Raw genomic sequence first — 56537 nt, forward strand, 5'->3', positions numbered from 1 at the left:
GCTCTCGCGTTTCCCTTTCCGGCGGTTCCGACTCTATCAGATCCTTTCGGCGTCTGATCCCCGGTCAGCGGGGTTTGTCTTCGCGGCTGTTGGGCCGTTCCGACGAGTGAGACTTTAGCGGATTCCTGGCTCCCGAGCTAATCGGGGCCGGCGTCCTTTCGAACGCGGATTCCTCATTTCGCAAATACGCACACCAAAGCAGTCGGCGCCGGAGCGTCGATGAGTGGGTGGTGCTTGCGGAATGGCTGTCCGGGGACCGACCGGAGTCGGCGCTCACGTCGGACAACTCGGAGAACACTACGGATCGGCGGGGGGCGTGTCAACCCACTGCCGTGGAGCACCCCTGAGGCGTACTGTGGACGACGTGATGACGCGTACGTGTACCCAGCTCTGGTGGGCCGCCTGACGGCGGCCGTACTCACGTATGCACTCGACGGCCGCCGCTTCGGCGGCCGTTCTCGTCTCTCCCTCCGGGTCTGAGGGGGCCGGCCGCAGGGGCGGCGGTCCCGACCAGAAGGTGGAGTGGACATGACCCGGGTTTTCAGCGGGATCCAGCCGACCGGGCACCTGACCCTCGGCAACTACCTGGGGGCCATGCGGCGCTGGGCCGAGGTGGACCAGCACCGGGCCGATTCGCTGTTCTGCGTGGTGGACCTGCACGCGCTGACCGTGGACCACGACCCCGCGCGGTTGCGCAGGCTCAGCCGGCAGACGGCGACGCTGCTGCTGGCGGCCGGGCTCGATCCCGAGGTGTGCACCCTCTTCCTGCAGAGCCACGTGGACGAGCACACCCGGCTGTCGTACCTGCTGGAGTGCGTGGCGACCGACGGCGAGATGCGGCGGATGATCCAGTACAAGGAGAAGGCCGCGAAACAGCGGGAGCGCGGCGGGAGCCTGCGGCTGTCGCTGCTGACGTACCCGGTGCTGATGGCGGCGGACATCCTGGCGTACGGCGCGGACGAGGTGCCGGTCGGCGAGGACCAGACGCAGCACGTGGAGCTGGCCCGGGACGTGGCGGTGCGGTTCAACCAGCGCTACGGGCACACGTTCGTGGTGCCGCGCACGACGCTGCCGCCGGTGGCCGCGCGGGTGATGAACCTCCAGGACCCGACGCGGAAGATGGGGAAGTCGGACGAGTCGGGGGCCGGGGTCGTCTATCTGCTGGACGAGCCGGACGTGGTGCACAAGAAGGTGCTGCGGGCCGTGACGGACAGCGGGCGGGAGGTCGTCCACGACCGGGCGGCGCGGCCGGGCCTCGCGAACCTGCTGGACATCCTCGCGGCGTGCACGGGCGGGAGCCCCGAGTCGCTGGCGGCCGGTTACGACTCGTACGGCTCCTTGAAGAAGGACACCGCGGAGGCCGTGGTGGAGGTGCTGCGGCCGGTGCGGGACCGGCACCGGGAGCTGTGCGCCGATCCGGCGTATGTGGAGGGGGTGCTGCGCGATGGCGCGCGGAAGGCGCGGGAGCTGGCCCGGCCGACGGTCGATACGGCCTACCGGGCGATCGGGCTGCTGCCGCCCGTGGCGGAGCCCTCGCTGAGCGCCGCTCCGTAGACAGGTTCTCGCGAAGCAGGTTCTCGCGGGCGGCGGTGGCCGCCGCCCGCGGGGGCCGGGGGCCGTCAGTCCTTCTTGCCGGAGGCGAGTTCGCGGCTGCGGTCGCGGGCGGCTTCGAGGGCGGCGATGAGCGCGGCTCGTACGCCGTGGTTCTCCAGCTCGCGGATGGCGTTGATGGTGGTGCCGGCCGGGGAGGTGACGTTCTCCCGGAGCTTGACGGGGTGCTCGCCGCTGTCGCGGAGCATCACGGCGGCGCCGATCGCGGACTGGACGATGAGCTCGTGGGCCTTGTCGCGGGGCAGGCCGAGCAGGATGCCGGCGTCGGTCATGGCTTCGACCAGGTAGAAGAAGTAGGCCGGGCCGGAGCCGGACAGCGCGGTGCAGGCGTCCTGCTGGGACTCGGGGACGCGCAGGGTCTTGCCGACACCGCCGAAGATCTCCTCGGCGTGCGCGAGGTGCTGCTCGGTGGCGTGGCTGCCGGCGGAGATGACCGACATGGCCTCGTCCACGAGGGCGGGCGTGTTGGTCATGACCCGGACGACGGGGGTGCCCGGCGCCAGGCGCTCCTCGAAGAAGGAGGTGGGGATCCCGGCGGCTCCGCTGATGACCAGGCGGTCGGCGGGCAGGTGCGGGGCGAGTTCGTCCAGGAGGGTGCCCATGTCCTGCGGCTTGACCGTGAGGATCAGGGTGTCGGCGGTCTTGGCGGCCTCGCTGTTGGTGACCGGGTTGACGCCGTGTCGGGCGCGGAGTTCTTCGGCGCGTTCGGGGCGGCGGGCGGTGACCAGGAGGTCGGCGGGGGCCCAGCCGGCCCGGATCATTCCGCTGAGCAGGGCTTCGCCGATCTTGCCGGTGCCGAGGACTGCGACTTTCTGGCTCATGCGGATCAGTCTGGCACCGGGGTGCGCCGTGCGGGCCGGTTGTCCGGTGGGCGGAACGGCGGTCAGGGGGTGCGGGCGACGACGAGGAGGACGTCGTAGGTCTCCTCGACCATGCCGTCCGGGAAGACCTCCAGGAGGTGGCCGCGCTCCTGTTCCAGGAAGGCGGCCGTCCGCTCCTCGGGGATGACGAGGAGGGCGGAGTGGGTGGCGACATTGGCGAGGTGGGTGTCGATCGGTACCCGGCGGCTCCAGCGGATCGTGCGGCGGGTGAAGTCCAGGCGTCCGCTGGGGTCGGCCTGTTCGACGCGTTCGCCGGCCTTGCGCTGCTCGGCGGCGACGTCGATGCCGAGGAAGCGGGCGGCCCGGCCGCCGGCCTCGGCGATCCAGTCGACGTCCTGGGCGTTGGTGTTCCACCACAGGGCCAGCGCGCCGCCCGGGCGCAGGACGCGGAGCGCCTCCGGCACCGAGCGCGCCGGGTCGGTCCAGTGCCAGGCCTGGGCGTAGGTGATCAGGTCGGCGCCGGCGTCGGCCACGGGCAGGGCGTTGCCGTCGCCCCGGACGAGCGGGATGTGCGGCAGGGCGCGGCGGAACTCGGCGGCCATGCCCGCTCCGGGTTCGACGGCGAGGACGTCGGCGCCGCGGGCGTGCAGCAGGGTGCTGGCGATCCCGGTGCCCGCGCCGACGTCCACGGTCCTGGCGCCGGACAGGGGGCGGCCGGCCAGTTCCTCGACGGCGTCGAGGAGGGCGGGCGGATAGGAGGGCCGGTTCGCGGCGTACCGGGCGGCGACGGCGTTGAAGGAGGCGGCGCGGGCGGCGTGCGGGTCGGCGGGCGGCGGGGCTGTCATGTGCTCAGGTCTACGGCATCCCGGTGAGGTGCGGGAACCCCGCGCGGCGGTTCAGCGGCGGCGCTTCTTGCGGGAGGGGTTGCCGGTGCGGCGGGTGGTGCGGCGGGCGTGGGCCTCGCGGGCCTTCTCGTACTCCTCGCGGTGCAGTTTCTCGCCCGGTGCCTCGACGAGGGAGCGGACGAAGTAGGCGAGGAGGGAGCCGACGAAGCCGATGGCGAGCATTCCGCGCAGGGAGGCCTGGCGCTGCGGGTCGTGCCGCTTGCCGAAGCCCTCCCAGGTGTTGCGGAAGGCGAAGGCGCTGCAGATCGCGAACATCACCACGATGAGGACGCTCACGAAGGGGCCGGTGTCGGCGATCCGGATGCCTTCGTAGGCGAGGCGGAGCACCAGGCAGGAGACGGCCGCGGCGGCGAGGGAGCCGACGGCGACGCCGGCGCGGCGGGCCGCGTAGCCGTTGTCGTGGCCGACCCAGGAGGTGCCGAAGAAGCGCAGGGGCTCGGGGCGGGGGCCGCCGTCCCGCTCCGGGTCGCCGGTGGGGGCCGCCGCGCTGTCCGGGGTGCCGGTTTCGTCGCTCACGGCACGATTATCGCCCCGGCCGTGGACGGTCTCCCGGCCGGGGCCCCGGCCCGGTGCGTGCCGTCAGCCGCAGCGGGGGGCGATGTAGCCGTCGCTGCCGGTGTGGACGTAGGCGTCCGAGACGTACTCGCCGTTGTCGATGAGGTCCCAGATGCTGGTCGTGCCGTAGGGGCCGGAGACCGTGGTGCCGGGGGTCTGGCAGTAGATCGGCAGGCGGACGCCCTCCGGGAGCACGCGGACCAGGTTGTACTGGGTGCCCGGGCCGCTGCGGACGTTCAGCCGGACGCCCGGGGCGACGGCGTAGGTGCGTACGGCCGCGGCCGCCTGCGTGGTCAGGCCGGCCCGGCCCTCGTCCACGCCCCCGGCCTCTTGTGTGTCGACAGACATGAAAGTGGTCCTCCCCCGTTGTTCGCGTACTCGGTGAGAGCCGGCGCGAAAGGTGTGCGCGGCTCGGCGCAGACGCTAGCAAGCCGCCTCTGTCCTGTACGAGTCATCGACTAGGCTCCGTGCGTCGCGCGCGCGGACGAACAGCACGGGGGTGGTCCATGGCGCCACAGCGCAATGCCGGGGCGAACGCGGAAGCGGAGCTTCCGGAATATGCCGGCCACTACCAACTGGAGTCCTGTCTGGGCTCCGGCGGCATGGGGGTGGTCCATCTCGCCCGGAGCACCTCGGGCATGAAGCTCGCGGTGAAGGTCGTGCACGCGGAGTTCGCCCGGGATCCGGAGTTCAGGGGCCGTTTCCGGCAGGAGGTGGCCGCCGCCCGCCGGGTCAGCGGTGCCTTCACCGCGCCCGTCGTCGATGCCGATCCGGAGGCCGAGCGGCCCTGGATGGCCACCCTGTACATCCCCGGGCCGACCCTGTCGGAACACGTGAAGCGGAACGGCCCCATGACTCCGGAGCAGTTGCGCCGGCTGATGGCGGGGCTGGCCGAGGCGCTGCGCGACATCCACCGGGTCGGGGTGGTGCACCGGGATCTGAAGCCCGGCAACGTGCTGCTCGCCGAGGACGGGCCGAAGGTCATCGACTTCGGGATCTCCCGGCCCAAGGACAGCGAGCTGCGCACCGAGACGGGAAAGCTGATCGGCACCCCGCCGTTCATGGCGCCGGAGCAGTTCCGGCGGCCCCGCGAGGTCGGGCCGGCCGCCGATGTCTTCGCGCTGGGCTCGGTGATCGTGCACGCGGCCACGGGGCGCGGCCCGTTCGACTCCGACAGTCCCTACATCGTCGCCTACCAGGTCGTGCACGACGAGCCCGATCTGACCGGTGTGCCGCTGGGGCTCGCGTCGCTGGTGCGGCGGTGTCTGGCCAAGGAGCCCGAGGACCGGCCCACGCCGGACGAGCTGATGCGGGAGCTGCGCTCGGTGGCGGCCTCGTACGACACCCAGGCGTTCATACCGGCGCAGCGGACGGGCGGGGACGCTCCCGCACCGGTGTCCGGGTCCCCGCGTCCCCGGCGGCGCCTGAAATGGCGGCCCGGTCGCGATCGGGTGTCGGAGCCGGTGGCCGCCGGTGCCGGGCGGCGCCCGGGGTGGCGGCTCGGCCGCGGGCGGACGGCGGCGCTGGTGGCCGGGGTGCTCGGGCTGGCGCTGGCCGGAGGGCTCGCCGCGGTGTGGGCGACCGGGCGAAACGATCAGCCTCCCCCGGTCGCGCCGGCCCTGACGGCGGCTTCCGGCGGCTGGGCGGCCCGCCCGGCGGTCGGCGGCGAGGGCATGCCGCAGTGTTCGTACGACGCCGGGAAGCTGTTCTGCGCGCGGCCGGGCGTCGTGTACGCGCTCGGCGCGGCCGACGGCCGGCTGCTGTGGCGGCAGGCGGTGGACACCCGGGCCACGAGCGGTCCGCCGGTCGTGGCCGGCGGCCTGGTGCAGCCGTACACCGACGGCGGCTCCCGGCTCGCCGGGCTGGACCCGGACACGGGCGAGGAGGTGTGGCGGCGCCGGCTGCCCGTGGGCACGACGGTGCGGTACGCCGGTGACACGGCCCTGCTCACCGCTGCCGACGGCACGGTCACCGGCGTGGACGGCGCGACCGGCCGTACCCGCTGGCACGGGGCCGTGCCCGGGCAGGGCGCGCCGTCCTTCGTCGCGTTCCCCGGCGGCCCCTCGGCCTATGCGACGCGTACGTCCGCCGACGGCGGGCACACCCGGGTGACCGCCGTGGATCCGGCGAGCGGCCGGGTGCGGTGGGACGTGCGGCTGCGCGGCTGGCTCAAGCCGGTCGCCGCGCGGGCGGCCGACGGGTCGGTGTTCTTCCTGGCGATGGACAGCGGCTACGGCGCCCGGGAGGTCGTCCGCTACACCCCCGCGACCGGCGCCACCCGGCGGGTCGCGCTGCCCGCCGTGCTCGACGGCGCGCACGCCACCGTGCGCGGGGACGTCGTCTATGTGCTGGCCACCGGCGGTTCCCTGGACGCCGTGGACGTGGCGGCGGGCAGGCGGCTGTGGCATCTGGAGACGTCGGTGAGCCGTGGTTCGCTGCCGGTCGCGCGGGACGGGCGGGTGTATCTGACCGCGGGCGACGGCCGGCTGCTCGCCGTGGACGCGGCGAAGGGGCGGCTGGTGGGGCAGACGCCCGCGCGGCTGGGCGCCGACTCGGCGCGGGTCATGGGCACACCGCCCGCTCCGGTGCCGGTCGGCACCCGGGTCTGCGCGACCGCGCCGGACGGCACGGTGTTCACCGTGGACGGCCGGGCGCCGGGCGCCTGGTGAGGCCGTGACGGACGGCGAAAGGGCCGCCTCCCGGTGGAGGCGGCCCTTGTCGGTCAGCGGTCAGCCGAGGCGGGACACGTCGCGCACCGCGCCCTTGTCGGCGCTCGTGGCCATCGCGGCGTAGGCGCGCAGGGCGGCGGAGACCTTGCGGTCGCGGTTCTTCGGGGCGTAGACGCCGTTCAGGGCCTGTTCACGGCGGGCCAGCTCGGCGTCGTCGACCAGCAGCTCGATCGTGCGGTTCGGGATGTCGATGCGGATGCGGTCGCCGTCCTGGACCAGGGCGATGGTGCCACCGGAGGCCGCCTCGGGGGAGGCGTGGCCGATGGACAGGCCCGAGGTGCCGCCGGAGAAGCGGCCGTCGGTGATCAGGGCGCAGGTCTTGCCCAGGCCGCGGCCCTTCAGGTACGAGGTCGGGTACAGCATCTCCTGCATGCCGGGGCCGCCCTTGGGGCCCTCGTAGCGGATGACGACGACGTCGCCGTCCTTGACCTCCTGGGTGAGGATCCGCTGGACGGCCTCCTCCTGGGACTCGCAGACGACCGCCGGGCCCTCGAAGGTCCAGATCGACTCGTCCACGCCGGCCGTCTTCACCACGCAGCCGTCGACCGCGAGGTTGCCGCGCAGCACGGCCAGGCCGCCGTCCTTGGAGTACGCGTGCTCCACGGAGCGGATGCAGCCGTTCTCGGCGTCCTCGTCCAGGGCCTCCCAGCGCTCGGACTGGGAGAAGGCCTCGGCGGAGCGGACGCAGCCGGGCGCCGCGTGCCACAGCTCGACCGCCTCGGAGGAGGGGGAGCCGCCGCGGATGTCCCAGGTCTTCAGCCAGTCGGCCAGGGACGGGCTGTGCACGGCGTGCACGTCCTCGTTGAGCAGGCCGGCCCGGTGCAGCTCGCCCAGCAGGGCCGGGATGCCGCCGGCGCGGTGCACGTCCTCCATGTAGTACGTGCGGTCCTTGGCGACGTTCGGGGCGACCTTCGCCAGGCAGGGCACGCGGCGGGAGACGGCGTCGATCTCGTGCAGGCCGAACGGGACGCCCGCCTCCTGGGCGGCGGCCAGCAGGTGCAGGATCGTGTTGGTGGAGCCGCCCATCGCGATGTCCAGGGCCATGGCGTTCTCGAAGGCCTGGAAGGTGGCGATGTTGCGGGGCAGGACGGTGTCGTCGTCCTGCTCGTAGTAGCGGCGGGTGAGGTCCATGACCGTGCGGGCCGCGTTCTCGTACAGGGCGCGGCGGGCGGTGTGGGTGGCGAGGACCGAGCCGTTGCCGGGCAGGGACAGGCCGATGGCCTCGGTCAGGCAGTTCATCGAGTTGGCGGTGAACATGCCGGAACAGCTGCCGCAGGTCGGGCAGGCGTTCTCCTCGATGCGGAGGATGTCCTCGTCGGAGACCTTGTCGTTGACGGCGTCGGAGATCGCGTCGACCAGGTCGAGCGTGCGGACCGTGCCGTCGACCAGGGTGGCGCGGCCGGACTCCATGGGGCCGCCGGAGACGAACACCGTCGGGATGTTCAGGCGCAGGGCCGCCATCAGCATGCCCGGGGTGATCTTGTCGCAGTTGGAGATGCAGACCAGGGCGTCGGCGCAGTGGGCCTCGACCATGTACTCGACCGAGTCCGCGATCAGGTCGCGGGAGGGCAGGGAGTACAGCATGCCGCCGTGGCCCATGGCGATGCCGTCGTCGACCGCGATCGTGTTGAACTCGCGCGGGATGCCGCCGGCTTCCTTGATCGCCTCGCTGACGATCCGGCCGACCGGCTGGAGGTGGGTGTGGCCGGGCACGAACTCGGTGAAGGAGTTCGCGACGGCGATGATCGGCTTCCGGCCGATGTCCGCACCGGGTACACCGGAGGCGCGCATAAGGGCGCGGGCGCCCGCCATGTTGCGGCCGTGGGTGACTGTGCGGGACCTCAGCTCGGGCATCGTCGCTCGCTCCTTCAGACGGGTGTGCCTGTTGTCGAGCGTACGCCGCTCATCCAGCTGGCGGGACAAGGTGTCCGAATACCGGGACGTCTGTTCCATTTGGAGGCCCCGGACGACTCCCGCCGGGCGGCTTCTCAGGGGGCCGTCAGATGGATCTGTACGACGGGTGCGACGCGGGCGATGATCTGCTCCAGGTCCGCCGACGCCAGCGGCTCCAGCCTGATCACGTACCGCAGCATGGCACAGCCCACCAGCTGGGCGGCGGCCAGTTCGGCGCGCAGCTCCGCGTCCGGCAGCCGGAGCCGGGCGGCGATGCGGCGCATCAGCTGGGCGGCGACCAGACGGCGCAGGACGGCGGCGGCCGTGTCGTTGTCGACGGCCGAGCGCACGATCGCCAGCAGCGGGGCCCGGGTGGCGGGGTCCTCCCAGATACCGAGCACGAACCGGGTCAGCCGCTCGCCGACCCCGTCCGCCGGGCCCTCGGCGACCGCGTCGGGCGCGGCCAGCGCGGGCGCGAAGGCGACCTCGATGGCCGCCTCGAAGACCTGCTCCTTGGTGCCGAAGTAGTGGTGCACCAGCGCGGAGTCCACCCCGGCGGCCTTGGCGATGCCGCGTACGGACGTCTTCTCGTACCCGCGCGCGGAGAACTCCTCGCGGGCGGCGGCGAGGATACGGTCCCGGGTGCCTGCGGACTCGGTGCGCGGGGGGCGGCCCCGGCGGCGGGCGGCGGGCCGGGGGGCGGTGCCGTCCGTGGCCGGGGGGCGGGTCGGGGTCATCGTCGGGGCACCCGTACGGCTGCCGCGCTCAGGTGGGCGCGGGTGAAGGCCAGGGCCTCGGCGAGGTCGGCCTCGCGCTCGGCGCCGGACATCGCGCGCCGGGTGTTGACCTCGATCACCACATGGCCGTCGAAGCCGGTGCGCACCAGGCGTTCCAGCAGCTCGGCGCAGGGCTGGGTACCACGGCCGGGCACCAGGTGCTCGTCCTTGGCCGAGCCGCGGCCGTCGGCGAGGTGGACGTGCCCGAGCCGGTCGCCCATGCGGTCGACCATGTCCAGGGCGTCGGTGCGGGCCGTCGCCGTGTGGCTGAGGTCGATCGTGAAGTGCCGGTAGTCGTTGTGGGTGACGTCCCAGTCGGGGGCGTAGGCGAGCATCTCGCGGTCGCGGTAGCGCCAGGGGTACATGTTCTCGACGGCGAACCGCACGTCCGTCTCGTCCGCCATCCGCCAGATGCCCTCGACGAAGCCCCGGGCGTACTGCCGCTGCCAGCGGAACGGCGGGTGGACGACGACGGTGGAGGCGCCGAGCTTCTCCGCCGCCGCCCGGGCCCGGCGCAGCTTCGTCCAGGGGTCGGTGGTCCACACCCGCTGGGTGATCAGCAGGCAGGGGGCGTGGACGGCCAGGATGGGGACGCCGTGGTAGTCCGACAGGCGGCGCAGCGCCTCGATGTCCTGGCTCACCGGGTCGGTCCACACCATGACCTCGACACCGTCGTAACCGAGGCGCGCGGCGATCTCGAAGGCCGTCGCCGTGGACTCCGGGTAGACGGAGGCGGTCGAGAGCGCGATGCGCACGTCCGTTGGTTCAGCCACGCTCGTCACCTTACGGCGTGGGAAGGCCCGGGCGCTGTGTGCCTGTTCACCGTTGTGACGTTCGCCATTTGCGTGGGTGCGGGGGCGTTTGTGCGGTGGGATGCGTTCGCTCCGGTGCGGGTGCGCTAGGCGGAGCCCATGTGGTCGAGGCGCCGCAGGATCACGCCCTCGCGCAGGGCCCAGGGGCAGATCTCCAGTTTCTCCACGCCGAAGAGGTCCATCGCGCCCTCGGCCACCAGGGCGCCCGCGAGCAGCTGGCCGGCCCTGCCCTCCGACACCCCGGGGAGTCCGGCGCGCTGGGCGGCGGTCATGCCCGCGAGTTTCGGGACCCACGCCTCCAGGGACTGGCGTTTGAGTTCCCGCTGGACGTAAAGGCCGTCGGTGCTGCGGGCGGCGCCGGCGATGCGGGCGAGCTGCTTGAAGGTCTTGGAGGTGGCCACCACGTGGTCGGGGGCGCCGAAGCGGGCGAACTCGCCGACGGTGCGGGCGATCTCGGTGCGGACGTGGCGGCGCAGGGCGCGGACGTCCTCCGGGGCGGGCGGGTCGCCGGGCAGCCAGCCGGCGGTGAGGCGGCCGGCGCCGAGCGGCAGGGAGACCGCCGCGTCCGGCTCCTCGTCCATGCCGTAGGCGATCTCCAGGGAGCCGCCGCCGATGTCGAGGACCAGCAGCTTTCCGGCGGACCAGCCGAACCAGCGGCGTACGGCGAGGAAGGTGAGCCGGGCCTCCTCGGCGCCGCTGAGGACCTGGAGCCGTACGCCGGTCTTGTCGGCCACGCGCCCCAGGACGTCGTCGGCGTTGCCGGCCTCGCGGACGGCGGAGGTCGCGAACGGCAGCAGGTCCTCGACGCCCTTGTCCTCGGCGGCCTGGAGCGCGTCCTGTACGACGTCGATCAGTTTCTCTATGCCGTCGTCGCCTATGGCACCGCTGTCGTCGAGGAGCTGGGCGAGCCGGAGTTCGACCTTGTGGGAGTGCGCGGGCAGCGGGCGCGCGCCGGGGTGGGCGTCCACCACCAGCAGATGCACCGTGTTCGAACCCACATCCAGGACACCGAGTCTCATGTACGGAACGCTACTGCCAGAGTGGCTGTCATCGGTGTCCCCGGTGGTCCCCGGCCACTTACCCTGGACGGGTGCCAAAGACGAAAAAGGCCAAGCACGACAAGGCTGGCAAGGTCGACAAGACGGACAAGAAGCGCAAGTCCGTCATGGCTCCCGAGGAGGCGAGGGTGAGCGACGAGAAGGGTCTCGACTTCGCCCGCGCCTGGGTGGAGTTCCCGGACCCGGCGGACGAGGAACAGGTCTTCCGGTGCGATCTGACCTGGCTGACCTCCCGCTGGAACTGCATCTTCGGCAGCGGCTGCCAGGGCATCCAGGCGGGCCGCGCCGACGACGGGTGCTGCTCGCTGGGTGCGCATTTCTCCGACGAGGACGACGAGAAGCGGGTCGCCGAGCACGTGGCGCGGCTCACCCCGGAGATCTGGCAGCACCACGACGAGGGCACGCGCGGCGGCTGGATCTCCGAGGACGAGGAGGGCTCCCGGCAGACGCGGCCGTTCCAGGGCTCCTGCATCTTCCAGAACCGGCCGGGGTTCGCGGGCGGCGCGGGCTGCTCGCTGCACATCCTGGCCCTCAAGGAGGGCCGGGAGCCGCTGGAGACCAAGCCGGACGTGTGCTGGCAGCTGCCGATCCGGCGGACCTACGACTGGATCGACCGCCCGGACGACACGCGCGTGCTGCAAGTGTCCATCGGCGAGTACGACCGCCGGGGCTGGGGCCCTGGCGGCCACGACCTGCACTGGTGGTGCACCTCGGCGACCTCGGCCCACGGTGCGGGCGAACCGGTCTACGTCTCCTACCGCGCCGAACTGACGGAACTGATGGGCAAGGCCGGCTACGACCGCCTGGTGGAACTGTGCGAGCAGCGCCTGGCCTCCCAGCTGCCCCTGGTGGCACCGCATCCCGCGGACCCGGTGGGCTGACCCTGGGGGCCGTCCCGCGGGCCGGGTGGGTTGATCACGCGGGCCGGGTGAGCCGCTGTCCCACGCCCCCTAACTGCCCGTAGGGCTCGGCGTCTGCGTTTCGGGCGGGGTCGGGGCCGGGGTTTCCGGGGTGGACGGGGGCGGGCTCGACGGGGGCGGGGTCGGGTCCGGGGGCGGAGAGGAACTCTCCGGCGCGGTGGTGGCCGGCGTGGACGGAGCCGGAGAGGGCGGTGCGGACGACGGGCGCGGGGCCGGGCGCGACGGTGCCGTGCCGTAGCCGTCGATGGAGACCACCGCGCCCGCCGGGGCCACCGCCACGCGCGCGTGCCAGGGGCCGGACGGTTCGCGCAGGTGGTCGACGTACACCTTGATCGTCAGCGCCCGGCCGGGGGCGAGGGTCCCCGAGGACCGGCTGAAGTACAGCCACGGGGCCGACGTGGAGACCGACCAGCGGATGTCGGACGACCCCGGGGACGCCGTGAGGGTGATCAGCGTGGTGTCGCCTTCGTTCGCCGCGCCGACCGTCAGCCGTGCCGCGTCCCCGCGCCCCGTTCCGCCGACGCTGACGACCTGCACGGAGACATCCGCCTTGCCGTCACCGCGCAGGCGCGGGCCCGCCTTGGCCCTGGCGTTCCCGGCGTTCTCGTAGGTCCCGGCCGGGCCGTCGCCGAGCGCGTCGGGGCCCTGTGCCTCGCGCGCGGTCGCGGACGGCCCGTCGCCCTCCCCGGCCGGCCCGCCCCGGTACGCGGCCCACAGCGCCAGGACCGGCGCGGCGACGACCGTGGCGACCACCGTCGTCGTGACGGCCCGCGCCCGCATCCGCTCCCGGCGGGCCGCCCGGTCCTTGGGTCCCATCGGGAAGCCGCGCCGGTCGAAACGGGGTACGGCCGCGCCACGCGCGCGTGGCTGGTGCGCGAGCGCCATGTGGAGGGCCGTGCGCGGGGCCTGGAGGACGGGCAGTTCGGCGGGGGTGACCATGGCGCCGGGCCAGCGGCCGGGAACGGCGCGCTCGGCGGTACGACGGCAGCGCGGACAGTCGTCCACGTGCCGGACCAGCTCGCGGCGCAGGGCGGTGCCCAGGACCAGCCGGCCGTCGCCGGTGAGGTGGGCCACGCCGGGGCAGCCGCCCGCCTCCACGACGGCCAGGGCCGCGCGGGTGCGCTCGACCTCGCAGGCGGCGGAGGCGAGCAGGTCGCGCGCGGCGGGCGGCTGCATGCCGAGGACGGCGGCGACCTCGTGGGCGGTGAGGTGGTGGCGGACGGCGAGTTCCAGGGCCTCGCGCTGCTCGGGGGTGGTACCGGCCGCCTCCGGCCAGGCCAGCAGGGCGAGTTCGCGGCGCCGCCGCTCCTCGGCCTCCGGCGCGGGAGCCGCCGCCTCCGGAACGCCGTTCCCGGGCCCTTTCCCCACCCCTCTGCCGACGTTTCTTCCGCCGCTCCTGCCGACACCGGCCCCGGCCCCGGCTCCGGCCCCTCTCCCCGCGCCCCTCTCCGCTCCGGACCGTCCCGCCGCGTGCGCCCCCTGGCGTTTCGGCTTCGGCTCGGCCAGTTTGCGCAGGCACGCCCAGCGGGACAGGGCGTACAGCCAGGCTCTGAGGTCGTCGGCGGAGTCGGGGAGGCGGTGGCCGCGCCGCTCGGCCACCGTGAGGGCGTCGGCGAGGGCGGCGGTGGCCGCGTCGTGGTCGCACAGCACCGACAGACAGTAGGTGAACAGGCCGTCCAGATACGGTTCGTAGCGAGCCGGCGTGCGCTGGGCGATGGCACGCGCGGCGGCGCGGTCGCGCGCCTCACGGACTTCACGCGCCTCAAGGGACTCACGTGCCTCGTGTGCTTGTCGAGCCTCATGGGCCTCGCGCGCTTCTCCAGCCTCACGGGCCTCTCGTCGTGCGTCACACGCCTCGCTGTGCGCCTGGCGCGCCCCCGTCGTGCGGGTGGTGGTCTCCGGGCTGCTGCTCATCACCCGTGCGACCGTAGGCGTCAGTGGAGTGCCCGTTCCGGAACCTTGAGCAGTTTTAATCCATACGGGTGAAACGATCCCTCATAAGGGGACAGGAAGGCTTTGTTCCACGGCCGGACCCGGTATGCGGTGGCCGGGAAGCGGTCGCTCGCGCCGCGTTGTCAGTGCCGCGGGCTACGGTTTGCGCATGGCTGCCCGTACCAAGACCACCAAGGACCGTCCGTCGTACCGCTGCACGGAGTGCGGCTGGCAGACGGCCAAGTGGCTCGGCCGCTGCCCCGAATGCCAGGCGTGGGGCACGGTCGAGGAGTACGGCGCGCCCGCGGTCCGCACGACGGCGCCGGGCCGGGTGAGCACCTCCGCGCTGCCCATCGGCCAGGTCGACGGCCGGCAGGCCACCGCCCGTACCACCGGCGTGCCCGAGCTGGACCGGGTGCTCGGCGGCGGTCTCGTGCCGGGCGCGGTGGTCCTGCTCGCGGGCGAGCCGGGCGTCGGCAAGTCCACCCTGCTGCTGGACGTGGCCGCCAAGTCGGCGAGCGCCGAGCACCGCACCCTCTATGTCACCGGCGAGGAGTCCGCGAGCCAGGTGCGGCTGCGCGCCGACCGCATCGGCGCCCTGGACGACCATCTGTACCTGGCCGCGGAGACCGACCTGGCCGCCGTCCTCGGCCACCTGGACGAGGTCAAGCCGTCCCTGCTGATCCTCGACTCGGTGCAGACGGTCGCCTCGCCCGAGATCGACGGCGCGCCCGGCGGCATGGCACAGGTCCGGGAGGTGGCCGGCGCCCTGATCCGCGCCTCCAAGGAGCGCGGCATGTCCACGCTGCTGGTGGGCCACGTCACCAAGGACGGCGCGATCGCCGGTCCCCGCCTCCTGGAACACCTGGTGGACGTCGTCCTGCACTTCGAGGGCGACCGGCACGCGCGCCTGCGCCTGGTGCGGGGCGTGAAGAACCGGTACGGGGCGACGGACGAGGTCGGCTGCTTCGAGCTGCACGACGAGGGCATCACGGGCCTCGCCGATCCCAGCGGCCTGTTCCTGACCCGCCGCGCCGAGCCGGTGCCGGGCACCTGCCTGACCGTCACCCTGGAGGGCCGCCGCCCGCTGGTGGCCGAGGTGCAGGCGCTGACCGTGGACTCGCAGATCCCCTCCCCCCGGCGTACGACGTCCGGCCTGGAGACCTCGCGGGTGTCGATGATGCTCGCCGTCCTGGAGCAGCGCGGCCGGATCAGCGCGCTCGGCAAGCGGGACATCTACTCCGCGACGGTCGGCGGGGTGAAGCTGTCGGAGCCCGCCGCCGACCTCGCCGTCGCGCTCGCCCTGGCCTCCGCCGCCAGCGACACCCCGCTGCCGAAGAACCTGGTGGCCATCGGCGAGGTGGGCCTGGCCGGCGAGGTCAGACGGGTCACGGGGGTGCAGCGCAGGCTCGCCGAGGCGCACCGGCTGGGCTTCACGCACGCCCTCGTGCCGTCCGACCCGGGGAAGGTGCCGCCCGGCATGAAGGTGCTGGAGGTCGCCGACATAGGGGACGCGCTGCGGGTTCTGCCGCGCTCCCGTCGCCGAGAGGCCCCACGGGAGGCGGAGGAGCGCCGGTAGACTTTGCCCTGGTCTCGCCCGTCCGTACGAACCGAGTGCGGGTACGGGGGCGCGTCAGAACCTGCGACCGGAGGAGTGCAGTGGCAGCCAACGACCGGGCAGCGGCTCCCGGCAAGTCCGGTGGGAGTGCCGGTTCCGACGGTCTGATGCGCGCCTCGCTGAGCGCCGTGGCGCCGGGCACGCCCCTGCGCGACGGCCTGGAACGGGTTCTGCGCGGCAACACCGGCGGTCTCATCGTCCTCGGCTCGGACAAGACGGTCGAGGCGATGTGCACGGGCGGGTTCGTGCTGGACGTCGAGTTCACGGCCACCCGGCTGCGGGAGCTGTGCAAGTTGGACGGCGGCATCGTGCTGTCGTCGGACCTGTCGAAGATCCTGCGCGCGGGCGTCCAGCTGGTGCCGGACCCGACGATCCCCACGGAGGAGACGGGCACACGGCACCGCACGGCGGACCGGGTGAGCAAGCAGGTCGGCTTCCCTGTGGTCTCGGTCTCCCAGTCGATGCGGCTGATCGCCCTGTACGTGGACGGTCAGCGGCGCGTCCTGGAGGACTCGGCGGCGATCCTGTCCCGCGCGAACCAGGCGCTGGCGACGCTGGAGCGGTACAAGCTGCGGCTGGACGAGGTCGCGGGCACCCTGTCGGCGCTGGAGATCGAGGACCTGGTGACGGTCCGGGACGTCTCGGCGGTCGCGCAGCGGCTGGAGATGGTCCGCCGGATCGCCACCGAGATCGCCGAGTACGTGGTCGAGCTGGGCACCGACGGCCGGCTTCTCGCGCTCCAGCTGGAGGAGCTGATCGCGGGTGTCGAGCCGGACCGCGAACTGGTCGTCCGCGACTATGTGCCCGAGCCGACGGCGAAGCGGTCCCGCACGGTCGAGGAGGCGCTGGCCGAGCTGGACGCGCTGACCCACGCGGAGCTGCTGGAACTGGGCACGGTGGCGCGTGCGCTGGGCTACACCGCGTCGCCCGAGTCGCTGGACTCGGCGGTCTCGCCGCGCGGCTTCCGGCTGCTGGCGAAGGTGCCACGGCTGCCGGGCGCGATCATCGACCGGCTGGTGGAGCACTTCGGGGGCCTGCAGAAGCTGCTGGCCGCGAGCGTGGACGACCTGCAGACCGTGGACGGCGTGGGCGAGGCGCGGGCGCGCAGCGTACGGGAGGGGCTGTCGCGGCTGGCGGAGTCGTCGATCCTGGAGCGGTACGTCTGAGGGTTCGGCCGGGCGCGAAAGAGCTCGGGCCCTTGTGTCGTACGGCGGCTGCGGGTGCGTTGTGGTTTCTCGCACCCCGCGGCGAAGCCGCATATTGATACGGCCCGCGCCCCTACGGGGCGCGCTCTCAGTCCGCCGACAGTACGAACGACGCCTGGAGCTTGGCGTGGCCGGGGATCTTGGCCTCCAGCAGGTAGGTGCCGGGCTTGGCCGGGTCGCCGGACGGGGTGCCGCAGTGGGCGGCGCTCGGCTTGCGGTCCCACTTGACGGTGTAGGTGACGCTCTGGCCGGCCGGTACCCGGAAGGCCAGGCTGCCCGGGCCCTTGGGGCAGTCGTCCGAGGACCAGAAGGCGTCGTCGCCGTCCGCCGGGGTGATCGTCAACACCGCGTGGCTCGGGCCGAGATCGACTTTGCAGTCCGCCGACGAGCCGTTCTTCGCGGTGAGTTCGAAGGTCGGGGTCTGGTCCGGCGAGTAGGAGTTGCGCACGCTGCGCAGGCCCAACTCCACCGCCGTGGACGGGCAGTCGGGCAGCGTGGAGGATCCGGGGAGCGCGTCGCCCGCGGCGACGGGGGCACCGGAACCCGGGCCCGTGCCGGAGGAGCCGGCCGAGCCGGAGGAGCCACCGGCGCCGGACGAACCGCCGGAACCCCCGCCCGACCCCGTCGCGCCGCCGCCGGAGCCCCCGGAGTCCGCGCCGCCGCCGGTGCCGTCGCCGCCCGACTCGTCGCGCCCGCCCGGGTGTTGGCTGATCGCGGGGCCGGACTGGCTCGGTCCTGGGGTGATGACGTGCGTGGGGTTCTTGCCGTCGGACCCGGAGGTGTTCTTCTTGCCGCCCCCGCCGCCGGTGGTGACGATCAACGTGATCACGAGCGCCAACAGGGCGACCACGGACAGCAGTACGACCCTCCGACGCCAGTAGATGGAGGAGGGAAGCGGCCCGACCGGATTGCGCAGAGATCCCACGCGCAAACTGTACGAGAGATCGCCGCGCTTGCTCGCGTCACCCGCCGTGCCGAAACCAACTTTTCCGGATCATCATTCCGGTAACTGCGTTGGGCGACACGGTTCTTCATATTTCGCCACGCTCGGTGACCGCGCCCTCACGCACGACTCCCGGCCACCCGTGGCAGGATCGAAGGGCCATGACTGAGAAGCTCCACGCCCCCGTGATCGCCTGGTTCGACGCCCATGCCCGTGACCTCCCCTGGCGCCGCCCGGAGGCGGGCCCGTGGGGCGTGATGGTCAGCGAGTTCATGCTCCAGCAAACCCCGGTGAACCGGGTCCTGCCCGTCTACGAGGAATGGCTGGCCCGCTGGCCGCGCCCCGCCGACCTGGCGAAGGAGGCTCCGGGCGAGGCGGTGCGCGCCTGGGGCCGGCTCGGCTACCCGCGCCGGGCCCTGCGGCTGCACGGCGCCGCGGTCGCCATAACGGAGCGGCACGGCGGGGACGTGCCGACGGACCACGCGCAGCTGCTGGCGCTGCCCGGGATCGGCGAGTACACGGCGGCGGCCGTCGCCTCGTTCGCGTACGGGCAGCGGCACGCGGTGCTGGACACCAATGTGCGGCGGGTGATCGCGCGGGCGGTGACCGGGGTGCAGTACCCGCCGAACGCGACCACGGCCGCCGAGCGGCGCCTGGCGCGGGAGCTGCTGCCCGAGGACGAGCGGACCGCCGCGCGCTGGGCCGCCGCCTCCATGGAGCTGGGCGCGCTGGTGTGCACGGCGAAGAACGAGGGGTGCGGGCGGTGCCCGATCGCCGGGCAGTGCGCCTGGCGGCTGGCGGGCAAGCCGGAGCACTCCGGGCCGCCGCGGCGCGGGCAGACGTACGCCGGCACGGACCGGCAGGTGCGCGGCAAGCTGCTGGCCGTGCTGCGGGAGGCGCACGCGCCGGTGCCGCAGGCGGTGCTGGACCGGGTGTGGCACGAGCCGGTGCAGCGGGCCCGCGCGCTGGACGGGCTGGTCGCGGACGGTCTGGTGGAGCCGCTGCCCGGCGGTCTGTACCGGCTGCCGCTGGGCTGACGCACGGCCAGGTCACAGTCCCACGGGGTCCGTTACGAAGGATCAGAGGCGGCAAAGCCTCCCATAACGGGACGTAACTCCCGCGTGCTCTTCCCCGTCGCGGCTTCCGTTACACAACCGACGGACAGCCGATTGCCGGCCGCAGGCTGGTCCGCACAGCCCCGTGACAACCGCTCCGTAGCTTCTTCTCCGTGCCCGGCGGACCACCGGGCGCGGGAACAGCGGGACTTCCGGCACGAGCCGGAGGCGCGACGGGGAACGGAGGCGGTTGATCATGGCGCAGGGCGAGGTGCTCGAATTCGAGGAGTACGTCCGCACCCGGCAGGACGCGCTGCTGCGCAGCGCCCGCCGGCTGGTACCGGACCCGGTCGACGCCCAGGACCTGCTGCAGACCGCGCTGGTGCGGACGTACGGCCGCTGGGAGGGCATAGCCGACAAGCGGCTCGCCGACGCCTATCTGCGCCGGGTCATGATCAACACGCGGACCGAGTGGTGGCGGGCGCGCAAGCTGGAAGAGGTGCCGACCGAGCAGCTGCCGGACGCCTCCGTGGACGACTCCACCGAGCAGCACGCCGACCGGGCCCTGCTGATGGACGTCTTGAAGGTGCTCGCACCGAAGCAGCGCAGTGTCGTGGTGCTGCGACACTGGGAGCAGATGTCCACAGAGGAGACGGCCGCGGCCCTCGGCATGTCGGCCGGTACGGTCAAGAGCACGCTGCACCGGGCGCTCGCCCGGCTCCGGGAGGAGCTGGAGGCCCGCGATCTGGACGCACGCGCGCTGGAGCGTGAGGAGCGGGAGCGTTGCGCGGCCTGACCGGGGCCGGACCCGAAGGGGTCCGAAGGAGTTCACAGGCGGTGATCGCGGTGGGGTCCGCGCTCGCCGCCCTCGCCCTTTTCCTCGCAGCCTGCGGCAGCGGGGGCACCGGCGCCCGGGACGAGGGCCCGGCGCACGCCTCGGCCGCGGCGGTGGCCGGCGCCTCCCCCTCCGCGAGCGCCTTCGGCAAGTTCCGGCGGGTGGACGCCGTGGCGCTGCTCAAACGCGACCCCCAAGTGTCACCGGCGGTCAAGCGGGAGCTGAAGCCGTGCGACGGCGACGACTACCAGGTGGACGTCTCGTACGGCGATCTCACCGACGCCCCGGTGGACGACGTCGTCATCAACGTGATGACCTGCGCGGACTGGGTCGGCATCGGCTCGTACGTGTACCGGGACGACAACGGCGTGTTCAAGAACGTCTTCAAGAGCGAGGAATCCCCGGTCTACGCGGAGATCGACCGCGGCACCCTGTCGGTGACCAGGCAGTATTACGAGCAGGACGACCCGATCTCCAGCCCGTCCGGGGACGTCGTGACCCCCTACACCTGGAAGGCCGGGCGGTTCGTCCCGGGCAAGCCCACCCGCAACGAGTACGGCAAGTCCGCCGACGGGTCCCCGCGGCCCGTGCCGGCCACCTGATCCCCCACACGCACACCACGAGGACTGAGAGCACCGGGATGGCAGACCAGACCCACGTCCTGTTCGTCGAGGACGACGACGTCATCCGCGAGGCCACCCAGCTCGCCCTGGAGCGGGACGGCTTCGCGGTCACCGCGATGCCCGACGGCCTGTCGGGCCTGGAGGCGTTCCGGGCGAACCGTCCCGACATCGCCCTGCTGGACGTCATGGTGCCGGGCCTGGACGGGGTCAGCCTGTGCCGGCGGATCCGGGACGAGTCCACCGTGCCGGTGATCATGCTGTCGGCGCGCGCCGACTCCATCGACGTCGTCCTCGGCCTGGAGGCGGGCGCCGACGACTACGTGACCAAGCCGTTCGACGGTGCCGTGCTGGTCGCCCGGATCCGCGCCGTGCTGCGCCGCTTCGGGCACGCCGGCGGGGAGCGGGCGCAGGAGTCCGGGAACGCGGTCACCGGCACGCTGGCCTTCGGGGACCTGGAGATCGACACCGACGGCATGGAGGTACGTCGGGCCGGGCGGCCGGTGGCGCTCACCCCGACCGAGATGCGGCTGCTGCTGGAGTTCTCCTCCGCGCCGGGCACCGTGCTCTCCCGCGACAAGCTGCTGGAACGCGTGTGGGACTACGGCTGGGGCGGGGACACCCGGGTCGTGGACGTGCATGTCCAGCGGCTGCGGCAGAAGATCGGCCAGGACCGGATCGAGACGGTCCGCGGCTTCGGCTACAAGCTGAAGGCCTGAGCGGGGCGGTATGCGGGGGATCCTGCGGAACCCGGTGCGGCGCATGGAGCGCGCGGGACTGCGCACGGGGCTCAGATGGAAGCTGAGCGCGGCGATCGCGCTGGTGGCCGGTCTGGTGGCGGTCGTGCTCAGTCTGGTCGTGCACAACGCGGCCCGGGTCTCGATGCTGGACAACGCGCGCGAGCTGGCCAACGACCGCCTGGTGCTGGCCCAGCGCAACTACGAGCTGAACCGGGGACCGGTCTTCCCCTACGTGAAGGTGGACGACCCCGAGCTGCCGGACGCGCTGCGCGAGAGCGTCGGGCGCAGCCGGCGGGCCAGCGACGTCTCCCGGCACGGCGAGGACCCGGACATCTGGGCGGCCGTGCCGGTCAAGGGCGGGCATGTGCTGTCCGTGCACATGCACCTGCCCGACCGCAGCGTCGACATGCTCAGGGACCTGGACCAGGCCCTGGTCATCGGCTCGGTCGCGGTGGTGCTCGGCGGCAGCGCGCTCGGCGTGCTGATCGGCGGCCAGCTGTCGCGCCGGCTGCGGAAGGCCGCGGCGGCGGCGAACCGGGTCGCCAAGGGCGAGACCGACGTACGGGTGCGGGAGGCCATCGGCGGGGTCGTACGGGACGAGACCGACGATCTGGCGCGCGCGGTGGACGCCATGGCGGACGCGCTGCGGCAGCGGCTGGAGGCCGAGCGGCGGGTCACGGCCGACATCGCGCACGAGCTGCGCACCCCGGTGACCGGACTGCTGACGGCGGCCGAGCTGCTGCCGCCCGGCCGGCCCACGGAGCTGGTCCTGGACCGGGCCAAGGCGATGCGCACGCTGGTCGAGGACGTGCTGGAGGTGGCCCGGCTGGACAGCGCCTCGGAGCGGGCGGAACTCCAGGACATCATGCTGGGCGAGTTCGTGGCGCGCCGGGTGGCGGCCAAGGACCCGGACGTCGCCGTACGGGTGGTGCACGAGTCGGAGGTCACCACCGATCCGCGGCGGCTGGAGCGGGTGCTGTTCAACCTGCTCGCCAACGCGGCCCGGCACGGCCGGCCACCGGTCGAGGTCAGCGTGGAGGGCCGGGTCATCCGGGTCCGCGATCACGGCCCCGGCTTCCCCGAGGAACTGCTGGCCGAGGGGCCGAGCCGGTTCCGCACCGGCAGCAAGGACCGCGCCGGGCAGGGCCACGGGCTGGGGCTGACCATCGCGGCCGGCCAGGCGCGGGTCCTCGGCGCCCGGCTGACCTTCCGCAACGTACGCCCCGTCGGCACGCCCGCCGACCAGCCCGCGGAGGGCGCGGTGGCCGTCCTGTGGCTGCCGGAGCACGCCCCGACCAACACGGGCAGCTATCCGGTGCTTCCGGTGTCAGGGACGGGTTAGAGACTCGGGGGCCCGGAATACCGCTGGGAGCAGGCCAGTTGATCACGGTCGACCCTGTCCGCCCACGGACCGTACGGAGCGCCGATGAGCAGCCGCACCCCCTCCCCCGCCCCCGTGCCGGACACCCCGGCGCTGCGGGGGCGCACGGTGGTCCTGATCGGCGGGGGTTCGGGCATCGGGCTGCGGGTGGCGCACCAGGTCGTGGCGGCGGGTGCCCGGGTGGTGCTCGGCGGGCGGACACCGGCCCGGCTGGCCTCCGCCGCGCGGGAGCTGGGACCGGCGGCCTCCTGGCGGGCCGTGGACATCACCGACCGGGCTTCGCTAGCCGCCTTCTTCGCGCCGCTGGAGCGGGTGGACCACCTGTTCACCTCCGCCGCCTCCTACCGGGTGGGCCCGATGCTGGGCCTGAGCGACGAGGACGCCGAGAGCCCGTTCGTCTCCAAGTTCTGGGGCCAGTACCACGCCGTCCGGCACGCCGCGCCGAAGCTGGCCGCCGACGGCTCGGTGGTCCTGATGTCCGGCGCGGCCGGTGCCCGCCCGCCGGCGCCCGCGCCCGCCTACGCGGCCTGCAACGCCGCGATCGAGGGGCTGGGGCGCGGCCTGGCGGTCGAGCTGGCACCGGTCCGGGTCAACGTCGTCTCGCCCGGCACCGTCGACGGCAACCTGTGGGCGGGCCGTCCCGCCGCGGACCGGGAGGCCGCGTTCGCGCGGTACCGCAGGGACACGCTGCTGCACCGGCCCGGCACGGAGGACGAGATCGCGCAGGCCGTGGTGTTCCTGTTCACCAACGGCTTCACCACCGGCTCGACGCTGTACCCCGACGGCGGCTACACACTGCGCTGACCAGCACCCCGGGGGGCCTCGGTCACCCGAAGTCCTTGGAGAAGTCGAGCTCCGCGCCGCGCTCGGTCAGCGAGTACCAGTTGCCGTTGTCGTCGCGGAAGATCGCCTCGATGCCGTACGGCCGCTCCTTCGGCTCCTGGACGAACTCCACTCCCCGCGCCCGGAACCTCTCGTAGTCCCCCCGGCAGTCGTCCGTGTGGAAGGCGTCCGCTCCCAGCGCGCCCTTGGCGACCAGCTTCTTCATCGCCTCGGCGGACTCGGGGTCCAGGCCCGGGCCGTCCAGGCTCATCAGCGCCAGCTCGACGCCAGGCTGGTCCTTGGCGCCGACGGTGATCCAGCGCATGTCGCCCAGGGCGAGTTCGGTGCGCACCTCGAAGTCCAGCTTCTCGGTGAAGAACGCCTTCGTGCGCTGCTGGTCGGTGGTCCATACGGTGCTGATGGCCAAGCCCTTGATCATGGCTCCGCTCTCCTGTCGCGAGGCTGCTGTTCCCGCTCGTCACCGTAGGCGGGGCCGGGGGCGGGGCGCTTCTTCGATGTTGCGGTGTTGAAGCCGCCGGCCCAGAGCATGGCGTAGCAGCCGGGTATGAGGGCGGCGCCCCGGCCCACGTGCTTGCCGCGGTACTCGCTCGGGGTGAGGCCCGTACGCGCCTTGAAGCGGGCGGAGAAGGTGCCGAGGCTGCTGAAGCCGACCAGGGTGCAGATCTCGGTCACGGTGAGGCCGGCGGTGCGCAGCAGCTCCTCGGCCCGCTCGATCCGCCGGTGGGTCAGGTACTGGCCGGGTGTCTCGCCGTAGGTCTCCTTGAAGGCGCGCAGGAAGTGATACCGCGAGTACCCGGCGTGGGCCGCCACCGCGTCCAGGTCGAGCGCGGGGTCGGCCCAGTCCCGGTCCATGGCGTCCTTGGCCAGGCGCAGCTGGCGGATTCTGTCCATGGCCCGATGGTGGCACGAGGGTCTGACATCGCGGTCAGAGCGGCACCGACCAGCACAAACGCCCCGGGGGACGATGGAGAGCACCTGGGAGACGGCGGAATGCGCCGAGGGACGGCCATGAGCGGCCGGGAGACGCTCGAGGGCCCCTTGAAGACGGCCGAAGGCCCCGGTGGCGGACACGCACCGGGGCCTTCGGGACCGGGGCCGCCAAGACCGGGGGCCTCGGAGACCGGGGAGGCCGGGGCGGCTCGGGCGGACACGCGCCCGCCGGAGCCTTCCGGGCCGGGAGGATCAGACGGCCTCCACCATCGGCTGCGGTGCCGCCTCCGCGCTCTCGCCGGCCGCCTTCGGACCGCCCTTCAGCGGCACCTCCTTGACGAACAGGGCCGCGATCAGCACCGGCACCGCGACCACGGCGCCGAGCAGGAACGCCGAGTGCGTTCCGGAGGACACCGCGTGCTGGTATGCCTCGCGGGCCGCCGCCGGCAGCTTGGCCAGGCTGTCCGCGTCCAGCTGCGCCGACTTGGCGGTCATCTTCGCGCCGACCGCGCCGGCCCGCTCGGCCATGACGTCCTGGACGCGGTGGTTGAACAGGGCGCCCATGATGGCGACGCCGAAGGAGGAGCCGAGCGTGCGGAACAGGGTGGCCGAGGACGAGGCCACGCCCATGTCCTTCATCTGCACGCTGTTCTGCGCGACCAGCATGGTGATCTGCATCAGGCAGCCCATGCCCGCGCCGACCACGGCCATGTAGACACCGGAGGTGAACCGGCTCGTGCCGGTGTCCATCGTCGACAGCAGGTACAGGCCGACGATCATCAGGGCGCCGCCGGCGATCGGGAACATCTTGTACCGGCCGCTGTTGGTGGTGATCCGTCCGGCGACCATCGAGGTCAGGAGCATCGCGCCGAGCATCGGCAGGAGCAGCAGACCGGAGTTGGTCGCGGACGCGCCCTGCACGGCCTGCTGGTACAGCGGCAGGAAGAGGGTGGCGCCGAACATCACGAAGCCGGTGATGAAGCCGATGACGGCCATCAGGGTGAAGTTGCGGCTCTTGAAGATGTGCAGCGGCACCACCGGCTCGGCGGCCTTGGTCTGCCAGAACACGAACCCGATCAGCGCGGCCACGCCGATGCCGGTCAGCTCCATGATCCGCGCGGAGGTCCAGGCGTACTCGGTGCCGCCCCAGGTGGTGACCAGCACGATCGCGGTGATGCCGACGGTCAGCAGGATGACGCCCAGGTAGTCGATGCCCGCCTTGGACCGCTTCTTCGGCAGCTGGAGCACGACGGTGACCAGCGCGAGGGCGACCGCGCCCAGCGGCAGGTTGATGTAGAAGGCCCAGCGCCAGCCCCAGTTGTCGGTGATGGTGCCGCCGACCAGCGGGCCGCCGATCATGGCCAGCGCCATGACGCCGGCCATCATGCCCTGGTACTTGCCCCGCTCCCGGGGCGGCACCAGGTCGCCGATGATCGCCATGACGCCGACCATGAGGCCGCCGGCGCCGAGCCCCTGCACGGCACGGAAGCCGATCAGCTGGCCCATGTCCTGGGCCATGCCGCTCAGCGCCGAGCCGATGAGGAAGATCACGATGGAGCCGAGGAAGGCGCCCTTGCGCCCGTACATGTCGCCGACCTTGCCCCAGACCGGCGTGGAGGCCGCGGTGGCGAGGGTGTAGCCGGTGACGACCCAGGAGAGGTGCTCCAGACCGCCCAGGTCACCCACGATCGTGGGCATCGCCGTGCCGACGATCATGTTGTCGAGCATCGCGAGCATCATCGCGATCATGAGCGCGAGCAGCACCACTCGCACACTTCGGGGGCGTTTGCCCGCTATAGCGCCTTCTACCGTGTCCGCCATCGTCTTTCCGTTTCCCCCCGGGGCGATACTTACTTGCCGCCCGGCTAGTTCTCAGTACACTGGGACGGTAGAGGGATTACTAGCCGGGCGTCAAGTAAGTTTCCGTGGGGGCCCGAGGAGTACGAGGATGGGCGGCACCATGGACGGCACCAAGCAGCAGCGCCGCGGCAACACCCGCCAGCGCATCCAGGACGTTGCCCTCGAACTCTTCGCGGAGCAGGGCTACGAGAAGACCTCCCTGCGGGAGATCGCCGAGCGCCTCGATGTCACCAAGGCGGCGCTGTACTACCACTTCAAGACGAAGGAAGAGATCATCGTCAGCCTCTTCGAGGACCTGACGAAGCCGATCGAGGACCTGATCGAGTGGGGCAGACGGCAGCCGGGCACCCTGGAGACCAAAGAGGAGATCATCCGCCGCTACAGCGAGGCGCTCGCGGGCGCGGAACCGCTCTTCCGCTTCATGCAGGAGAACCAGGCGACGGTCCGTGAGCTGCGCATCGGCGACACCTTCAAGGACCGGATGCGCGGACTGCGGGACATCCTCATCAACCCCGAGGCGGAGCTGGTGGACCAGGTCCGCTCGGTCAGCGCGATGTTCACGCTGCACGCCGGGATGTTCGTGCTCCAGGACGTCGAAGACGACTCCGAGAAGAGGCGCGAGGCCGTTCTCGAAGTCGCCCTGGACATGATCCGGCAGGCGCACGAACACGCCCGCCACAAGGGGGACTAGGTCCCGTCGCCCAGCGACGGGGCCCGGGTCAGACCGTCACGCCGTGGGCGCGCAGGAAGGCGGCCGGGTTGACGGCGGAGCCGTAGTTCGGGGTGGTACGGATCTCGAAGTGCAGGTGGGGACCGGTGGAGTTGCCGGTGGAGCCGGACAGCGCGATGTGCTGGCCGGTCGCCACGACCTGGCCGATCCGCACGTCGATGCGGGACAGGTGCGCGTACTGCGAGTAGGTGCCGTTGCCGTGCTTGATGACGATGGCGTTGCCGTACGCCGGGCCGTCGCCGGCGCCGTTGGGGCCGGCCTTGACGACGGTGCCGCCGTGCGCGGCGACGACCTCGGTGCCGGTCGGCACGGCGAAGTCCTGGCCGCTGTGCTTGGCGACCCAGTGGCTGCCGGCCTGCATGTAACCGGCGGAGAGCGTGTAGTGCTTCACCGGGTCGACCCAGGACGTGGCGGACGCGGTGGCGGCGCTCGCGACCCCGGAGCCCAGCACGGCCGTGGCGCCGAAACCGGCGGCCAGGACGGCCACGCGGGTGCGGAGCGAGGACGTACGGGCGGAGCGGGACGTGAAGCGTCGGAACATCGTGACCTCGTGAGTTCGGGGACTGGTCGGCCACCCAGTGCGCGGACGTCCACGAGGACATCCACCGAAGCGGCCATTACTTGGTAACCGAGCACCCCGAAGCCTGACAAAGGGCCCATCTACGGCGGTGAGTAGTAGATGCCCTACCAAAACGGCGATTCCTGCGCTTTTCCCATCCGGCAGGCACCACGCCTGACGTCGGACTTCTCTCCGCCCCCCGCCGCGACTTCCGCAATAAAAGTCCGTTTTATCCGCCTATTTCCATCTACCGTGCGCCTTAGTAGGTGACTTACGTCCTGTGCGGCACATCACCGGCCGGATAAACGGGCGGACCCGGAATTGTGACGCAGACCTCTATCCCCCTACCGTCCGGTAACCCTACGGTTCCTCTCGCGCCACCCTCGGCTCAGATCATGCCCCTGACCTTCAGGACGCGTACGGACGCGCGTCCGGACGTGAGAGGACCCCCACCGATGACCAGACGCCCCTGGGCGCGCCGCAGCTCCGTGACCGCCGTCTCCGTGGCCGCGCTGGCCGCCCTGGCCGTACAGACCGCCCCGGCCGTACAGGCGGCGGACGGCACGCCGACGACCCCGGCCCGCTCCGTGGCCAGCGCCACCGCCACCGCCGCGAAGGTCGACTACGCCACCTGGCAGAAGGACTGCCAGGCCGTCATGGACCAGGCCCTGCCCTACCTGAAGCAGCGCATCGCCGCCGCCCGGCCCGGCGAGAAGCAGGCGATCGTCTTCGACATAGACAACACCACGCTGGAGACCGACTTCGGCTTCAGCTACCCCCAGCCCGCCAACCGGCCCGTCCTGGACGCCGCCCGCTACGCCCAGGAGCACGGCGTCTCCCTCTTCTTCGTCACCGCCCGCCCCGGCGTCCTGTACTGGCCCACCGAGTACAACCTCGAACACGACGGCTACGAGGTCTCCGGCCTGTACGTCCGCGGCCTGACCGACCTCTTCAAGGACGTCGCCGCCTACAAGACCGCCCAGCGCGTGGGCATCGAGAACGCCGGCTACACGATCATCGCCAACATCGGCAACAACGCCACCGACCTCTCCGGCGGCCATGCCGAGAAGACCTTCAAGCTGCCCGACTACGACGGCCAGTTGTCGTAACCCTCGCCGCGCGCCCTTGGCTAGGCTCCCTCCGTACGCGGTACGCACACGGGGGTGACGGATGGAGCCGGTCGTACTGGGCGGCAAGCTGGTCTCCGGCTTGATCGGCCCGCTGGTGCGGAAGCTGTTCGTCCAGGACGGCCCGGGCGCGGGCCTGGTCGACCGGCCGGTACGGCTGTCGGCACTGGTGTCGTTCCGGGGCGAGAAGCGGACGCTGGGCGAGAAGGAGGTCCACCGGCTCGCCGAACGGATCGTGACCCAGGCGGTGGAGTCACCGGGCGAGCCCCCGTTCCCCGCCGACGAACGGACGGCGGTCGCCGACGCGCTCGCCCGCCGCCTGCTCGCCCTCGGCGACCTGGAGATGGACGACGTACAGGCCGTACGGCTGGGCAGCGCGGAACTCGCCCGGCTGCTGCCGCGCCACGCCCCGCCGCCGGACGGCCTGTCCGCCGACGCCCACGCCTTCCTCGACTCCGCCACCGAGTGGGCCTGCCTGCACATCCTGGAGTTCTTCACCCGGCGGTCGACCTTCGTAGCCCGCACCCTGGTCGAGCAGAGCCGTGCGCAGGCGGAGCTCATAGCGAAAGTGGACGAGCTGATCGCCCGCACCCCGCGCCCCGACGCCCGCGACGCGGCCTTCGAACGCCGCTACCTCCCCTACCTCGCCGACCGCCACGACCACATCACCATCTACGGCATCGACCTGCGCGACTCACCCGACCGCTGGCCGCTCGAAGTCGCCTATCTGAGCCTGGAGGCGACCACCGAGGACGAGCGGCCGTCCGGCCTCGAACCCCATGGGCACCCGCTTGTCGCGCCCGGCCGGCTGCCCGCCGAGGAGGCGCTGTCCGCCGGCTCCCGGGTGCTGCTGCGCGGGGACGCCGGCTCCGGCAAGACGACGCTGGTGCAGTGGCTGGCGGTCACCGCGGCCCGTGACGCCGGCCGGATCCCGTACGTCCTGCCGCTGCGCACCCTGATCCGCACCGGCCCGCTGCCCGCGCCGGACGGCTTCCTGGCGGCGGTGGGCTGCCCGCTGACCCCGCCCCAGGGCTGGGCCGAGCGCGTCCTGGCCGCGGGCCGGGGCCTGATCCTGGTCGACGGCCTGGACGAGATCCCGGCCGCCGACCGCCACCGCACCCGTGACTGGCTGCGCTCCCTGCTCGCGGCCTACCCCGGCAACGCCGTCCTCCTGACCTCCCGCCCGACCGCCGTACGCCCCGACTGGCTCGCCGACGAGGGCTTCCGGGAACTGACCCTGGCCCCGATGCGCCGCGCCGAGGTGGCCACGTTCGTGCGCCGCTGGCACGAGGCCGCGCGGGCTCCGGAGTACGAACAGCCGCTCCTGGACTCCCTGCGCACCAAGCGCGACTTGGCCCGGCTGGCCACCAACCCCCTGATGTGCGGCCTCATCTGTGCCCTGCACCGCGAGCGGCGGGGATATCTCCCCACCGGCCGCAAGGAGTTGTACGACGCCGCCCTCACCATGCTCCTCGCCCGCCGGGACCGGGAGCGGGGCATGGGCGCCGAGCCGGGCGAGGAGGCCCAGCTGGAGCTGCTCCAGCGGCTGGCGTACGCGCTGGTGCTGAGCGGCCGCACGGAGATGGACCTCGATACGGCCGAGGGAATCGTGGAGCGCTGTCTGCCCACGATCGCGTCGGCGTCCGGGGACGCGACGACGGTACTGCGGGCGCTGCTCCTGCGCAGCGGCCTGCTGCGACAGCCGGCGGAGGGCGTCGTCCACTTCGTCCACCGCACCTTCCAGGACTACCTGGGCGCGCGCTACGCGGTGGAGGAGGGCCACCTGGACGTCCTCGTCAGCCGTGCCGACGACACCCAGTGGGAGGACGTCATCCGCATGGCGGTGGCCCACGCGAGACCACGTGAACGGGCGTCGGTGCTGAGGCAGTTGCTGGCCCGCGACACCCCACGCCTGACCCTGCTGGCCCTGGCCTGCCTGGAACACGCGACGGCCCTGGACCCGGGCGTCCGCGCGGAGGTCGAGGAACGGGCGAGCGCACTGATCCCGCCCCGGACGACGGAGGACGCGAAGAATCTGGCGGAAGCGGGCCCGCTGGTACTGGAGTTGCTGCCGGGCCCGGAGGACCTCACGGACGAGGAGGCCCACGGGGTCGCGGTCACCGCCTCACTCCTCGGCGAGGAGGAACCGGAGGGGGCCCTGGCGGTGCTGCGACGGTTCCGGGACCATCCGGACCTGGATGTGCGACGGCAACTGGTGGGGACATGGTCGCGTTTCGACGCCGGTGTCTACGCGACAGAGGTCCTGGACCATCTGGAGCGTACGGACCTCATCCTGACCTGCGAGTCGGCCGAACAGCGCGCGACGCTGGCCCGGATGCGTCCCTGGCAGCGCCTGCACTTCCGGGGCGAGCACTTGATCGAGGACATCATCGCCACGGTGCCGGGCCCCGAGGCGGTGCGGGCACTCACCCTGTCGGCCAATCCGCATCCCGTTGATCTGGGCGCCCTGACGCGGTTCCGTTCCCTGCGCGCTCTGTCGGTTTTCGGCTGTCCCGAGGCCCACGGTGTGGCCCGCCTCGCCGGACTGCCGCTCGCGCAGTTCGACTGCGCCGGCATCACGGACCCGTCCGGACTGCGGGCCTTGCGGTCCCTCACCAGGCTCGCCGTGAGCCAGCCGTTGCCGGGCACCGACCTGCGCCTCACCCTGCCCGTCGACGCTCCGCTGAGGTTCCTCCACCTCGGCGAGCGCAGCCTCGACAACACAGGGCTGCGCGGGCTGGAGCAGTGGACGGAGCTGCGCACGCTGAGTCTCGGCCTGCTGACCACGGAGCTGACGGCCGACGACTGGAGCCGGGTCGCCGAACTGCCCGGGCTCGTCCGGCTCCACCTGGAGTGGAGCCCCCGCTGGAGCTTGCACCTCGTACCGGAACTTCCCGGCATCCGGAGCTTGCGGGTTTCCTCGGCATTCGGCGCGGAGGGGCTGTCCGTACTGGCATCCAGGCTCCCGGGCCTGCGCTCGGTCAGCGTGGTGGCCCTCCCCGGCGACCCGCTCTTCCACGTCGAGCCCCTCTTCCCCCACGCCGAAGTGACCCTCGAACAACGCTGAAGGGGCCGGCGCCCGAAGGCACCGGCCCCTTCTCCCGGCTGAACCGCCGGAGGCTTACGCGTCCTTGCTCAGGTTGGGACCAGCCCCACCCGCGGCCTGCTCGATCGGCGGGACGTCCGGCAGGGCCGACTTCTCCTCACCGCGGAAGGTGAAGGTGGCGGCGTCGCCCTCGCCCTCGGTGTCCACGACCACGATGTGACCGGGACGCAGCTCGCCGAAGAGGATCTTCTCCGAGAGCGTGTCCTCGATCTCGCGCTGGATCGTGCGGCGCAGCGGCCGGGCGCCCAGCACCGGGTCGTAACCCTTCTTGGACAGCAGCTCCTTGGCGGACTGGGACAGTTCGATGCCCATGTCCCGGTCCTTCAGGCGCTCGTCCACCTTGCCGACCATGAGGTCGACGATCCGCAGGATGTCCTCCTGCGTGAGCTGCGGGAAGACGACCACGTCGTCGACGCGGTTGAGGAACTCGGGACGGAAGTGCTGCTTCAGCTCGTCCGACACCTTGTTCTTCATGCGCTCGTAGTTGGTCTTCGTGTCACCCGCGGCGGCGAAGCCGAGGTTGAAGCCCTTGGAGATGTCCCGGGTGCCGAGGTTGGTCGTCATGATGATGACCGTGTTCTTGAAGTCCACGACCCGGCCCTGGGAGTCGGTCAGACGGCCGTCCTCCAGGATCTGCAGCAGCGAGTTGAAGATGTCCGGGTGGGCCTTCTCGACCTCGTCGAACAGGACGACCGAGAACGGCTTGCGGCGGACCTTCTCCGTCAGCTGGCCGCCCTCCTCGTAGCCCACGTAGCCGGGGGGCGAACCGAAGAGGCGCGAGACCGTGTGCTTCTCGCTGAACTCCGACATGTCGAGGGAGATCAGCGCGTCCTCGTCACCGAAGAGGAACTCGGCGAGCGCCTTGGACAGCTCGGTCTTACCGACACCGGACGGGCCGGCGAAGATGAACGAACCACCCGGACGCTTCGGGTCCTTCAGGCCCGCGCGCGTACGGCGGATCGCCTTCGACAGCGCCTTGACGGCGTCGTTCTGGCCGATGACCCGCTTGTGCAGCTCCTCCTCCATGCGGAGCAGGCGGCTGGACTCCTCCTCGGTCAGCTTGAAGACCGGGATGCCGGTGGCCGTGGCGAGGACCTCGGCGATCAGCTCGCCGTCGACCTCGGCGACGACGTCCATGTCGCCGGCCTTCCACTCCTTCTCCCGCTTCGCCTTGGCGGCCAGGAGCTGCTTCTCCTTGTCGCGCAGGGAGGCGGCCTTCTCGAAGTCCTGCGAGTCGATCGCGGACTCCTTGTCCCGGCGGACGGCGGCGATCTTCTCGTCGAACTCGCGCAGGTCCGGCGGAGCGGTCATCCGGCGGATACGCATCCGGGAACCGGCCTCGTCGATCAGGTCGATCGCCTTGTCCGGCAGGAAGCGGTCCGAGATGTAGCGGTCGGCCAGGGTGGCCGCCTGGACCAGGGCCTCGTCGGTGATGGAGACGCGGTGGTGCGCCTCGTACCGGTCGCGCAGGCCCTTGAGGATCTCGATCGTGTGCGGCAGGGACGGCTCGGCGACCTGGATGGGCTGGAAGCGGCGCTCCAGGGCCGCGTCCTTCTCCAGGTGCTTGCGGTACTCGTCCAGCGTGGTCGCACCGATGGTCTGGAGCTCGCCGCGGGCCAGCATCGGCTTGAGGATGCTCGCGGCGTCGATGGCGCCCTCGGCGGCACCCGCACCGACCAGCGTGTGCAGCTCGTCGATGAACAGGATGATGTCTCCGCGGGTGCGGATCTCCTTGAGGACCTTCTTCAGGCGCTCCTCGAAGTCACCGCGGTAGCGGGAGCCGGCGACCAGGGCGCCGAGGTCCAGCGTGTAGAGGTGCTTGTCCTTGAGGGTCTCGGGCACCTCGCCCTTGACGATGGCCTGGGCGAGGCCCTCGACGACGGCGGTCTTGCCGACGCCGGGCTCACCGATCAGGACCGGGTTGTTCTTCGTACGGCGGGACAGCACCTGCATGACCCGCTCGATCTCCTTCTCGCGCCCGATGACCGGGTCGAGCTTGGACTCACGAGCGGCCTGGGTGAGGTTCCGGCCGAACTGGTCCAGGACGAGAGAGGTCGAGGGGGTGCCCTCGGCCGGGCCGCCCGCGGTGGCGGTCTCCTTGCCCTGGTAACCGGAGAGCAGCTGGATGACCTGCTGCCGCACCCGGTTGAGGTCTGCGCCCAGCTTGACCAGGACCTGGGCGGCGACGCCCTCGCCCTCGCGGATCAGGCCGAGCAGGATGTGCTCCGTGCCGATGTAGTTGTGGCCCAGCTGAAGGGCCTCGCGGAGCGACAGCTCCAGGACCTTCTTGGCACGGGGGGTGAAGGGAATGTGGCCGGACGGGGCCTGCTGGCCCTGACCGATGATCTCCTCCACCTGCTGGCGGACCGCCTCAAGCGAAATGCCGAGGCTCTCCAGGGCCTTAGCGGCGACACCTTCGCCCTCGTGGATGAGACCCAGGAGGATGTGCTCGGTGCCGATGTAGTTGTGGTTGAGCATCCGGGCTTCTTCCTGAGCCAGGACGACAACCCGCCGCGCGCGGTCGGTGAACCTCTCGAACATCGTTAATCGCTCCTCAGAGCGGTCAGGCAGTGGGGGGAACTTCCCCTCCCTGTCCTTCCGCAGCTTAGTCCCGCAAGCGGGGACCGCTCATTCCAACTGCCGACACCGTCGATGGCCTCCTGACCGTGTGCGCCGACATCTGCTCCAACCCGATGGTGCGAGACGATGTTCCCGCAGGCCAGGCAGTTACCCCACTCGCCAGTACGCCGTTGGCGAACGTGAGACGGCCTGTCCTGCGTGTCGCCCCCTCCCACTAGGGATGTCTTACCCGCAGGGACTGACACTCCATGCCGCGCGCACCGGTTCCCTCCGCTATGGGCGAACAACCTTGCGCCTCCCCGGCCCCCCACACGCCTCCCCCTCCGGCACTGAGCGCAGCCACTGGGGCACCCAGCGTAACCCGAATGCCACTGCGGCGGTTGCACCTGGCATGGCTGGACCGGTCCCCGTGACACCCGCGATTCCCCTCCCCCGTCAGCCCGTCGTCCCGGACGCGCCGGCGGCCGGCGGGCCCGGCGTCGGCGTCGGCCCGGACGCCGGGGCCCGGCACTGGTACGAGAGCGAACTGGGCTGGCCGACCGTGCCCGGACGGCCGTTGCGGCTGGTCACGGGGGTGCGGTTCGACGTGCTGGAGGTGCCGGCCGAGGCGGGCGCACAAGCGCTCCGGCATCTCGCGCCGGGTTCCCCGGTGATCCTCCGGGGCGACCGCATGGAGCTGCTGGTGGCGCCGGGCGGCGCGGAGGAGCTGCCGGGACTGCTGGAGTGGCTGGAGTGGGGCCCGGTGTCCCTGGACCTGCGGGCCCTGGGGCCCGGCGGCACGCTGGAGGCTCCGGCGCCGGCCGGCCCCGCGTGGGCCGCGTCCGGGCGGGCGGCGTCAGCGCAGGGGGCCGCTGTGTGGCTGCGGCCCCCCGGGCCGGGACGCGAGGACGTCGAGGCCTCGCTGCCGGCCATGCCGGGCATGCCGGGTACGACGGCCGCGCCGGCCGTGGGGCGCGAGGGGAGCGCCCCCGATCTGGTGCGGCTGGTGGACACGGTGGCAGCGCACTGTCACCGGGTCCGGCTGCGACGCGGGTGCGCCGGGCGCCCCGCCGACCGACGGGATCAGCCGTTGGCCTTCTCGTAGGCCTCACGGATCGACGCGGGAACACGGCCGCGGTCGTTGACCTCGTAACCATTCTCCTTCGCCCAGGCGCGGATGGCCGCGGTGTCCTGGTTGCCGCCGGAAGCGGCACGCGCCTTTCCACGCCCGCCGGAAGCACGGCCACCGGTACGGCGTCCGCCCTTCACATAGGGCTCCAGAAGACCGCGCAGCTTGTCCGCGTTGGCGGTCGTGAGATCGATCTCGTACGTCTTGCCGTCCAGCGCGAACGTCACGGTCTCGTCCGCCTCGCCGCCGTCGAGGTCGTCGACAAGAAGGACCTGAACCTTCTGTGCCACCGCATTTCCTTTCATCGATAACGTTGAGGACCAGGGGGTGTGCGGCGTCCGCCGTTTCGCCGCCCCTGTTATATGCAGTACTGCAGTACGTCGGAAAGCAAACCGCTTTTGCCGGAAAAACACAAACCCTCGGCGGCGACTCCGCACCCCGGTCCCGCCCGGAAACATGCGCGTTTCGGACATAGGGCACCAGGGCATTGACGATCACAGATGCAGAAGCATCCGGCTGTTGCCCAAGGTGTTCGGCTTCACTCGTTCGAGACCGAGGAACTCCGCGACGCCCTCGTCATAGGAACGCAACAGCTCCGCGTAGACATCGGTGTCGACCGGCGTCTCGCCGATCTCCACGAAGCCGTGCTTCCCGAAGAAGTCCACTTCGAAGGTCAGGCAGAAAACCCGGCGAACGCCGAGCCAGCGTGCGGTCTCCAGCAACTTCTCCAGCAACTGATGACCCACGCCGGCGCCCTTGAGGCCGGGCTTCACCGCCAGAGTCCGTACTTCCGCCAGGTCCTCCCACATGACGTGCAGCGCGCCGCAGCCGACCACCTCGGCGTTGTCATCGCGTTCGGCGACCCAGAACTCCTGGATGTCCTCGTAAAGCGTGACGGTCGCTTTGTCGAGCAGGATGCGGCCGCGGACGTAGGCGTCGAGGAGGCGGCGCACGGCCGGGACATCGCTGGTCCGGGCCCGCCGGACGGTGATGGCTTTTGCGGAGACTTCGGGACGCTCTGCTGACATGAGCGGACGCTATCGCCCGTCGGCGTCCTCTGCCGAGCCGGGGTTCTCCTCTTGCCGGGCTTCGGCGGCTTCCGGTTGCCGGGCTTCGGGTGCTTCCCGGGTTTCTTCCGGGCCCTGGACGATGCGTACGGCGTCTCTGAGGGCCTGGCGCTGTTCCTCGCTCATCATGCCGAAGAAGGCGACGAGAGCGGCGGCCGGGTTGTCGCTCTGGGACCAGGCGTCGTTCATCAGGGCCGCGGCGTACGCGGCGCGTGTCGACACGGCCTCATATCGATAGGCCCGGCCTTCCGCCTCACGGCGCACCCAGCCCTTCTGATGGAGATTGTCCAAAACGGTCATCACGGTGGTGTACGCGATCGACCGTTCCCGCTGGAGGTCTTCCAGGACTTCTCGAACGGTCACCGGGCGGTTCCACTTCCACACCCGCGTCATGACCGCGTCTTCGAGTTCTCCCAATGGGCGAGGCACAGCTCAGAACAATAGTGGGAGATCCGCCCAATGGCGTGCCGGACGTGCGCTATGGCCACAAACCCGACCAAAAAGGGCATGCGGCCGGAAAGAGTGGGGCCGGTGACGGTGGGCACGCCGGTACGGCCGGCGGTACGCGGGCGGCCGGCGCGGACGGAACCCACGGCCGGGCTCTCCGCGTCGCGGGCCCGTTGCCGGGGGCGGGGCCCAGCCGGAGTTCCGTCCGGCCGGGATTTTGCTCAGGCGCCGGCGGCGGGGCTCTCGGGCGCGCCCTCGGTACGGGCGAGCGCGGCGTCGACGGCCGCGTCCTCCTTGGCCTTGGCGGCCCCACCCTGGGTCTTCACGATCACCCTGACCACACCGATGAAGAACACGGCCATGACGACCGGGGGCACGAGCGCGGAGACGTAGTCCATGCCCCCAGAGTAGCCACGGGGGAACGGGCGAAAGGGGCGGGGTGCGCGAACCCCCCACCACGTGTCCCGATCACCCCGACACCCCCCACCCCCCACCAAGCCCCCACCGACACCCCGCGGCCGCCGGCGGCGGCAGGCCCACGACAGCGCCACCCGCACCCGGCCGTGAAAGCGCACAGGTGGTGCCGGTGGGAACGACGAGCCCGGCCGGAGGCCGGGTCAGACCGCGGCCAGCTGCCGCGGCTCGGCCGGCGGTGTCGGCTTGCGCCGCGGGAAGACCTCCCCCGGCGTGGGAATGGGCCGCTTCGGCTCCCCCGGCTTCCCCTTCCCCGGTTCCGGGCCCGGCCGCTCCGCCGGAGGCGCCGGCGGCTCCTCGGCCGCCCCGTCCTCCCGTCGTGCCCCAAACTCCCCCGCACCGCCCGCGAGGGCCAGCAGACGCGTCCGCGCGGGCGGCACGGCGGGCGCCGGCACCCTGCGCGCGCCCTGGGCGAACCGTGCCCGTACGTCCTGCTCGGCCAGCGCCTGGCAGCGGTCCAGCAGCGCCGCCGCCACCCGGTTCCCGCGCAGCGCCCGCAGCGCGGCGAGATCGTCCGGCGTCGGGCGGTGCCCGGCCCCGAGGGCCTCCTCCAGCAGGGTGAGATAGCCGGCGGCCGTACCCGGCAGAGCGGCCCGGTACCGGCCCAGGTCGGCCACCAGGAAGGCACGCAGCCTGGCGCCCTCGCTCAGCGCCTCGTCCAGCGATTCGGCGAGCCGGAGGCAGTCCTGCACGTCCTCGGCGGAGGCGTGGCCGGGGTGGAGGGCGAGGGCGAGGGCACGGCGGAGCACACGCAGCTCCTCCGCGCCGAACGCCATGCCGCCGCGGGATCCGTATGGCGTGGGCATGCGGCGACGCTATCGCTAATCGGACAAAAGCGACAGAAAGGGATGTTTCTTGGTCGCGTGTCGTTGCGCGGTTCCCCCGTCCGGGGCCACCGGCGAGACCGCCGGGTGCCCCGGGGGGCGGGCCGGCGCCCGCGCGGGGGCGCCGGCGCCTCCTCAGAGCCGGGAGACGTTCCGCTAGAGCCGGGAGACGTTCCGCTCGTAGACCAGGCGCAGCCCGATCAGCGTCAGCCACGGCTGGTGCTCGTCGATCACCGAGGACTCCCCCAGCACCATCGGCGCGAGCCCGCCCGTGGCGATCACCGTCACGTCGTCCGGGTCGTCGGCCAGCTCCCGGGCCATCCGGTCCACCACCCCGTCGACCTGGCCGGCGAACCCGTACACGATGCCCGCCTGCATGGCCTCGACCGTGTTCTTGCCGATCACGCTGCGCGGCCGGGCCACCTCGATCTTCCGCAGCTGCGCGCCCTTGACGCCCAGCGCCTCCACGGAGATCTCGATGCCGGGCGCGATCACCCCGCCGACGTACTCCCCGCGCGCGGAGACCGCGTCGAACGTGGTCGCCGTGCCGAAGTCGACGACGATCGCCGGTCCGCCGTACAGCTCGACGGCCGCGACGGCGTTGATGATCCGGTCGGCGCCGACCTCCTTGGGGTTGTCGGTGAGGATCGGCACGCCCGTCTTCACGCCCGGCTCGACCAGGACGGCGGGTACGTCGCCGTAGTACCGCCGGGTGACCTCGCGCAGTTCGTGCAGCACCGACGGCACGGTCGCGCAGATCGCGATGCCGTCGATGCCGTCGCCCAGTTCCTCGCCGAGCAGCGGGTGCATGCCCATCAGGCCCTGGAGCAGCACCGCGAGCTCGTCCGCCGTGCGGCGCGCGTCCGTGGAGATGCGCCAGTGCTCGACGATGTCCTCGCCGTCGAACAGGCCGAGGACGGTGTGCGTGTTGCCGACGTCGATGGTGAGCAGCATGGGCGTTACTCCGCTTCGCGCAGATCCAGGCCGATGTCCAGGATCGGCGAGGAGTGGGTGAGCGCGCCGACGGCCAGGAAGTCCACGCCCGTGTCGGCGTACGCGCGCGCGTTCGCGAGCGTCAGCCGGCCGGAGGCCTCCAGCAGCGCCCGGCCGCCGACGATGCCGACGGCCTCCTCGCACTCGCCGGGCGTGAAGTTGTCCAGCAGGATCAGGTCGGCGCCCGCGTCCACCACCTCGCGCAGCTGGTGCAGGGTGTCGACCTCGACCTCGATCGGCACGTCCGGGAATGCCTCCCGTACGGCCTTGAATGCCTGTGCGACGCCGCCGGCGGCGACCACGTGGTTGTCCTTCACCAGGGCCGCGTCGGACAGCGACATGCGGTGGTTGACGCCGCCGCCGCAGCGGACGGCGAACTTCTCCAGCGCGCGCAGGCCCGGGGTCGTCTTGCGGGTGTCGCGCACGCGCGCCTTGGTGCCCTCCAGCGCGTCCGCCCATGCGCGCGTGGCGGTCGCGATGCCGGACAGCCGGCACAGCAGGTTCAGGGCGCTGCGCTCGGCGGTGAGCAGGTCACGGGTGCGCGTGGTGACCGACAGCAGCTTCTGCCCGGCCTCGACGCGGTCGCCGTCCTCGACGTGCCGCTCGACCTCGAACTCGTCCGTGCAGACCACGGAGAGCACGGCCTCGGCGACCCGGAGGCCGGCCACGACGCCCGCCTCGCGCGCGGTGAAGTCGCCGGTGGCCACCGCGTCCTCGGGGATGGTCGAGACCGTGGTCACGTCCACGCCGCCGGCCAGGTCCTCCTGGATGGCGACGGTGGCGATGTCCTCGACCTCGACGGGGTCGAGCCCGGCGGCGGCCAGCAGCTCGGCGAGCGCGGGGTCCAGCCCGCACTCCAGGTACTCCTCATCCCCCTCGGCGCCGCAGCCGCAGCCGTCGCCGCAGCCGCCGGTCGGGGCGAGAGGAAGGTCGTCGGTGCTCACGTCTGTCACTGCTCCTGGGGGCGCTGGGTCTGCCGGGTCGGGGGGAAGTCTGCGGTGTCGGTGGTGCGTACGGCCAGCGACCGGTCGGGGTTGAGCCGTACGACGATGTGGCGCCGCCAGTGGGCGTCGTCGCGGTCGGCGCGGTCCTCGCGCCAGTGGCAGCCGCGGGTCTCCTCGCGCAGCCGGGCGGCGGCGACCAGGGCCCGGGCCACGCACAGGAGGTTGGTGGCCTCCCAGGTGTCCACGCCGGGCTCGGCGGTCTTGCCGTTCTCCTCCAGCGCCTCCCGGGCCTCGGCGTGCAGCCGCTGGAGCTGGTCGGCGGCCCGGGCGAGGGACGCCTCGGAGCGCAGCACGCCCGCGCCCTCGGTCATGATCCGCTGGATGGCGAAGCGGGTCTCGGCGGCGAGCAGCGGGTGGGCCGGCTGGTCCGGCTGCGGGACCGGCGCGGGCACGCGCGCGTGGAGGCCGTCGGCCGCCCGCTCGGCGGCGATGTCGGCGGCGATCCGCTCGGCGTAGACGAGCCCTTCGAGCAGGGAGTTGGAGGCGAGCCGGTTGGCGCCGTGCACGCCGGTGCAGGCCACCTCGCCGCACGCGTACAGGCCGGGCACGGTGGTGCGGCCGTGGGCGTCGGTACGCACGCCTCCGGAGGCGTAGTGCGCGGCCGGGGCGATCGGGATGGGCTCGGTGACCGGGTCGATGCCGTGCGCGCGGCAGGCGGCCAGGATGGTCGGGAAGCGCTGCTCCCACATCTGGGCGCCGAAGTGCCGGGCGTCCAGGTACATGTGCTCGGCGTCCTGCTCCAGCATCCGCCGCAGGATGCCCTTGGCGACGATGTCGCGGGGTGCCAGCTCGGCCAGTTCGTGCCGGCCCAGCATGAAGCGCACACCGTCGCCGTCGACCAGGTGGGCGCCCTCGCCGCGCACCGCCTCGGAGACCAGCGGCTGCTGGCCCTCGGCGTCCGCGCCGAGGAACAGCACCGTCGGGTGGAACTGCACGAACTCCAGGTCGGAGACCTCGGCGCCCGCGCGCAGCGCCAGCGCCACACCGTCGCCGGTCGACACCGACGGGTTGGTGGTCGCGGAGTACACCTGGCCCATGCCGCCGGTCGCGAGGACCACCGCGGGGGCGTGCACGGCGCCCACGCCGTCGTGCTGGCCCTCGCCCATCACGTGCAGGGTGACACCGGCCGTACGGCCGTCGGCGTCCGTCAGCAGGTCCAGGACCAGCGCGTTCTCGATGGTGTGCAGCCCGCGCGCGCGTACCGCCGCCACCAGGGCGCGGGAGACCTCCGCGCCGGTGGCGTCACCGCCGGCGTGCGCGATGCGGCGCCGGTGGTGGCCGCCCTCGCGGGTGAGGTGGATGTCGCCCTCGTCGTCGGTGTCGAAGTGGGCGCCGGTGGAGATCAGCCGCCGGACCGCGTCGGGGCCCTCGGTGACGAGGATCCGTACGGCCTCCTCGTCGCACAGGCCCGCGCCGGCCACGAGGGTGTCCTCGAGGTGCTGTTCGGGTGTGTCGCCCTCGCCGAGGGCGGCCGCGATGCCGCCCTGCGCCCAGCGCGTGGAGCCGTCGTCCAGCCGGGCCTTGGTGACCACGACGGTGGTCAGTCCGGCGGCCTGGCAGCGCAGGGCCGCGGTCAGGCCGGCCACCCCGGAGCCGACGACGACCACGTCCGCGGAGATGGCCCAGCCGGGGGCGGGCGCGTGCAGTCGTATGCCTGTGCTGGTCACGAGGCGGCTCCGAAGGTGAGGGGAATGTTGTCGATCAGCCGGGTCGCGCCGACCCGGGCGGCGACGGCGAGGACGGCCTCGCCGGTGAAGTCGTCGCCGATCTCGGTGAAGTCGGCGGGGTCGACCAGCGCCAGGTAGTCCAGCCGCAGCGGCGGGTCGAGGCGGGCGGCCTCGTCCAGCACCTGGCGGGCGGCGGCGCGCACGGCCGCCGGGCCGCCGGGCGCGGCGGTGGCCACGGCGTGCGCGTCGGCCGCCGCGCGGGACTCGCCTATGGCGCTCAACGCCTCGGCACGCGCGTGCGTGGAGGGCACTTCCCGGGCCCGCGCGCGCAGCGCCTCCTGCGCCGCGTGCCGGTCCCGGCCGGCGAACAGCGCGCGGGACAGCGCGAGCGCGGTCCGGCGCTCGTCCGGCGACAGGTAGCGGTTGCGGCTGGACAGGGCGAGCCCGTCCTCCTCGCGCACGGTCGGCACGGCGACGATCCCGACGCCGAAGTTCAGGTCCCGCACCATGCGCCGGATCAGGGCCAGCTGCTGGGCGTCCTTCTGCCCGAACAGGGCGATGTCGGGGCGGGTGAGGTGCAGCAGCTTGGCGACGACGGTGAGCATGCCGTCGAAGTGGCCGGGCCGCGAGGCACCCTCCAGGCGCTCTCCCATGGGCCCGGCGGAGACCCGCACCTGGGGCTCGCCGCCGGGGTACACCTCGTCAACGGAGGGCGCGAACACGGCGTCGGCGCCGGCCCGCCCGGCGAGTTCCAGGTCGGCGTCCAGGGTGCGCGGGTAGCGGTCCAGGTCCTCGCCCGCGCCGAACTGGAGCGGGTTGACGAAGACGGTGACGACGACCTCGCCGTCCGGGCCCGCGATCTGGCGCGCGGAGCGGATCAGGGTCGCGTGGCCCTCGTGCAGGGCGCCCATGGTCATCACGACGGCGCGGCGGCCGTGGCGCACGCGCGCGTGCAGCTCTTCGGCGGTGCTCAGCAGGGCGGTGGTCATCGGTCGTTCCCCTCGGTGCCGGTCGTGCCCTCGTCTCCCTGGTCCGGTCGGCCCCCGTCGGCGAGTACCCCCAGGAGGTCCTCGGCGAGTTCCGCCTTCAGCAGGCCGGCCGCCAGCGCGCGGTCGGCGGTCGCGCGGGCCATGGCGAGATAGCCGGCCACGGTCTGCGGGGCGTGCTTGCGCAGCTCGGTGATGTGCGCGGCGACCGTGCCGGCGTCCCCGCGCGCGACCGGGCCGGTCAGGGCGGCGTCGCCGGAGCGCAGCGCGTTGTCCAGGGAGGCGCCGAGCAGCGGGCCGAGCATCCGGTCGGGCGCGCCGACGCCGGCCGTGCGCAGCAGCTCCATGGCCTGCGCGACCAGGGTCACCAGGTGGTTGGAGCCGAGGGCGAGGGCCGCGTGGTACAGCGGGCGGTTCTCCTCGCTGATCCACTCCGGCTCGCCGCCCATCTCGATCACCAGGGCCTCGGCGGCCAGCCGCAGCTCCTCGGGCGCGGTGACGCCGAAGGAGCAGCCCGCCAGGCGCTGCACGTCCACGGGGGTGCCGGTGAAGGTCATCGCCGGGTGCAGGGCCAGCGGCAGCGCGCCCGCGCGCAGGGCGGGGTCCAGGACCTTCGCGCCGTACCGGCCGGAGGTGTGCACCAGCAGCTGGCCCGGCCGTACCGCGCCGGTCTCGGCGAGGCCGGCGACCAGCCCGGGCAGGGCGTCGTCGGGGACGGTGAGCAGCACCAGGTCCGCGCGCTGGAGGACCTCGGCGGGCGGCACCAGGGGGACGTCCGGGAGCATGGCCTCGGCGCGCCTGCGGGAGGCGTCGGAGACTCCGGAGACGGCCACCGGGCGGTGCCCGGCGAGCTGGAGGGACGCGGCCAGCGCGGGGCCCACGCGGCCGGCGCCGACGACACCGACGGTGAGCCGCGCGGGGCGGTCCTTGAGGTCTGGCTGGTGGACTGTACTCACGCGACGGCGGCCTTCCCGTTCCAGTCCGCTCTGGGTACCGGACGATTTCTCGTCATGTTAACGCTATCGGGTGGGGCGGCGGCCGGTTGTCCACAGGCTGTGGGTTTGTCCACACGCTCCGGCACGGAAAACCGACTGCCCGCGCGCGCGTGGGGCGGCATGATCCGTCCATGACTGATGCGGTGGTACCGGACGGGCACGAGGACGACGACCGGCGGGCGGGCGCGGAGCCCACGGCGGCCGAGCGGATGCGGGAGCGGCGCCGGGCCGCCTTCGCCAAGGCGGAACGGGTGCTGTGGCGGCCGGGCTTCCGGCGCACGGTCCGCGAGCGGCTGGCGGTCCTGGAGGCGGCGTCCGAGGTGTACGACCTCGACCGTTTCGCGGACATCTACGGCGACGGGATCGTGGAGGACCTGGAGCAGCGGGTCGCGGCCCTGCTCGGCACGGAGGCCGCCGCGTTCTTCCCGACCGGCACGATGGCCCAGCAGGTGGCCTTGCGCTGCTGGGCGGGCCGCACCGGGAGTCCCACGGTGGCCCTGCACGCCCTGGCCCACCCCGAGGTGCACGAACGGCATGCGTTCAGCCAGGTCAGCGGGTTGCGGCCGGTACGTGTGACCGGGGAGCCCCGGCTGCCCACGGCGGCCGAGATACGCGACTTCCCCGAGCCCTTCGGGACGCTGATGCTGGAACTGCCCCTCAGGGACGCCGGTTTCGTGCTGCCCACCTGGGAGGAGCTGACCGAGGTCGTCGAGGCCGCGCGGGAGCGGGACGCGGTGGTGCACTTCGACGGCGCGCGCCTGTGGGAGTGCACGCTCCACTTCGGCCGGTCCCTGGCGGAGATCGCGGGCCTGGCCGACAGCGTCTACGTGTCGTTCTACAAGTCCCTCGACGGCTTCGGCGGGGCCGCGCTGGCCGGCCCGCGGACGCTGGTGGAGGAGGCCAGGACCTGGCGGCACCGGTACGGCGGCACGGTCTACCAGCAGTTCCCCACCGTGCTGTCCGCGCTCGTCGGGCTGGAGCGCGAGCTGCACCGGCTGCCGGAGTACGTGCGGCACGCGCGCGTGGTCGCCGCCGCGCTGCGCGAGGGGCTCGCGGCGGCCGGGGTGCCGTGGGCCCGCGTGCACCCCGAGGAGCCGCACACCAACGAGTTCCGGGTCTGGCTGCCGTACGACGCCGACGTCCTGATGGAGGCCGCCGTGTCCCAGGCCGAGGAGACGGGCACGTTCCTCTTCGCCGACGCCTGGGACCGGGGCGGCCCGGGGCTGGCGTTCACCGAGGTCTCGGTGCGCGCGCAGGGCCTGGAGTGGACGGCGGACGACGTACGGGCGGCCGTCGCCGACTTCGTCCGCCGGCTGCCCGGCGCCTGACCGGCGCGCGGAAGGGACCGCAGGCGGGGGCCGGGAACGCTACGGCACCCGCGTGCCGGAGCCGTGGCGCACCACGGCATCACGGCGGCGGACGGCGACGCGGCCGCCGGTGGCACGTTCTCCGAGGGCACGGCCGCCGCGATCGCGGACCGCGCGGGCCGTCACAGCGCTCTCGGGCTCAGCCAGCGGCGCAGGGCGTACCGCAGCCTGCCCCGGGCCGGGCGCTCGGCGACGACGGCGCTGAAGTGCCGGTACTCCCGCACCTCACGCAGCGCGGCCAGGTCGTGCAGGCCCGGCGCGGGCGGTTCGGGCTCGCCGTGCAGGCGGGCGCGGTAGCTGTCGAGGAGATACTGCTGCGTGATGCTCATGGCGGATCGCCTTCTCGGGACGTTGGCTGATCGGGTGACTGATCGGGCTCCGCGGCTGCCCCGGTGCCTTCAGCCTGCTGTCCGTCCCGTGCGGTTGTCCCGTCGATTGACGGCAGCCGTCAATCGACGGGGGCGTTGTCAGTGGGCGGGTGCACGATGGGTGCATGAGCGTGACCATCGACATCACCGGACTGCCCCTGGAGCGGATCACCGTCGTACCGTCTCCGCTGGCGGAGTTGGGGATGGCGCTGCACGCGCTGAGCGAGCCCGGCCACCATCCCGACCTGCGGGGCTGGGCGACCGCCGTCTCCTCCCGGCTGGAGCCCTGCCTGGCCGACCGGCTGTGCGAGGCGGACTTCCTGTGGCGTTCGACGTTCTCGGACGTCTTCGCGCCGTTCGCCGGCATCCCGGGCGGGCGCGCCATGCCCGGGGCCACGCTCGCCGAAGAGCTGGACCTGCTCGACAAACTGACGGACGAGCAGTTCGTCCACGCGGCGCTGGAGTTCACCTGCCTGTTGCGCTACGACGTCCAGGAGACCGGTCCGCTGGACGACCCGGAGCTGCGCCGGCGCTCCCTGGAGCTGGCCGCCGCGCGCGGGTCCGTGCAGGAGCGGTTCACCCGCCGTCTGCTGTCGGATCCGCCGGCCGTGCGCGCCTGGTTCCGGCAGCTGATGCTCGACTGCGACGACGCGTTCTTCGCCGACACCTGGGCCCGTATCCAGCCCCAGCTGGCCGCGGACGCCCGGCACAAGACCGAGCTGCTGCGGCGCAAGGGGCTCGGGGAAGCCCTCGCCTCCCTGTCCGGGGCGGTCTCGCTGGACGAGGAGGGCCGGGTGATCACGGTCGACAAGCTGGCGGTGGGCCGCACCGCCACCGGCGACGGCGGCCTGGTGCTGGTGCCGACCAGCCTCGGCTGGCCGCACGTGATGGTCCTGCACCGGTACGGCTGGCAGCCGACGATCACCTATCCGGCGAGCGGTCCCCGGCCGCAGGCCCCGTCCGTGGAGCAGCTCACGCGCCGGCTGGACGCGCTGGCGCACCCGGTGCGGATGCGGCTGTGCCGGCACCTGGCGCGCTCCCCGCACACCACCAGCGAGCTGGCCGAGGCGCACGGCATGACCGCGCCCGAGATATCCCGGCACCTGTCGGTGCTGAAGAAGGCGGGCCTGATCACCGACTGCCGTCGCGGCCGGTACGTCCAGCACCAGCTGGACCTGACCGCGGTGGCCCGGCTGGGCAGCGACTTCATCGAGGGCGTCCTGCGCTGAGCCGCCGGCCGGAGCCGGTCGTTGCCGTCAGCCGTGGCCGCCCGCGCGCACGAGTCCCGTCTCGTACGCCAGGACGACCACCTGTACCCGGTCCCTGAGGCCGAGCTTGGTCAGGATGCGGCCCACGTGGGTCTTCACCGTCGCCTCGCTCAGCACCAGCCGGGCCGCGATCTCGCCGTTGGACAGGCCCTGCGCGACCAGCACCATGACCTCGCGCTCGCGCTCCGTGAGCCGTTCCAGCTCCTTGTGCCGGGGCTCCTTGCCGGTGGCGGGCAGCATCGGCGCGAAGCGGTCCAGCAGCCGCCGGGTGGTGGAGGGCGCGACGACCGCGTCACCGCTGTGCACGGCGCGGATCGCGGCCAGCAGGTCGCCGGGCGGCACGTCCTTGAGCATGAAGCCGGAGGCGCCCGCCTTGAGCCCGGAGAAGGCGTACTCGTCCAGGTCGAACGTGGTCAGGATGAGCACCTTCGGCGGGTCGGGCTCGGAGCAGATCCGCCGGGTGGCCTCCACGCCGTCCAGCTTCGGCATCCGGACGTCCATCAGGATCACGTCGACGGCGGTGGACCGCAGCACCTGGAGGGCCTCCACGCCGTCGCCCGCCTCCGCGACGACGTCCATGTCCGGCTGGGCGGCGAGCACCATCCGGAACCCGGTGCGCAGCAGCACCTGGTCGTCGACGAGCATCACGCGGATCGTCATGGGCCCTCTTCCGTGTCTTCTCGGTTGCCGTATTGGTGGTGCGGTGGGGCGCGCGGGGGCGCGCGACGGGGTCAGTGCGCCGGCTTGAGCGGCAGCAGGGCGCTGATGCGGAATCCTCCGCCGGGGCGCGGTCCCGCGTCCAGCGTGCCGCCGACCACGCCGACGCGCTCACGCATGCCGATCAGGCCGTGTCCCCGGCCGTCGGCGCCGCCCTCCTCGTACAGCTCGTGCGGGGCGCCCTTGCCGTCGTCCTCGACCAGCAGGCCCAGACCGTCGTCGAAGTAGACCAGCCGTACGCTCGCGCCCGCGCCCGGCCCGCCGTGCTTGCGGGTGTTGGTGAGCGCCTCCTGCACGATCCGGTACGCCGTCAGCTCCACCCCGCTGGGCAGCGGGCGCGGAGTGCCCTCGACCTTGAAGTCGACCGGCAGGCCGGAGCTGCGGCACTGCTCGATGAGGTCGTCGATCTGCTCGACGTCGGGCTGCGGGACGTACTCCCCGGTCTCCTGGTGCTCGCCGGTGCGCAGCACGCCCAGCAGGCGGCGCATCTCGGCCAGGGCCTGGCGACCGGTGGAGGAGATCGTCTCCAGGGCCTTCTTCGCCTGGTCGGGCGCGGTGTCCATCACGTAGTTGGCGCCGTCGGCCTGCACCACCATCACCGACACGTTGTGCGCGACCACGTCGTGCAGCTCGCGCGCGATCCGGGCGCGCTCGGCGGCGACCGCGACCTTCGCCTGTGCCTCGCGCTCCTTCTCCAGGCGGGCCGCGCGCTCCTCCAGCTGGGCGAAGTAGGCGCGCCGGGTGCGCATGGAGTCACCGAGCACCCAGGCGAGGGCGAAGGGCACCGTCTGGAAGACCACGATGGCGACCTGCCCGGCGAAACTGGCCTGCTCCTGCGGCCAGCGGATCTGGGCCGCGGCCGCCGCGCAGAGGCTGACGGCGAGCGCGAGCCGGGAGGCCCAGCGCGCCCCGACCGTCGCGACCGTGTAGGTGATCACCAGCATGGCGAAGTCGGCGACGGTCGTCTCGACGTCCAGGACCAGCTGGGCCAGCCCGGTCACCAGGGCGACCAGCAGCATCGGCTCCGGGAGCCGGCGGCGCAGCGCCACGACCACGCACAGGACGGCGGAGACGGCCAGACCGGCGGGCAGCGACCCGTGGTGATGCGGCGAGCCGTCCATGTTGACCTCGCCCACCCCGGACATCCCGAACAGGACGACGGCCCAGAAGGTGTCGACCCAGGTCGGGTGGCGACGGAGGAAGTCATAGAGGCGCTGCACGTAACCCAGCGTAGGGAAACCGAGTGCGTGTAGGGGTCAACCGGAGGGCCGATCCGCGCCCGGCGCGCGTACTCCGCAAGGTGGATGCCGTGTTCACCTGTGCGCCTAGTCTGGCTCCGTGACGGATGAGACGACGGGGGCACCTGCCGGGGCCCCGGGCCCGCGCGGCTGGCGCGCGGCGGCCGGGGCGGCGCTGTACGGGCCGGGCGGCTTCTACCGGCGCCCGGAAGGGCCGGCCGGTCACTTCCGCACCTCCGTACACGCCTCCCCGCTGTTCGCGCGGGCCGTGGCCCGGCTGCTGTGCCGGGTCGACGCGGCGCTCGGCCGGCCCGCCGTGCTGGACTTCGTCGACATGGCCGCCGGGCGGGGCGAGCTGGCCCGCGGGGTCCTCGCCGCGCTGCCGGCCGAGGTGGCCGCGCGCACGCGCGCTTACGCCGTCGAGATCGCCGGCCGTCCGGCCGGCCTGGACGAACGGATCCTCTGGCGCGACGAGGTCCCGGAGGAGGTCACCGGGCTGCTGTTCGCCAACGAGTGGCTGGACAACGTCCCCGTGGACGTCGTGGAGGTGGACGCGGCCGGCGTGCCCCGGCTGGTGCTCGTCGCGCGGGACGGCTCCGAGCGGCTCGGGGAGCCGGTGACGGGGGCGGCGGCCGACTGGCTCGCGCGCTGGTGGCCGCTGCCGGCCGAGGAGGGACTGCGGGCGGAGATCGGGCTGCCCCGGGACGAGGCCTGGGCGTCGGCCGTGGCGCGGCTGGCGCGGGGGCTCGCGGTGGCCGTGGACTACGCGCACACCGTGGACACGCGCCCGCCCTTCGGGACGCTCACCGGCTTCCGGGAGGGACGCGAGACGGCGCCCGTGCCGGACGGCTCGTGCGACATCACGGCGCACGTCGCGCTGGACGCGTGCGCGGCGGCACCGGGCCCGCCGCGCCCGGCGGACAGGCCGTACCCGCCGCACCCGCCGTCGGCTCCGGCACAGGCGTCCGCCGAAACGGCGCACGGAACTCCCGGAACAGCGCGCGAACTACCCCGCCCGCGCCTGCTCACGCAACGCGCTGCCTTGCGCGCCCTGGGCATCACCGGCGCACGCCCCCCGCTCACGCTGGCCTCCACGGACCCCGCCGGCTACGTACGCGCCCTCGCGAGCGCCGGGGAGGCCGCCGAACTCACGGCGGCGGGCGGCCTCGGCGACTTCCGCTGGCTGCTCCAGCCGGCCGGCATCCCGAACCCCCTGGAAGCGGACGCGTAGGCCCCGGGGCGGGCCCGTCGCGGCCTACTTGTCGATGTCGCCGACCACGAAGAACATCGAGCCCAGGATCGCGACCATGTCCGCCACCAGCGTTCCCGGCAGCAGCTCGGTCAGCGCCTGGATGTTGTTGTACGAGGCCGAGCGCAGCTTCAGCCGGTACGGGGTCTTCTCGCCCTTGCTCACCAGGTAGTAGCCGTTGATGCCGAGCGGGTTCTCGGTCCACGCGTACGTGTGCCCCTCGGGCGCCTTCAGCACCTTCGGCAGCCGCTGGTTGATCGGCCCGGGCGGCAGCTGGGCGAGCCGGTCCAGGCAGGCGTCGGCGAGGTCCAGGGCGTTGTGGGTCTGCGCCAGCAGCACCTCGAAGCGGGCGAGGCAGTCGCCCTCGGCGCGGGTCACCACCTTCAGCACGTCCTGGAGATCGCCGTAGGCCAGGTACGGCTCGTCGCGGCGCAGGTCGAAGTCGACGCCCGAGGCGCGCGCGATGGGCCCGCTCACGCCGTAGGCGTGCACCGCCTCGGGGGCGAGCTCCCCCACCCCGCGCGTGCGCCCCCGGAAGATCTCGTTGCCGAGCACCAGGTCGTCGAAGACGTCCATGCGCGAGCGCACCGCTGCGACGGCCGCACGCGCGCGTGCCGTCCAGCCCGCCGGCAGGTCCTCCTTGAGGCCGCCGACGCGGTTGAACATGTAGTGCATGCGCCCGCCGGAGACCTCCTCCATGACGTTCTGGAGCACCTCGCGCTCCCGGAAGGCGTAGAACACCGGCGTGATCCCGCCCAGCTCCAGCGGGTAGGAGCCGAGGAACATCAGGTGGTTCAGCACTCGGTTCAGCTCGGCGAGCAGGGTGCGCGTCCACACGGCCCGCTCGGGGACCTCCATGCCGAGCATCCGCTCCACGGCGAGGACCACGCCCAGCTCGTTGGAGAACGCCGACAGCCAGTCGTGGCGGTTGGCGAGCACGATGATCTGCCGGTAGTCGCGCGCCTCGAAGAGCTTCTCGGCGCCCCGGTGCATGTACCCGATCACCGGCTCCGCGCGCACGATGCGCTCGCCGTCCAGCACGAGCCTGAGCCGCAGCACGCCGTGCGTGGACGGGTGCTGGGGCCCGATGTTGAGCACCATGTCGGTGCTCTCCGCCGCACCGCCGATGCCGACCGTGGTCTCCGTCGTAGGAGTCATGGGCCCAGTTTCCCCTACGTAGGCTGGGCGCATGGAAACGGGGAGCCTGGACGGGACCGGAGCGCCGGCGGACCAGCCGGTGTGGCGGCGGCTGGAGCCGGGGCTGCTGCGGGTGCGGCGGCTGCTGCTGGCGGTGTGGGCGGGGGTGTTCGCGGTGGCGGCCGGGCTGCTGCCGGGACTCTTCGCGGGACCGGCGTGGGCCGCGTGCGCGCTGCTGCCACTGGTGTGCGCCGCCACATGCTGGCGGCTGCTGGAGCGCAACTGGCGCTCCTGGCGGTACGCCGAGCGAGCCGACGACCTGCTGATCAGCCGCGGTGTCCTGTGGCGCGAGGAGACGGTGGTGCCGTACGGGCGGATGCAGCTGGTGGAGGTGACCTCCGGGCCCCTGGAGCGGCGCTTCGGGCTGGCCACCGTACAGCTGCACACGGCCGCCGCCGCGACCGACGCGACCATCCCCGGCCTCGACCCGGCCGAGGCGGAACGGCTGCGCGACCGGCTCACCGAGCTGGGCGAGGCACGATCGGCGGGCCTGTGACGTCCCGGGAGCGGGCCGAGGGCCCGGGCGACGGCATACCCGGGCGGGCCGAGGGCACGGGCGACGGCACACCCGGGCGGGGCGAGCGCGCGGACGCCGGTGTGCCGGAGCGGGGCGAGCGCGCGGATGTCGGCGTACCCGGTCGGGCGCCCGTCATCGAGCGCCGGCTGCACCCGGTCACGCCCCTGCGCCGGGCGTGGGCGCCGCTCGCGGTGCTGGCCGGCTGGGCGGTGCACGACCCGAACGCCGCGCAGGAGCAGCTCGCACGGCTCACGGACACCATGCTCCTGCTGGGTATCGCGGTACTGGTGCCGGCGGCCGGCCTCTACGGCTTCCTGTCCTGGTGGTTCACGCACTACGCGGTCACCGACACCGAGCTGCGCATACGCACCGGACTGCTGTTCCGGCGCACCGCGCACATCCGGCTGGAACGCGTCCAGGCCGTGGACGTCTCCCGACCGCTCCTCGCGCGCGTGGCGGGCGTCGCCAAGCTGCGCATCGACGTCGTAGGCACCGACGACAAGGACGAACTGGCCTTTCTGAGCGAGCGCGAGGCGCGCGCCCTGCGCGCGGAGCTGCTCGCGCGCGCGGCCGGTTTCGCGCCCGAGACGGCGCGCGAGGTCGGCGAGGCACCGGCGCACGTCCTGCTGCGCGTGCCCCCGCGCGAGCTGGCGCGCTCCCTGGTGCTGACGGGCGCCACCTGGGGCTCGCTGTGCGCCGCGCTGGTCGTCCCCACCCTGCTGTGGCTCTTCACGGAGAACGTGTGGACGGTCCTCGTCACCGCCCTGCCGCTGCTCGGCACGGCCGGGGCGAGCAGCGTGGGCCGGTTCGTCACCGAGTTCGACTGGACGGTGAGCGAGTCGCCGGACGGGCTCCGCATCGACCGCGGGCTGCTGGACCGCGCCCATGAGACGGTGCCGCCCGGCCGGGTGCAGACGGTACGGATCGTGGAACCGCTGCTGTGGCGGTGGCGCGGCTGGGTCCGGGTCGAACTCGATGTGGCCGGATCCGACAACTCCGTACTGGTGCCGGTCGCCCCGCGCGCGGTCGCCGAGGCGGTCCTCGCGCGCGTGCTGCCCGGGGCGTCGGTGCCGGCCGGGCTGTCCCCCGTACCGCGCCGGGCCCGCTGGTGCGTGCCGGTGTGGTGGCGCGGGCACCGGCTCGCGGTCACCGGCCCGGTGTTCGCCGCCCGCAGCGGCCTGCTGTGCCGCCGGCTCTCGCTCGTGCCGCACGCCAAGGTGCAGAGCGTACGGCTCACCCAGGGGCCCTGGGAGCGGCGCTGGGGGCTCGCCGACGTACACGTGGACACCGGCGCCGGCAAGACCGTCACGGCCCGGCTGCGCGACGCCGGGGAGGCCGGGCGCCTCCTCGCCGAGCAGGCGGAGAGATCCCGTACGGGCCGCAGGGACGCCCCGCCGGACCGCTGGATGACGGCGCGCTGACCGACACGGGACCGGCGGGCCGGCCGACACGGGATCCGCGGCCGACATGCCTCGGGCCCGGCTTCCTCAGGGGAGGCCGGGCCCGTCGCGGTGCTGTCGTCGGTGGCTCAGGAGGCCGCGCTGCGCAGCCCCTGGACGTCGATCTGCTCGGTCTCGTCGTGCGCCGTCAGGTCGATGATCTGACCGACCCCCCGGGACCGCTCGTCGGCGGGCTTGAACCCGGCCTCGGCCTCGGCCTTGTGCACGGCGAGCGCCTCGGGGCCCACGACGTCGGCCAGGTCCTCGTTCTGCACGGAGTCCAGCGCGGCCTTCGGGTTGCCCTTCTGCGTGCCGAAGAAGTCGAACCCGCCCTCGGTCACCGGCCGCCGCGCGGGCGCGGCCGGCACGACGGCCACGGCGGGCGGCACACCGAGGTTCCCGGCGGACGGCATCACGGGCCCGCCGCCGGCCGGCGGCACGGCGTCAACGGCGCCGCGCGGACGGTCCGGGGCGCCCTGCGCCGGGTCGGCGGGAGCGGGCCGGGAGTCGGGAGCGGCCAGGGCGCCGGAGGCGGGGGCCGGGGCCTCGGGGACGGGACCGACGGCCACGGAGGGCACCCCGGAAGCGGAAGCAGCCCCGGACACGGCCCCGGCGACCGGAGCGGGAACGGATCCGGCGACCGGAGCGGGAGCAGACCCCGAAACGGAAGCGGACTCTGAAACGGAAGCGGACCCTGAAACGGGCACGGACCCCGAAGCGGAAGCGGACCCCACGACCGGAACGGCCCCGGCCGTAACTTCACCACCGGCGGAAGCCCCCTGCCCGGGGACCCGCGCCGAGCCGCCCACCGGCGTCGCCGCACCAGGCGTCCCCGCCCCGGGTTCCACCACCGCGGGCTCCCCGGCCAAGGGCCCCGCCGCCCCGGCCTCCCCGGTCACGGCCTCCCCGGTCACGGCCTCCCCGGCCCCGGTCTCCCGGGTCACGGCCCCTCTCGACCCGGTCTCGTTCGCCCCGGGCTCATCCCCCTCCGAAGCGGTCTCGGCGGCCGTGTCCCGCCGGTCCTCCGGCCCGTCCCCGGGTTCGCCCGGAGTGCGCCGTTCGAAGCGGGCCAGTGCCGTGAGGGCCCGCCGGTACAGCCGGGCGCCCTCGGGGGAGAACACCGCGGGTGCCGCCGGGGCGGCCTCGGCGGAGCGGGAGGGCTCGCCGTCGCGGGCGGGCGGCAGCGCGGGGGCCGTCGGGCGCGCGGGGGCCGGCTCCGGCACCGTCGCTTCGAGTTCCAGCAGCCGGCGGCCCTCCAGGGCGCTGGCCCGCTCGGTCTCGGCGGTGGCGTACCGGCGCAGCAGGGCCGCGTGCTCGTTGCGCAGGCCGGCCAGCTCGGCGCGCTTGGCGCGCAGCCGCTGCTCCAGCTTCGCGCGCAGTTCGCGGGACTCCTCCAGGTCGGTCTCCAGTTCGGCGACCCGTTCCTCGAAGCGCCACTCGTCACCGGCACGCGCGCGCGTCAGCTCGGCGACCCGCCGGCCCGCCTGCACGTCCCAGCGGCGCATCACGAACGCGCCGACGACCGCTGTCGCCGCTGCCGCGGCGGCCAGCGCGCGCAACACCGTGGCCTCGGAGAACACCCAGGGAGCCGACGCGCAGACGACGGAGACGCCGGCGATCGCCGAGGGAGGCAACAGCCGGTGCAGAGGGGAGGAATGGCGGTGGCGTCCACGTGGCATGGCCAGAAACTTACCGCGCGTAGGTGGATCGTGGGCCCCGGCCCGTAAAAACACGGCCACACCAGGGGCCTCACGAGGCGTCAGACGGTACGCCGGTTCAGTGGTCGGCCAGCCGTCCGCTGATCCACTGGAGCGTCGGCGGGATCTCGCGCCGCCAGGTGTTGAAGTTGTGACCGCCGCTGTCGAGGATGATCGACGAGATCCGGGTCCGGTCGGTGGCCCGCACCCGCTGGATGAAGTCCATCGTGGACTTGTAGTTGTGCTCGCCGGCCTTGCTGCTGGTGACGAGCAGCGAGGTGTCCGGCGCGGGCTCGTGCCGCAGCAGCCAGAACAGGTCGGCGCGGTCGCGCAGCTTGGCGTCGCCGTGGAAGAGGTCGCCGGTGGTGGGGTCGATCGGCGCCTTGTAGTACGGCGACAGGCCCGCGCCGGCCGCGTACACGCGCGGGTGGTGCATGGCGAGCTTGAGCGCGCAGTAGCCGCCGGTGGAGTCGCCGACGATGCCCCAGCCGCCCGGCCGCTTGCCGGCCCGGTAGTGACCGAGGACGGCGTCCGGCAGATCCTTGGCGAAGAACGTCTCCGTCCGCGGCCCGCCCGGGATGTCCACGCACTCGGTGTCGCGCGGCGGCGCCACGGTCGGCCGCAGCATCACCAGGATCATCGGCTGCACGCGCCCGTCCTTGGCCAGCCGCTGCGCGGTGCTCGGGTAGTTCAGCTTGTCCACCAGCGACCGCGCGGTGCCCGGGTAGCCGGTCAGCACGACGGTCGTCGGGAACGTGCGCGTGCGGTACTGCGGCTGGAAGTACTCCGGCGGCAGGTACACGTACGCCGGTGTCGCGATGTGCGTCGTACGGCCGACGATGTCCACCTTCTGGATCTGCCCGCCCCGCTCCGGCCGGGAGGAGCGCACGCCGGGCACCTCGGAGGTGGAGACCACCTGGAGCGGGCCGCCGTCGCCGCCGTGCGCCGAGTGGTCGACCACCACGCCCTGCCCGGTCTCCGTGCCGAACAGGTCGGCCCAGCTGGCGTAGAAGCCGAAGGCCTGGTTGGCGGCGAGCCCGACGGAGGCGAAGAGCGCCACCTGGGTGGCCAGCAGCAGACCGACCCGCCCGCTGACGGACCGCCAGTGCTGCCGGGCCAGGCGCGGCCACAGCCACACCGTGCCGATGAACAGCACGGCGGCGATCACTATCGCCAGCCACAGCACTTTGTTGCTCGTGAGACCCATGGGCTGTTTCCTGTCCGCGCTTTCCGCCCGTGCCGTACCCACGCCTGGTGCGCGCGCTTGCCCGGGGCTTTCCTTGGCCTTTGACCCGACTTTCCGGAGGGGAGTGAACCTCCCTCCTCCAGACACCGTCCTAGAGGGCGCAATGTCGCCGGATGCCCCGATGGCACCGGATTCAAGGTCTCTCGCTGAACTACGGGATGCGATGTCTGTCAGGATAGATGGGGAAGTGTCGGGCGGGGTTCCGGGCCGATCCAGCCGCGGGCGGCGCCTGCTGCGCGGTCCGCGCCCCGAGGCCGTTCCCGTTCTGGTCGGCCGGGCGGCCACGCTCGTGGGCCTCCTGGACATCGCCGCGGGTGTCTTCCCGCGCTTCCGGCACAGCCGTATGCACGCCCTGGCCGAGGTCCTGCCCGGCTCGTTCGGGCCGTTCGCGGCGGCGCTCTCGCTCAGCGCGGGCGTGCTGTTGCTGCTGCTCGCGCACGGACTCAAGCGGCGCAAGCGCCGGGCCTGGCGGGCCGCGGTGGCGCTGCTCCCGGCGGGCGCGGCGGCACAGTTCGCGTACCGGCA

At 72.9% G+C, this 56537-nt stretch carries 52 protein-coding genes (1 of these 52 running past the window's edge); 21 read left to right on the forward strand and 31 right to left on the reverse strand.

From position 1 onward, the window contains the following. Window positions 1-528 precede the first annotated feature (528 nt). Window positions 529-1554, forward strand: a complete 1026-nt coding sequence (trpS, locus tag IE251_RS26750) for a tryptophan--tRNA ligase (protein WP_189755578.1) — start codon at window positions 529-531, stop codon at window positions 1552-1554. A 65-nt stretch (window positions 1555-1619) separates the two neighbouring features. Here trpS and proC read toward each other — a convergent pair whose 3' ends face one another. From proC to IE251_RS26770, 4 genes are all read right to left on the reverse strand, one after another. Continuing rightward, window positions 1620-2432 carry a pyrroline-5-carboxylate reductase gene (gene proC / locus IE251_RS26755; protein ID WP_189755579.1) on the reverse strand — a complete coding sequence of 271 codons (813 nt, stop codon included), beginning with the start codon at window positions 2430-2432 and terminating at the stop codon, window positions 1620-1622. Window positions 2433-2494: 62 nt separating this feature from the next. Next, window positions 2495-3277 (reverse strand): class I SAM-dependent methyltransferase, encoded by a 783-nt coding sequence (locus tag IE251_RS26760; protein WP_189755580.1) that lies wholly within the window; start codon window positions 3275-3277, stop codon window positions 2495-2497. 51 nt (window positions 3278-3328) lie between these two features. Continuing rightward, window positions 3329-3853 carry an EamA/RhaT family transporter gene (locus tag IE251_RS26765; RefSeq protein ID WP_189755581.1) on the reverse strand — a complete coding sequence of 175 codons (525 nt, stop codon included), beginning with the start codon at window positions 3851-3853 and terminating at the stop codon, window positions 3329-3331. Window positions 3854-3916: 63 nt separating this feature from the next. Then, window positions 3917-4240 carry an SH3 domain-containing protein gene (locus tag IE251_RS26770; RefSeq protein ID WP_189755582.1) on the reverse strand — a complete coding sequence of 108 codons (324 nt, stop codon included), beginning with the start codon at window positions 4238-4240 and terminating at the stop codon, window positions 3917-3919. Between the two features lie 158 nt (window positions 4241-4398). Between IE251_RS26770 and IE251_RS26775 the strand changes: the two genes are divergently transcribed. After that, entirely contained in the window at window positions 4399-6561 is a 2163-nt protein-coding gene (locus tag IE251_RS26775; RefSeq protein ID WP_189755583.1) for a serine/threonine-protein kinase, read from the forward strand. A 60-nt stretch (window positions 6562-6621) separates the two neighbouring features. On the opposite strand, the gene ilvD is transcribed toward IE251_RS26775, so the two are convergent. The 4 genes from ilvD to IE251_RS26795 form a co-directional block, all read right to left on the reverse strand. After that, window positions 6622-8475, reverse strand: a complete 1854-nt coding sequence (ilvD, locus tag IE251_RS26780; protein ID WP_189755584.1) for a dihydroxy-acid dehydratase — start codon at window positions 8473-8475, stop codon at window positions 6622-6624. 134 nt (window positions 8476-8609) lie between these two features. Next, window positions 8610-9251 (reverse strand): TetR/AcrR family transcriptional regulator, encoded by a 642-nt coding sequence (locus IE251_RS26785; RefSeq protein ID WP_189755585.1) that lies wholly within the window; start codon window positions 9249-9251, stop codon window positions 8610-8612. Continuing rightward, window positions 9248-10072 (reverse strand): sugar phosphate isomerase/epimerase family protein, encoded by an 825-nt coding sequence (locus IE251_RS26790; RefSeq protein WP_373302054.1) that lies wholly within the window; start codon window positions 10070-10072, stop codon window positions 9248-9250. The genes IE251_RS26785 and IE251_RS26790 overlap by 4 nt, the downstream gene beginning before the upstream one ends. 116 nt (window positions 10073-10188) lie before the next feature. Further along, window positions 10189-11121: a Ppx/GppA family phosphatase gene (locus IE251_RS26795; RefSeq protein WP_189755586.1), complete on the reverse strand. Its 933-nt coding sequence runs from the start codon at window positions 11119-11121 to the stop codon at window positions 10189-10191. A 71-nt stretch (window positions 11122-11192) separates the two neighbouring features. Between IE251_RS26795 and IE251_RS26800 the strand changes: the two genes are divergently transcribed. Then, on the forward strand, window positions 11193-12041 hold the full coding sequence (locus IE251_RS26800; protein ID WP_189755587.1) for a DUF3109 family protein: 849 nt from the start codon (window positions 11193-11195) through the stop codon (window positions 12039-12041). A 69-nt stretch (window positions 12042-12110) separates the two neighbouring features. Here the strand turns inward: IE251_RS26800 and IE251_RS26805 are convergent, their stop codons facing one another. Next, window positions 12111-13994, reverse strand: coding sequence for a hypothetical protein (locus tag IE251_RS26805; RefSeq protein WP_229896953.1), 1884 nt, complete (start codon window positions 13992-13994; stop codon window positions 12111-12113). Between the two features lie 187 nt (window positions 13995-14181). Here IE251_RS26805 and radA point away from each other — a divergent pair, with 187 nt between their 5' ends. Together radA and disA are read left to right on the forward strand one after the other, a co-directional pair. After that, complete coding sequence (gene radA, locus IE251_RS26810; protein ID WP_030781596.1) at window positions 14182-15591, forward strand: DNA repair protein RadA; 1410 nt, start codon at window positions 14182-14184, stop codon at window positions 15589-15591. 80 nt (window positions 15592-15671) lie between these two features. Next, window positions 15672-16796 carry a DNA integrity scanning diadenylate cyclase DisA gene (gene disA / locus IE251_RS26815; RefSeq protein ID WP_030781598.1) on the forward strand — a complete coding sequence of 375 codons (1125 nt, stop codon included), beginning with the start codon at window positions 15672-15674 and terminating at the stop codon, window positions 16794-16796. Window positions 16797-16923: 127 nt separating this feature from the next. Here the strand turns inward: disA and IE251_RS26820 are convergent, their stop codons facing one another. Then, complete coding sequence (locus IE251_RS26820) at window positions 16924-17760, reverse strand: hypothetical protein (RefSeq protein ID WP_189755588.1); 837 nt, start codon at window positions 17758-17760, stop codon at window positions 16924-16926. 179 nt (window positions 17761-17939) lie between these two features. On the opposite strand from IE251_RS26820, the gene IE251_RS26825 reads away from it, so the two are divergent. The 6 genes from IE251_RS26825 to IE251_RS26850 all read left to right on the forward strand — a co-directional run bounded on the left by IE251_RS26825 (window position 17940) and on the right by IE251_RS26850 (window position 23213). Continuing rightward, window positions 17940-18815: an HhH-GPD family protein gene (locus IE251_RS26825; protein ID WP_189755589.1), complete on the forward strand. Its 876-nt coding sequence runs from the start codon at window positions 17940-17942 to the stop codon at window positions 18813-18815. Window positions 18816-19089: 274 nt separating this feature from the next. Beyond that, window positions 19090-19629, forward strand: a complete 540-nt coding sequence (locus IE251_RS26830; protein ID WP_030781607.1) for a SigE family RNA polymerase sigma factor — start codon at window positions 19090-19092, stop codon at window positions 19627-19629. Between the two features lie 41 nt (window positions 19630-19670). Further along, window positions 19671-20270 carry a hypothetical protein gene (locus IE251_RS26835; RefSeq protein WP_189755590.1) on the forward strand — a complete coding sequence of 200 codons (600 nt, stop codon included), beginning with the start codon at window positions 19671-19673 and terminating at the stop codon, window positions 20268-20270. Between the two features lie 38 nt (window positions 20271-20308). After that, entirely contained in the window at window positions 20309-21007 is a 699-nt protein-coding gene (cseB, locus tag IE251_RS26840; RefSeq protein ID WP_189755591.1) for a two-component system response regulator CseB, read from the forward strand. Window positions 21008-21017: 10 nt separating this feature from the next. Then, on the forward strand, window positions 21018-22370 hold the full coding sequence (cseC, locus tag IE251_RS26845; protein ID WP_189755592.1) for a two-component system sensor histidine kinase CseC: 1353 nt from the start codon (window positions 21018-21020) through the stop codon (window positions 22368-22370). A gap of 84 nt (window positions 22371-22454) precedes the next feature. After that, entirely contained in the window at window positions 22455-23213 is a 759-nt protein-coding gene (locus IE251_RS26850) for an SDR family oxidoreductase (protein WP_189755593.1), read from the forward strand. Between the two features lie 22 nt (window positions 23214-23235). Here the strand turns inward: IE251_RS26850 and IE251_RS26855 are convergent, their stop codons facing one another. From IE251_RS26855 to IE251_RS26865, 3 genes are all read right to left on the reverse strand, one after another. After that, complete coding sequence (locus IE251_RS26855) at window positions 23236-23670, reverse strand: VOC family protein (protein ID WP_189755594.1); 435 nt, start codon at window positions 23668-23670, stop codon at window positions 23236-23238. After that, the gene (locus tag IE251_RS26860) at window positions 23667-24143 is read right to left on the reverse strand and encodes a helix-turn-helix transcriptional regulator (RefSeq protein ID WP_189755595.1); all 477 of its coding nucleotides are present in this window, start codon (window positions 24141-24143) and stop codon (window positions 23667-23669) included. The genes IE251_RS26855 and IE251_RS26860 overlap by 4 nt, the downstream gene beginning before the upstream one ends. A 291-nt stretch (window positions 24144-24434) precedes the next feature. Further along, window positions 24435-26003, reverse strand: coding sequence for an MDR family MFS transporter (locus IE251_RS26865; RefSeq protein ID WP_189755596.1), 1569 nt, complete (start codon window positions 26001-26003; stop codon window positions 24435-24437). Window positions 26004-26130: 127 nt separating this feature from the next. Between IE251_RS26865 and IE251_RS26870 the strand changes: the two genes are divergently transcribed. Then, complete coding sequence (locus IE251_RS26870) at window positions 26131-26733, forward strand: TetR/AcrR family transcriptional regulator (protein WP_189755597.1); 603 nt, start codon at window positions 26131-26133, stop codon at window positions 26731-26733. Window positions 26734-26761: 28 nt separating this feature from the next. On the opposite strand, the gene IE251_RS26875 is transcribed toward IE251_RS26870, so the two are convergent. Further along, window positions 26762-27313, reverse strand: a complete 552-nt coding sequence (locus tag IE251_RS26875; RefSeq protein WP_189755598.1) for a M23 family metallopeptidase — start codon at window positions 27311-27313, stop codon at window positions 26762-26764. Between the two features lie 473 nt (window positions 27314-27786). On the opposite strand from IE251_RS26875, the gene IE251_RS26880 reads away from it, so the two are divergent. Further along, window positions 27787-28440 (forward strand): HAD family acid phosphatase, encoded by a 654-nt coding sequence (locus tag IE251_RS26880; RefSeq protein ID WP_189755599.1) that lies wholly within the window; start codon window positions 27787-27789, stop codon window positions 28438-28440. Between the two features lie 61 nt (window positions 28441-28501). Beyond that, the gene (locus tag IE251_RS26885) at window positions 28502-31525 is read left to right on the forward strand and encodes an NACHT domain-containing protein (RefSeq protein ID WP_189755600.1); all 3024 of its coding nucleotides are present in this window, start codon (window positions 28502-28504) and stop codon (window positions 31523-31525) included. Between the two features lie 54 nt (window positions 31526-31579). Here the strand turns inward: IE251_RS26885 and IE251_RS26890 are convergent, their stop codons facing one another. Next, window positions 31580-34105, reverse strand: coding sequence for an ATP-dependent Clp protease ATP-binding subunit (locus IE251_RS26890; protein ID WP_030781638.1), 2526 nt, complete (start codon window positions 34103-34105; stop codon window positions 31580-31582). A gap of 430 nt (window positions 34106-34535) precedes the next feature. Between IE251_RS26890 and IE251_RS26895 the strand changes: the two genes are divergently transcribed. Further along, entirely contained in the window at window positions 34536-35228 is a 693-nt protein-coding gene (locus tag IE251_RS26895; RefSeq protein WP_189755601.1) for an SCO3374 family protein, read from the forward strand. Here the strand turns inward: IE251_RS26895 and IE251_RS26900 are convergent. From IE251_RS26900 to IE251_RS26945, 10 genes are all read right to left on the reverse strand, one after another. Further along, a complete protein-coding gene (locus IE251_RS26900) occupies window positions 35207-35542 on the reverse strand; it encodes a histone-like nucleoid-structuring protein Lsr2 (protein ID WP_030606126.1) in 336 nt (111 codons plus the stop codon). The two genes, IE251_RS26895 and IE251_RS26900, sit on opposite strands and share 22 nt — an antisense overlap. Window positions 35543-35746: 204 nt before the next feature. After that, on the reverse strand, window positions 35747-36280 hold the full coding sequence (locus tag IE251_RS26905; protein WP_189755602.1) for an amino-acid N-acetyltransferase: 534 nt from the start codon (window positions 36278-36280) through the stop codon (window positions 35747-35749). A 9-nt stretch (window positions 36281-36289) separates the two neighbouring features. Continuing rightward, entirely contained in the window at window positions 36290-36712 is a 423-nt protein-coding gene (locus tag IE251_RS26910; protein ID WP_030606130.1) for a BlaI/MecI/CopY family transcriptional regulator, read from the reverse strand. Window positions 36713-36987: 275 nt separating this feature from the next. Beyond that, window positions 36988-37164 carry a hypothetical protein gene (locus IE251_RS26915; RefSeq protein WP_189755603.1) on the reverse strand — a complete coding sequence of 59 codons (177 nt, stop codon included), beginning with the start codon at window positions 37162-37164 and terminating at the stop codon, window positions 36988-36990. 219 nt (window positions 37165-37383) lie between these two features. After that, complete coding sequence (locus tag IE251_RS26920) at window positions 37384-38016, reverse strand: hypothetical protein (RefSeq protein WP_189755753.1); 633 nt, start codon at window positions 38014-38016, stop codon at window positions 37384-37386. 204 nt (window positions 38017-38220) lie between these two features. Further along, window positions 38221-39018 (reverse strand): type III pantothenate kinase, encoded by a 798-nt coding sequence (locus IE251_RS26925; RefSeq protein ID WP_030606136.1) that lies wholly within the window; start codon window positions 39016-39018, stop codon window positions 38221-38223. A 5-nt stretch (window positions 39019-39023) separates the two neighbouring features. Continuing rightward, a complete protein-coding gene (nadC, locus tag IE251_RS26930) occupies window positions 39024-40001 on the reverse strand; it encodes a carboxylating nicotinate-nucleotide diphosphorylase (RefSeq protein ID WP_189755604.1) in 978 nt (325 codons plus the stop codon). A gap of 5 nt (window positions 40002-40006) precedes the next feature. Continuing rightward, the gene (locus tag IE251_RS26935; protein ID WP_189755605.1) at window positions 40007-41728 is read right to left on the reverse strand and encodes an L-aspartate oxidase; all 1722 of its coding nucleotides are present in this window, start codon (window positions 41726-41728) and stop codon (window positions 40007-40009) included. Beyond that, window positions 41725-42717, reverse strand: a complete 993-nt coding sequence (panC, locus tag IE251_RS26940; protein ID WP_189755606.1) for a pantoate--beta-alanine ligase — start codon at window positions 42715-42717, stop codon at window positions 41725-41727. Before panC ends, IE251_RS26935 begins: the two co-directional genes overlap by 4 nt. Beyond that, window positions 42714-43670 (reverse strand): Rossmann-like and DUF2520 domain-containing protein, encoded by a 957-nt coding sequence (locus IE251_RS26945; protein ID WP_189755607.1) that lies wholly within the window; start codon window positions 43668-43670, stop codon window positions 42714-42716. The genes panC and IE251_RS26945 overlap by 4 nt, the downstream gene beginning before the upstream one ends. Before the next feature lie 170 nt (window positions 43671-43840). Between IE251_RS26945 and IE251_RS26950 the strand changes: the two genes are divergently transcribed. Next, entirely contained in the window at window positions 43841-45037 is a 1197-nt protein-coding gene (locus IE251_RS26950; RefSeq protein WP_189755608.1) for a threonine aldolase family protein, read from the forward strand. A 161-nt stretch (window positions 45038-45198) separates the two neighbouring features. Here IE251_RS26950 and IE251_RS26955 read toward each other — a convergent pair whose 3' ends face one another. After that, window positions 45199-45405: a hypothetical protein gene (locus IE251_RS26955; protein WP_189755609.1), complete on the reverse strand. Its 207-nt coding sequence runs from the start codon at window positions 45403-45405 to the stop codon at window positions 45199-45201. A gap of 164 nt (window positions 45406-45569) precedes the next feature. Here IE251_RS26955 and IE251_RS26960 point away from each other — a divergent pair, with 164 nt between their 5' ends. Beyond that, window positions 45570-46673 carry a DUF5937 family protein gene (locus tag IE251_RS26960; RefSeq protein WP_189755610.1) on the forward strand — a complete coding sequence of 368 codons (1104 nt, stop codon included), beginning with the start codon at window positions 45570-45572 and terminating at the stop codon, window positions 46671-46673. Between the two features lie 27 nt (window positions 46674-46700). Here IE251_RS26960 and IE251_RS26965 read toward each other — a convergent pair whose 3' ends face one another. Both IE251_RS26965 and IE251_RS26970 read right to left on the reverse strand, forming a co-directional pair. Continuing rightward, the gene (locus IE251_RS26965) at window positions 46701-47372 is read right to left on the reverse strand and encodes a response regulator (protein ID WP_189755611.1); all 672 of its coding nucleotides are present in this window, start codon (window positions 47370-47372) and stop codon (window positions 46701-46703) included. 71 nt (window positions 47373-47443) lie between these two features. Further along, window positions 47444-48649: a sensor histidine kinase gene (locus IE251_RS26970; protein ID WP_189755612.1), complete on the reverse strand. Its 1206-nt coding sequence runs from the start codon at window positions 48647-48649 to the stop codon at window positions 47444-47446. A gap of 118 nt (window positions 48650-48767) precedes the next feature. On the opposite strand from IE251_RS26970, the gene IE251_RS26975 reads away from it, so the two are divergent. Beyond that, the gene (locus IE251_RS26975) at window positions 48768-49898 is read left to right on the forward strand and encodes an SAM-dependent methyltransferase (protein WP_189755613.1); all 1131 of its coding nucleotides are present in this window, start codon (window positions 48768-48770) and stop codon (window positions 49896-49898) included. Between the two features lie 24 nt (window positions 49899-49922). Here IE251_RS26975 and IE251_RS26980 read toward each other — a convergent pair whose 3' ends face one another. Beyond that, entirely contained in the window at window positions 49923-51074 is a 1152-nt protein-coding gene (locus IE251_RS26980; RefSeq protein ID WP_189755614.1) for an NADH-quinone oxidoreductase subunit D, read from the reverse strand. 31 nt (window positions 51075-51105) lie between these two features. Between IE251_RS26980 and IE251_RS26985 the strand changes: the two genes are divergently transcribed. Then, complete coding sequence (locus IE251_RS26985) at window positions 51106-51609, forward strand: PH domain-containing protein (RefSeq protein WP_189755615.1); 504 nt, start codon at window positions 51106-51108, stop codon at window positions 51607-51609. Window positions 51610-51710: 101 nt separating this feature from the next. After that, on the forward strand, window positions 51711-53051 hold the full coding sequence (locus IE251_RS26990) for a PH domain-containing protein (protein ID WP_189755754.1): 1341 nt from the start codon (window positions 51711-51713) through the stop codon (window positions 53049-53051). 107 nt (window positions 53052-53158) lie between these two features. Here the strand turns inward: IE251_RS26990 and IE251_RS26995 are convergent, their stop codons facing one another. Then, a complete protein-coding gene (locus IE251_RS26995) occupies window positions 53159-54748 on the reverse strand; it encodes a hypothetical protein (RefSeq protein ID WP_189755616.1) in 1590 nt (529 codons plus the stop codon). Between the two features lie 97 nt (window positions 54749-54845). Beyond that, entirely contained in the window at window positions 54846-55973 is a 1128-nt protein-coding gene (locus IE251_RS27000; RefSeq protein ID WP_189755617.1) for an alpha/beta hydrolase, read from the reverse strand. A gap of 202 nt (window positions 55974-56175) precedes the next feature. Here IE251_RS27000 and IE251_RS27005 point away from each other — a divergent pair, with 202 nt between their 5' ends. Further along, window positions 56176-56537 carry the start of a phosphatidylglycerol lysyltransferase domain-containing protein gene (locus tag IE251_RS27005; protein WP_234470142.1) on the forward strand. 1474 nt of this gene lie beyond the right edge of the window, so 362 of the gene's 1836 nt are visible here — the first part of the coding sequence; the start codon lies at window positions 56176-56178; its stop codon lies beyond the right edge, outside the window.

It is taken from the genome of Streptomyces eurythermus, assembly GCF_014649115.1.
Lineage (GTDB): Bacteria > Actinomycetota > Actinomycetes > Streptomycetales > Streptomycetaceae > Streptomyces > Streptomyces eurythermus.

Bases quoted from the DNA above. Each gene is read 5' to 3' on its own strand.
- IE251_RS26860 (WP_189755595.1), bottom strand. From the start codon at position 24,143: ATGGACAGAATCCGCCAGCTGCGCCTGGCCAAGGACGCCATGGACCGG.
- ilvD (WP_189755584.1), bottom strand. From the start codon at position 8,475: ATGCCCGAGCTGAGGTCCCGCACAGTCACCCACGGCCGCAACATGGCG.
- IE251_RS26795 (WP_189755586.1), bottom strand. From the start codon at position 11,121: ATGAGACTCGGTGTCCTGGATGTGGGTTCGAACACGGTGCATCTGCTG.
- cseC (WP_189755592.1), top strand. From the start codon at position 21,018: ATGCGGGGGATCCTGCGGAACCCGGTGCGGCGCATGGAGCGCGCGGGA.
- panC (WP_189755606.1), bottom strand. From the start codon at position 42,717: ATGACCACCGCCCTGCTGAGCACCGCCGAAGAGCTGCACGCGCGCGTG.
- IE251_RS26895 (WP_189755601.1), top strand. From the start codon at position 34,536: ATGGCTGGACCGGTCCCCGTGACACCCGCGATTCCCCTCCCCCGTCAG.
- IE251_RS26950 (WP_189755608.1), top strand. From the start codon at position 43,841: ATGACTGATGCGGTGGTACCGGACGGGCACGAGGACGACGACCGGCGG.
- IE251_RS26890 (WP_030781638.1), bottom strand. From the start codon at position 34,105: ATGTTCGAGAGGTTCACCGACCGCGCGCGGCGGGTTGTCGTCCTGGCT.
- IE251_RS26980 (WP_189755614.1), bottom strand. From the start codon at position 51,074: ATGACTCCTACGACGGAGACCACGGTCGGCATCGGCGGTGCGGCGGAG.
- IE251_RS26915 (WP_189755603.1), bottom strand. From the start codon at position 37,164: ATGGACTACGTCTCCGCGCTCGTGCCCCCGGTCGTCATGGCCGTGTTC.
- IE251_RS26880 (WP_189755599.1), top strand. From the start codon at position 27,787: ATGACCAGACGCCCCTGGGCGCGCCGCAGCTCCGTGACCGCCGTCTCC.
- IE251_RS26775 (WP_189755583.1), top strand. From the start codon at position 4,399: ATGGCGCCACAGCGCAATGCCGGGGCGAACGCGGAAGCGGAGCTTCCG.
- IE251_RS26760 (WP_189755580.1), bottom strand. From the start codon at position 3,277: ATGACAGCCCCGCCGCCCGCCGACCCGCACGCCGCCCGCGCCGCCTCC.
- IE251_RS26885 (WP_189755600.1), top strand. From the start codon at position 28,502: ATGGAGCCGGTCGTACTGGGCGGCAAGCTGGTCTCCGGCTTGATCGGC.
- IE251_RS26995 (WP_189755616.1), bottom strand. From the start codon at position 54,748: ATGCCACGTGGACGCCACCGCCATTCCTCCCCTCTGCACCGGCTGTTG.
- IE251_RS26785 (WP_189755585.1), bottom strand. From the start codon at position 9,251: ATGACCCCGACCCGCCCCCCGGCCACGGACGGCACCGCCCCCCGGCCC.
- cseB (WP_189755591.1), top strand. From the start codon at position 20,309: ATGGCAGACCAGACCCACGTCCTGTTCGTCGAGGACGACGACGTCATC.
- IE251_RS26830 (WP_030781607.1), top strand. From the start codon at position 19,090: ATGGCGCAGGGCGAGGTGCTCGAATTCGAGGAGTACGTCCGCACCCGG.
- IE251_RS26920 (WP_189755753.1), bottom strand. From the start codon at position 38,016: ATGGCGTTCGGCGCGGAGGAGCTGCGTGTGCTCCGCCGTGCCCTCGCC.
- IE251_RS26870 (WP_189755597.1), top strand. From the start codon at position 26,131: ATGGGCGGCACCATGGACGGCACCAAGCAGCAGCGCCGCGGCAACACC.
- IE251_RS26985 (WP_189755615.1), top strand. From the start codon at position 51,106: ATGGAAACGGGGAGCCTGGACGGGACCGGAGCGCCGGCGGACCAGCCG.
- IE251_RS26905 (WP_189755602.1), bottom strand. From the start codon at position 36,280: ATGTCAGCAGAGCGTCCCGAAGTCTCCGCAAAAGCCATCACCGTCCGG.
- radA (WP_030781596.1), top strand. From the start codon at position 14,182: ATGGCTGCCCGTACCAAGACCACCAAGGACCGTCCGTCGTACCGCTGC.
- IE251_RS26850 (WP_189755593.1), top strand. From the start codon at position 22,455: ATGAGCAGCCGCACCCCCTCCCCCGCCCCCGTGCCGGACACCCCGGCG.
- IE251_RS26855 (WP_189755594.1), bottom strand. From the start codon at position 23,670: ATGATCAAGGGCTTGGCCATCAGCACCGTATGGACCACCGACCAGCAG.
- IE251_RS26825 (WP_189755589.1), top strand. From the start codon at position 17,940: ATGACTGAGAAGCTCCACGCCCCCGTGATCGCCTGGTTCGACGCCCAT.
- IE251_RS26910 (WP_030606130.1), bottom strand. From the start codon at position 36,712: ATGACGCGGGTGTGGAAGTGGAACCGCCCGGTGACCGTTCGAGAAGTC.
- IE251_RS27000 (WP_189755617.1), bottom strand. From the start codon at position 55,973: ATGGGTCTCACGAGCAACAAAGTGCTGTGGCTGGCGATAGTGATCGCC.
- trpS (WP_189755578.1), top strand. From the start codon at position 529: ATGACCCGGGTTTTCAGCGGGATCCAGCCGACCGGGCACCTGACCCTC.
- IE251_RS26865 (WP_189755596.1), bottom strand. From the start codon at position 26,003: ATGGCGGACACGGTAGAAGGCGCTATAGCGGGCAAACGCCCCCGAAGT.
- IE251_RS26770 (WP_189755582.1), bottom strand. From the start codon at position 4,240: ATGTCTGTCGACACACAAGAGGCCGGGGGCGTGGACGAGGGCCGGGCC.
- IE251_RS26955 (WP_189755609.1), bottom strand. From the start codon at position 45,405: ATGAGCATCACGCAGCAGTATCTCCTCGACAGCTACCGCGCCCGCCTG.
- proC (WP_189755579.1), bottom strand. From the start codon at position 2,432: ATGAGCCAGAAAGTCGCAGTCCTCGGCACCGGCAAGATCGGCGAAGCC.
- IE251_RS26805 (WP_229896953.1), bottom strand. From the start codon at position 13,994: ATGAGCAGCAGCCCGGAGACCACCACCCGCACGACGGGGGCGCGCCAG.
- IE251_RS26875 (WP_189755598.1), bottom strand. From the start codon at position 27,313: ATGTTCCGACGCTTCACGTCCCGCTCCGCCCGTACGTCCTCGCTCCGC.
- IE251_RS26965 (WP_189755611.1), bottom strand. From the start codon at position 47,372: ATGACGATCCGCGTGATGCTCGTCGACGACCAGGTGCTGCTGCGCACC.
- IE251_RS26925 (WP_030606136.1), bottom strand. From the start codon at position 39,018: ATGCTGCTCACCATCGACGTCGGCAACACGCACACCGTCCTCGGCCTG.
- IE251_RS26960 (WP_189755610.1), top strand. From the start codon at position 45,570: ATGAGCGTGACCATCGACATCACCGGACTGCCCCTGGAGCGGATCACC.